At 64.5% G+C, this 51,624-nt stretch carries 35 protein-coding genes; all 35 read right to left on the reverse strand.

The features are described from left to right. Positions 1–532 precede the first annotated feature (532 nt). The 35 genes from pyk to hpt all read right to left on the reverse strand — a co-directional run bounded on the left by pyk (position 533) and on the right by hpt (position 50,838). Positions 533–1,969 carry a pyruvate kinase gene (gene pyk, locus H7007_RS04525; RefSeq protein ID WP_287153413.1) on the reverse strand — a complete coding sequence of 479 codons (1,437 nt, stop codon included), beginning with the start codon at positions 1,967–1,969 and terminating at the stop codon, positions 533–535. Positions 1,970–2,210: 241 nt separating this feature from the next. Then, complete coding sequence (locus tag H7007_RS04530; protein WP_287153415.1) at positions 2,211–3,248, reverse strand: TolB-like translocation protein; 1,038 nt, start codon at positions 3,246–3,248, stop codon at positions 2,211–2,213. A gap of 706 nt (positions 3,249–3,954) precedes the next feature. Beyond that, positions 3,955–5,229, reverse strand: a complete 1,275-nt coding sequence (gene eno / locus H7007_RS04535) for a phosphopyruvate hydratase (RefSeq protein WP_287153417.1) — start codon at positions 5,227–5,229, stop codon at positions 3,955–3,957. Between the two features lie 822 nt (positions 5,230–6,051). Then, positions 6,052–8,238 carry a SpoIID/LytB domain-containing protein gene (locus H7007_RS04540; protein ID WP_287153418.1) on the reverse strand — a complete coding sequence of 729 codons (2,187 nt, stop codon included), beginning with the start codon at positions 8,236–8,238 and terminating at the stop codon, positions 6,052–6,054. A 1,064-nt stretch (positions 8,239–9,302) separates the two neighbouring features. After that, positions 9,303–9,593 (reverse strand): hypothetical protein, encoded by a 291-nt coding sequence (locus H7007_RS04545; RefSeq protein ID WP_287153419.1) that lies wholly within the window; start codon positions 9,591–9,593, stop codon positions 9,303–9,305. Between the two features lie 805 nt (positions 9,594–10,398). Then, complete coding sequence (locus H7007_RS04550) at positions 10,399–11,082, reverse strand: response regulator (protein ID WP_287153420.1); 684 nt, start codon at positions 11,080–11,082, stop codon at positions 10,399–10,401. 10 nt (positions 11,083–11,092) lie between these two features. Then, complete coding sequence (locus tag H7007_RS04555) at positions 11,093–13,276, reverse strand: histidine kinase N-terminal 7TM domain-containing protein (RefSeq protein ID WP_287153421.1); 2,184 nt, start codon at positions 13,274–13,276, stop codon at positions 11,093–11,095. 447 nt (positions 13,277–13,723) lie between these two features. Next, positions 13,724–16,648: a hypothetical protein gene (locus H7007_RS04560; RefSeq protein WP_287153423.1), complete on the reverse strand. Its 2,925-nt coding sequence runs from the start codon at positions 16,646–16,648 to the stop codon at positions 13,724–13,726. 18 nt (positions 16,649–16,666) lie between these two features. After that, entirely contained in the window at positions 16,667–19,564 is a 2,898-nt protein-coding gene (locus tag H7007_RS04565) for a hypothetical protein (RefSeq protein WP_287153425.1), read from the reverse strand. A 32-nt stretch (positions 19,565–19,596) separates the two neighbouring features. Then, positions 19,597–22,602, reverse strand: coding sequence for a hypothetical protein (locus H7007_RS04570; RefSeq protein WP_287153427.1), 3,006 nt, complete (start codon positions 22,600–22,602; stop codon positions 19,597–19,599). 480 nt (positions 22,603–23,082) lie between these two features. After that, a complete protein-coding gene (locus H7007_RS04575; RefSeq protein WP_287153429.1) occupies positions 23,083–25,944 on the reverse strand; it encodes a S8 family serine peptidase in 2,862 nt (953 codons plus the stop codon). Between the two features lie 390 nt (positions 25,945–26,334). Further along, positions 26,335–27,603 carry a UDP-N-acetylglucosamine 1-carboxyvinyltransferase gene (murA, locus tag H7007_RS04580; protein ID WP_287153431.1) on the reverse strand — a complete coding sequence of 423 codons (1,269 nt, stop codon included), beginning with the start codon at positions 27,601–27,603 and terminating at the stop codon, positions 26,335–26,337. A gap of 151 nt (positions 27,604–27,754) precedes the next feature. Then, positions 27,755–28,417, reverse strand: coding sequence for a V-type ATP synthase subunit D (locus tag H7007_RS04585; RefSeq protein ID WP_287153432.1), 663 nt, complete (start codon positions 28,415–28,417; stop codon positions 27,755–27,757). Positions 28,418–28,457: 40 nt separating this feature from the next. Beyond that, complete coding sequence (locus tag H7007_RS04590) at positions 28,458–29,879, reverse strand: V-type ATP synthase subunit B (protein WP_287153433.1); 1,422 nt, start codon at positions 29,877–29,879, stop codon at positions 28,458–28,460. Positions 29,880–29,947: 68 nt separating this feature from the next. After that, the gene (locus H7007_RS04595) at positions 29,948–31,696 is read right to left on the reverse strand and encodes a V-type ATP synthase subunit A (RefSeq protein ID WP_287153435.1); all 1,749 of its coding nucleotides are present in this window, start codon (positions 31,694–31,696) and stop codon (positions 29,948–29,950) included. Positions 31,697–31,784: 88 nt separating this feature from the next. Continuing rightward, positions 31,785–32,126 carry a V-type ATP synthase subunit F gene (locus tag H7007_RS04600; protein WP_287153437.1) on the reverse strand — a complete coding sequence of 114 codons (342 nt, stop codon included), beginning with the start codon at positions 32,124–32,126 and terminating at the stop codon, positions 31,785–31,787. Positions 32,127–32,130: 4 nt separating this feature from the next. Then, positions 32,131–33,243 carry a V-type ATPase subunit gene (locus H7007_RS04605; protein ID WP_287153439.1) on the reverse strand — a complete coding sequence of 371 codons (1,113 nt, stop codon included), beginning with the start codon at positions 33,241–33,243 and terminating at the stop codon, positions 32,131–32,133. Positions 33,244–33,283: 40 nt separating this feature from the next. Continuing rightward, entirely contained in the window at positions 33,284–33,892 is a 609-nt protein-coding gene (locus H7007_RS04610) for a V-type ATP synthase subunit E (RefSeq protein ID WP_287153441.1), read from the reverse strand. Between the two features lie 55 nt (positions 33,893–33,947). After that, positions 33,948–34,172 (reverse strand): ATP synthase subunit C-like protein, encoded by a 225-nt coding sequence (locus H7007_RS04615; protein WP_287153443.1) that lies wholly within the window; start codon positions 34,170–34,172, stop codon positions 33,948–33,950. A 1-nt stretch (position 34,173) separates the two neighbouring features. Then, positions 34,174–36,192, reverse strand: coding sequence for a V-type ATP synthase subunit I (locus tag H7007_RS04620; protein WP_287153445.1), 2,019 nt, complete (start codon positions 36,190–36,192; stop codon positions 34,174–34,176). 89 nt (positions 36,193–36,281) lie between these two features. Beyond that, complete coding sequence (locus tag H7007_RS04625; protein ID WP_287153447.1) at positions 36,282–36,713, reverse strand: hypothetical protein; 432 nt, start codon at positions 36,711–36,713, stop codon at positions 36,282–36,284. Between the two features lie 351 nt (positions 36,714–37,064). Then, entirely contained in the window at positions 37,065–37,844 is a 780-nt protein-coding gene (locus H7007_RS04630) for a type III pantothenate kinase (protein ID WP_287153449.1), read from the reverse strand. 84 nt (positions 37,845–37,928) lie between these two features. Next, positions 37,929–38,774, reverse strand: coding sequence for a carboxylating nicotinate-nucleotide diphosphorylase (gene nadC, locus H7007_RS04635; RefSeq protein ID WP_287153451.1), 846 nt, complete (start codon positions 38,772–38,774; stop codon positions 37,929–37,931). 6 nt (positions 38,775–38,780) lie between these two features. Then, positions 38,781–40,451, reverse strand: coding sequence for an L-aspartate oxidase (gene nadB, locus H7007_RS04640; RefSeq protein WP_287153453.1), 1,671 nt, complete (start codon positions 40,449–40,451; stop codon positions 38,781–38,783). A 36-nt stretch (positions 40,452–40,487) separates the two neighbouring features. Continuing rightward, complete coding sequence (nadA, locus tag H7007_RS04645; RefSeq protein ID WP_287153455.1) at positions 40,488–41,396, reverse strand: quinolinate synthase NadA; 909 nt, start codon at positions 41,394–41,396, stop codon at positions 40,488–40,490. 243 nt (positions 41,397–41,639) lie between these two features. Further along, the gene (gene panD, locus H7007_RS04650; RefSeq protein ID WP_287153457.1) at positions 41,640–42,029 is read right to left on the reverse strand and encodes an aspartate 1-decarboxylase; all 390 of its coding nucleotides are present in this window, start codon (positions 42,027–42,029) and stop codon (positions 41,640–41,642) included. 208 nt (positions 42,030–42,237) lie between these two features. Then, entirely contained in the window at positions 42,238–43,083 is an 846-nt protein-coding gene (panC, locus tag H7007_RS04655; protein ID WP_287153458.1) for a pantoate--beta-alanine ligase, read from the reverse strand. A gap of 61 nt (positions 43,084–43,144) precedes the next feature. Beyond that, positions 43,145–44,032, reverse strand: a complete 888-nt coding sequence (locus H7007_RS04660) for a Rossmann-like and DUF2520 domain-containing protein (protein ID WP_287153460.1) — start codon at positions 44,030–44,032, stop codon at positions 43,145–43,147. Continuing rightward, positions 44,025–44,528: a 2-amino-4-hydroxy-6-hydroxymethyldihydropteridine diphosphokinase gene (gene folK, locus H7007_RS04665; protein WP_287153462.1), complete on the reverse strand. Its 504-nt coding sequence runs from the start codon at positions 44,526–44,528 to the stop codon at positions 44,025–44,027. Before folK ends, H7007_RS04660 begins: the two co-directional genes overlap by 8 nt. A gap of 30 nt (positions 44,529–44,558) precedes the next feature. Further along, positions 44,559–44,945 carry a dihydroneopterin aldolase gene (gene folB, locus H7007_RS04670; protein WP_287153464.1) on the reverse strand — a complete coding sequence of 129 codons (387 nt, stop codon included), beginning with the start codon at positions 44,943–44,945 and terminating at the stop codon, positions 44,559–44,561. Positions 44,946–45,210: 265 nt separating this feature from the next. Then, positions 45,211–45,891: a peptidylprolyl isomerase gene (locus H7007_RS04675; RefSeq protein WP_287153465.1), complete on the reverse strand. Its 681-nt coding sequence runs from the start codon at positions 45,889–45,891 to the stop codon at positions 45,211–45,213. A 46-nt stretch (positions 45,892–45,937) separates the two neighbouring features. Next, positions 45,938–47,170: a dihydropteroate synthase gene (folP, locus tag H7007_RS04680; RefSeq protein ID WP_287153466.1), complete on the reverse strand. Its 1,233-nt coding sequence runs from the start codon at positions 47,168–47,170 to the stop codon at positions 45,938–45,940. A 9-nt stretch (positions 47,171–47,179) separates the two neighbouring features. Next, on the reverse strand, positions 47,180–47,746 hold the full coding sequence (gene folE, locus H7007_RS04685; RefSeq protein WP_287153468.1) for a GTP cyclohydrolase I FolE: 567 nt from the start codon (positions 47,744–47,746) through the stop codon (positions 47,180–47,182). Positions 47,747–48,095: 349 nt separating this feature from the next. Next, entirely contained in the window at positions 48,096–50,075 is a 1,980-nt protein-coding gene (gene ftsH, locus H7007_RS04690; protein ID WP_287153470.1) for an ATP-dependent zinc metalloprotease FtsH, read from the reverse strand. Between the two features lie 214 nt (positions 50,076–50,289). Then, positions 50,290–50,838, reverse strand: a complete 549-nt coding sequence (hpt, locus tag H7007_RS04695; protein WP_287153472.1) for a hypoxanthine phosphoribosyltransferase — start codon at positions 50,836–50,838, stop codon at positions 50,290–50,292. Positions 50,839–51,624: the final 786 nt, after the last annotated feature.

Genomic DNA, 51,624 nt, shown 5'->3' on the forward strand with positions numbered 1-51,624 from the left:
CATTTCCCTTGAGACATGTTTATCGAGTTTAGCCATAGCCTTCCTCCTTGTTTGGTTGCTCTCCTTACAAGAGGAAGGCTATCTATTGCCTTTCTAAGAGTCCAGACACAAATCTTTATACGCTACCTTCGTGTCGCCTCTCTGGCGTAAAGCCTGTTTGACGATCGAACACGGAATCATCTTGAGGGAGTGAGGGCAAGCACCCCGGGTCAAATCTTGCCCTTCCTTCCTCGGGTTGCTATACGGGAGAGGAATCCGACGGTTCTTGCCCCTCTCCGTGAGATGTAATGGGGCCCTTCATCTTCAAGCGTGGGATTTTGTATAGGATTGTGGGTTTGTCTCGCCGCACCCGGCTCCCGTTAACAACCCGCACGCCGAGCGGGGCGAGACGAGATCGCGGCCCTCGCCCGGACCTTATACCCCGCGTTTTCCCCTCTTCCATCGGGCCTCTCGTAACGGATGTAAGGGCGCGCTCGAGACCTTCCGGGATGGCGGCTCCAGGGATGACGGCGCGCTTTTCCCGGGCCGGGGCTCATTCGACCTCTGTCACGCAGCTTATGGTGTTGGTGGTGGGCAGGGCCTCGGCTCCCCCGTACTTCAGCCCGGCGGTGATGACCACCGCCTCCCCCGCCTCCGTGTACCCCTCACGGCGTGCCAGGGCCCTCGCCGCGGCGAAGACCTCCTCCACGCTTCCCTTGACCTCCAGAAGGCGGGGTTGAACGCCCCAGTAGAGGGCCAGGCGGCGGGCCACCCGGATGTCGGGAGTGGGGGCGAGGATGGGCTGGCGGGGGCGGAAACGGCTCATCTGGCGGGCGGTGAAACCGGACTCCGTAGGGGCGACGATGACCGCGGCACCCACCTGGAGGGCCAGCTCGCAGGCGGCCATGCACACCGCCTCCACCGTGCCGGAGCCTATCCAGCCCCGCCGCTCCTGAAGCCACGCGCCGTAGGGCAGCTCCTCCTCCGCTTTGCCCACGATGCGCATCATGGTCTCCACCGCGCGGAGTGGATGCTTGCCCACCGCCGTCTCCCCGGAGAGCATCACCGCGTCGGTGCCGTCAAAGACCGCGTTGGCCACATCGGTGACCTCGGCGCGGGTGGGGGTGGGAGAATCGATCATGCTCTGCAGCATCTGGGTGGCGGTTATGGAGGGTTTTCCATGTCGCGCGGCAGCCCTTATTATGCGCTTTTGCAGGAGGGGGACGTCCTCGAGGGGCATCTCCACGCCGAGGTCGCCGCGGGCCACCATCACCCCGTCGGCGGCGTCCACGATCTCCTCCAGGTTCTCCACCGCCTCCCTCTTCTCTATCTTGGCCACTACCGGTAGCTCACCGCCCAGGTCCCCCAAAGCGCGGCGCAAGGCCTCCACGTCCTTCGCGGAACGCACGAAGGAGAGGGCCACCCAGTCAACCCCGAGCTCAAGGCCAAGGCGCAGGTCGTAGAGGTCCTTCTCGGTGAGAGATGGGAGGGGTAGCTCCACGCCCGGAACGTTCATCCCTTTGCGGGAGCTCAAGATGCCCCCCTTGAGGACCCGGCAGGCGACCTCCTCGCCGGCCACCTCCTCCACCCGCAGCACGATGGCCCCATCGTCGAGGAGGATGGCATCCCCGGGTTTGAGCGCCGACGGGAGCCAGGGGAGACCCACGCTCACGCCCTCCTCATCACCCGGCCGGGTACGGGTGGTGAGCCGGAAGGTCCCCCCCTCCCGGAGGACGACCGACCCCTCTCCAAAATCGCCTATGCGCAGCTTGGGCCCCTGGAGGTCCAGGATGACGGCCACATCTTTCCCTGCCATCCGCGAGGCCTCCCTCACCGCCAGGACCTCCTCCCTGAGGACCTCATGGTCGGCATGGGAGGCGTTGAGGCGCGCCGCGTCCATACCCGCCTCCATCATACGCATGAGAGTCTCCACGTCCCGGCAAGCCGGGCCAACGGTGACCACTATCTTGGTCTTGTACTCCCGCCTCATGCTCTCCACCTCGTGGATGAGGGGTTGACCAGCGTAAACCCTCCACCGCAGTCACTATATGGACGGCTCCCGCCCGCGCTCACCGCAAGGGGCGACGAGCCGGGGCAAGATACTTGAGAACCGCGCCTGTGGCCGCCCCATATCCACGGACCCGCCGGGAGCGGAGACGGTGGACAGGGCAGCAACCCAGGACGCCCCGTCCTCCCTGTGATGTCCGCCGCGACAAAGACCGCCGAGCGCGTCAATCCAGGCTCAGTCGATAGATTCCGCCGGCCTCCCACCACAATATCTCATCCGCATCCTCCCTCCAAGCCAGCGGCACACCGGGAGCCGCCGCCTGAGGATAACGCACGATGACCCCGCGGCGGATGTCCAGTATCTCCAGGCCTTTGAGCCCCGGGTAGGCCAGGCGCGTTCCCCCTCTTTCCGGGCTAAAGAGCCGCGAAGAGAAGCCCGCCTCCAGCCCGTCCGTGGAAAACCTCTTCTTCTCCTCCCCCGACGGCCTCACCTCGAACCACACGGCTCGCGTCTCCCCGCCACGGGTATACGGGGCTACGTAGAGGAAAGCGCCGGTTTCCGGCCACCAGAGGTAGCGCGCCTCCTCTGCGCAAACGTAGCGGTCCACCCAGGCCCCGCTGCGGACGTCCGCTTCCTGGAACATTGTCTTCGCACCTTCCCCGGCCACCGAACCGTCCGTCGGAACCACGCAGACAAGGCACGTGCTCGTGGGGTCCCAGGCCGCGGGTTCCTCACCCGGACCGAGCGCCAACGGCTCCTCGCTTTCATCAAGACGCGCCACCATGAACTCCTCTCCCCCGCCCTTCCCGGCGGTGGACTTGTAAAGGACCCGCCTGCCGTCGGGAGAGGGCAGGGGGTCTTCGTCGTATCCCGGTCCCGCCGCCACCTCGACCACTTCCGGAGGTTGGTGTTCGAGGTTCAGGGCCAGGATGTCCCCGCCGTCCTCGAAGACCAGGAACATCCCGTGTCCCGCCCAGTGCGCACGGTCCCCCCGGACCTTCCTCCTCCATACTTCCCGGCACCCTTCCTCCAGGTCCAGTACCAGGAGCTCGCCGGTGGGCTCCCCCCCACGGACCACGGCCGCCAGGTATCGCCCGTCCATGGAGGCCTCCATCCAGATAAGCTCCCCGTCGACAGGGAGGAGGAGCTCGCCCCGGCCCTCCCTCTCCTCAACCGGTGTACGTGGGGCCGCCACCATCGCCGAGAAGAGGTTCAGTAGATAATAGCTCAGCCCCACCAGGATGAAGCAGGAGGCCAGCATGACGAGAATGATGGTCAGGAATCGCCTGGAGATCTCGCCACCTCCCCCGCTCTTCGCCCCTGAGCCCAGTCCTTTTACCTTTTACCTTTTACCTTTTACCTTTTACCTTTTTCCTTTTTCCTTTTTCCTTTTTCCTTTTACCTATTACCCTTTACCCTTTATCCTTTATCCCTTATGCCTTATGCCTTATGCCTTGTGTCTTGTGCCTTGTGCCTTGTGTTTTATTAATCTTTATGCTTTATGCCTTGTCCTCCCGCCCGGCCCTTCGTATCTTATCCTCCGTCTTCCATTCTTTGTTCCTTATCCTCTCCCCTTTTACCTTCCTCAATCCTCCTTGACCCCCGCTTCCTGTCCCCGGTATCCTTCGTCCTCCGACCCTTGTCCCTCGCCGCTGGCCTACCGACTATCGCCTGTTGTATCCCGCTCCTTGTCCATATCCATCGACCGGTCCGCCCTTCCGGCAGCGTGCGCCGGATTATCGTCTGTGGTCCCGCTGACGAGATACCGGAAAACCCGACGGCCATCCCCGGAAACAGCCACAAGGCGCTTCCCACCGCTCTCCCTTCCGCGACCCCGTTCTCCACCTCGGCGCGAGAGGCTCGGGCGGGATACGCAAGTGCGGGTGCCGTGCCTCCCCTGCAAAGAGCGGCTCCCGCCTGTGCCGTGATTTGATGGGAATCTTTTCCAGATCAATACCCGACGGCGTTCAGCGGCGGAGGGCTCCCTTCCCGGCGTAGATGGCCCCTTCCCCCAGCATCTCCTCGATGCGCAGGAGGCGGTTGTACTTGCATACCCGGTCCGTCCGTGCCGGGGCTCCCGTCTTTATCAGGCCGCAGTTGGTGGCCACCGCCAGGTCGGCGATGGTGGTGTCCTCGGTCTCACCGGAGCGGTGGGAGACCACGCACAGGTATCCCGCTTCGCCGGCCAGGCGCATGACCTCCAGCGTCTCGCTGAGAGTCCCGATCTGATTCAGCTTGATGAGGATGGCGTTGGCCACCCCTTCCTCCATGCCCCTCCGCAGCCGCTTCGGGTTGGTAACGAAGACGTCGTCCCCCACCAGCCTCACCCTCTCCCCCAGGCGAGAGGTGAGCTGCGCCCAGCCCTCCCAGTCCTCCTCGGCCATGCCGTCCTCCAGCAACACTATGGGAAATTCATCCATCAAATTCCCGTAGTATTCAACCAGTTCCCCGGGCTCGAACTCCTTGCCCTCTCCGGAGAAGCGGTATCTGCCGTTCTCGAAGAGTTCCGTCGCCGCCACGTCCAGGGCTAGGGCCACCTCCTCCCCCGGCCGGTATCCCGCAGCCTCTATGGCCTCGGTGATGGCCTCCAGTGCCGCCCGGTTGTCCTTCAAATCGGGGGCGAAGCCGCCCTCGTCGCCCACTCCGGTTCGCAGGCCCATCCTCTTCAGCACGCCGCGCAGGGCGTGGTAGACCTCCGACCCGGCACGCAGGGCCTCGGCGAAGCTCTCCATGCCCCAGGGAAGGATCATGAACTCCTGGATGTCCACGTTGTTGTCGGCATGCTTTCCCCCGTTGAGGATGTTCATCATGGGGACGGGGAGGACCCTTGCCGAGACCCCTCCCAGGTAGCGGAAGAGGGGCATGCCCAGGGCCTCGGCGCATGCGGCGGCGCAGGCCATGGAGACGGAGAGGATGGCGTTGGCCCCCAGCACGGACTTGTCCTCGCTCCCGTCGAGCTCCAGGAGAGCCCTGTCGATATCCCACTGCCGCGAGGCGTCCGCTCCCACGAGGCGGGGGGCTATGGCCTCGCGGACGTTGTTCACCGCTTTGAGGACACCCTTCCCCGCGTATCTCCCATCACCGTCACGAAGCTCCAGGGCCTCGAAGGCCCCCGTCGAGGCCCCGGAGGGCACGATGGCCCTTCCCCTCGCGCCCCCCTCCAGGAGCACTTCCGCCTCCACCGTGGGATTTCCGCGTGAATCGAGCACCTCGCGCGCCGTTATCGCCGTTATCCTGAACATCCTTTCCTCCCCTCGACGACCAAACCTGCAAACAGGCTCCACATACAGGAAGATTATACGACATGGGGTAAAGGTCGAATTTGGGCAGGGCACGCCATATCCTTCATCTGTGCATTTCGGGTGCCGGAAGGCGCCTTACTCCCACCCTGTCGAAGCGGCAAAGGATCCCCTCATGACCTTACTCTTGACGCCCCGACAAGAACCCACCTCAAGGCCACAGGGGAGGATGTTTGAGTCGCCGACCGGCATGGTCTTCCACCCTTGCTCGGCACTGCTGGGGGGAGGAGATCTCGAGATAGGCGCAGCAGACGGTGGCCGCGAAGACCTTTCCGCCCTGGCCTGCAATGCCGGGGGAGGAAGCCGGCCCTTCGCCTTCGCTTCCTTTGTGAGGAAGTTCCGAGAACATGGCAGAGCTTTGGTCTCTCCAACCCGACGAACCCTGTTCTCCCCTCGATCCCCGGTCGGTAGATATGAGGCTGCGTGTTCATTGCCAATCTGCGAGTCAGGACCCCACTTCTATGATGTACAGCGGCGAAATCCAGACGCTGTCGGAAAAATCCTGACAATGATGGAAGAACGACCGCAGTATCCCTGCGAGGTTCATGACCTCTGCCTTGCCAAGTCTTCTTCAGGCTAGAAATCAGCGCGCTTTTCGCACGCCAGTGGAAGGAAATGGTCTCCGCTTGCGAGGGAGTCCGTTTCCGTGTGCATGACCTCGACAAGATAAGGTCCCTCGGGGAGGAGGAGAGTGGATCTCCCATGACTGGTGATTTTCAAGCCACCGGCCGCAAGGTCCCGGATCCCGGAAGAGGTGTTCGTGCCTCAACTCCCGGTGTAACCCTCGGCGAAATACCATTCCAGGGCGGGACCTGCTGCCCCCTGCGAACAGCTCCCCCCGTCCCTTCCCTGGTAGGAGAAATACATGGCCCGCTCAGCGGCTATCTCCCCGAGAGCCGTCACGCGGATAGAAAACTCGGAATCCTCTAAGCCTGGTATCTCATCCACGTGCACCGTCAGCCGGGAACGCGGCGGCAGTTCCACCTCCCTCTCCACCCGGCTTCCGTCCACGCGCATGAAGGTCAGGGTGGCCTTCACCGCTCCCTGGTTGGGGTTGGCCAGGAGGAGCCAGGTGTCAAAGTCGCCGCCGGTATAACCCTCGGCGAAGTACCACGTCCTGGAGAGCTCCCTGATCCCCATGGAATCGTGCCCCCCTCTTCTTCCCCGGTAGTTGAAGTACATGGCCCGCTCGGCCACCACCGGAGCGCCCGCCTCCACCAGGGCGGAGAACTCCCGGTTCTCCATGCCTTCCAGGGCGTCCACGCTTATCGTGGTCCTGCTCCTCGGGGCCAGCGACACCTCCCTCTCCCGCGTGGACCCATCGGGGAGGAAGAAGGTAAGCCTAGCGGTCACCGCGTCAGGGTTGGGATTGGCAAGGAGGATCCATGAATCGAAGGCCCCGCCGGTGTATCCCTCGGCGAAGTACCACCTGGTATGCGGATCCGGTGCTCCCTCGGCCACGCTTCCTCCTGCCAGGTCCCGGTATCCGAAGTAGACGGCCCGTTCGGCCACCACGGGGACGTCGCTCTCCAGCTCCGCCGTGAACTCGCCCTGGTCGAGGCCGGGCTCCTGGTCCATCCAGATGGTCATGCGGGAGGAAGGTGCCACGGTGTAGTAGAGCTGATCCACCTCCCCACCCTGTCCCAGGAAGGAGACGGTGAGATGGGCGGGGCTGGTGGAATCGGGGTTCTGCACCAGGAAGAAGGTGTCGAAAGCACCCGCCGTGAACCCCTCCGCGAAATACCACCGGGAGCGCGGTTCGGTGAGCCCCAGGGAAGCGTGACCGCCTTTTCGCCCGATGCCCAGGAAATCGAAATACATGGCCCTTTCCGCCACCACCGGGACGTTGGAGGTGACCTTCACGGACACCTCCGCGTTCTGCACCCGCTCGTTGACCTTCAGGGTGAGCCTACTGTGCGGCTCCACGATGCACTCCTCCTGGAGTGTCCCTCCGCCGCTCAACATGTAGGTCACCAGGCATTCCGCGCTCTCTTCGCCCGGATTCTGGAGCAGCAGGTACTCGTCGAAGTTCTGGGAGGCTATGTAGAAGAAATGGGTCTGCAGGCCCACTATGGAGGCGAAGAGCCTTCCGGAGACCGTCTTGCTGCCCCCGCTCCCGAAGACGCGTATCTCCTTGACCCGGCCCGAGGTCCAGCGGGAGACGACCTCCACACCGTAGAGGATTCCCACCGCCGTCTCCGAGCGCGAGTTGAGGCGGTTCTGCAGCTCCTCCCAGGACATGGTGACTCTCCAGTCGTGATCCTCGTCCGGGGCGCAGGCATCGTCCGGGACCGGTCTAAGGTAGGGCACGGGGCTCCCACCCCAGGCCTCCTCCGGCCCGGCGGTGTATCCTCCGCAGCAGGTGTCGTAGGCGGCGATGATGGGCTGGCCGTTGTAAGTGATTATCTCCCCCGCGGTGGCGTTGACCGCGGCTACGATGTTGGGCCGGGTGGCAGGGTCGATCTGCTCGTTAAAGGCCTGGCAGCAACTGCCGTAGGGGCATATGTCGTAACCGTCCGCGGCATGCTTGCCCCGGGCTATGCAGGAGAGGACGTAGGTGCGCGCGGCCACCACCAGCACGCGCAGGCCCTGCGCCGGCCAGGTATCCGGCTCCTCCTGGAGGCGGTAAAGATATTCCCGCAGTGTATAAGGGCGGACCACGCCGTCGCGGCACTTGACCCGGATGACGGTATCATCGCTGACGCGAGAGAAGCCTACACCGGTGTAATAGGCGCGGATTATGTTATGGTATTCCTCCCCCCGAAGGGCGCGGTAATAGACGCCGGCCATGCACATACCCACGCCATGGCCCTTCCCGTACCCGATGAAGGTGATGTTTCCCCCGCCTGCCGCTGCGGGAGCGCCGCCGGGCCCAGGCGTGGGCGCCGCTCCCAGGACGGCCAGAAGGAGCCCAGCCGCCAGGGCCAAGGTGACCCGATAACCGCGTATCATCTTCCCTCCCCAGATCACGGTTAGTCCGGAGCCGGTCTTCCCCTTTCCCGCCCATTTGCCTTATTAATCCCCATGGGCAATTTCCCGGCCCCGACCACCTGGCTTTTCGCCGCCATTATCTCCATTCTCCGGCCGTTCGGAAAAGACCTCCCGAGCCTCCGCCATCCCGTAGTCCCTTCCGGACCGCAAACCAGCGGCACCGCATCTACCGGCCACCTTCTCCGTATCCGAAAATCAGCATCTCCGGCCGGGACGAGAGCCCATGCCCGGGCCGGGATGAGGGACTCCCGAGCCTCCGCCATCCCGTAGTCCCTTCCGGACCGCAAACCAGCGGCACCGCATCTACCGGCCACCTTCTCCGTATCCGAAAATCAGCATCTCCGGCCGGGACGAGAGCCCATGCCCGGGCCGGGATGAGGGACTCCCGAGCCTCCGCCATCCCGTAGTCCCTTCCGGACCGCAAACCAGCGGCACCGCATCTACCGGCCACCTTCTCCGTATCCGAAAATCAGCATCTCCGGCCGGGACGAGAGCCCATGCCCGGGCCGGGATGAGGGACTCCCGAGCCTCCGATGCCTTCGTACTTTATCGGTATGCCAAGGAAAACCTTTTACCGGCCGCCTCATCCATCCCCTCACCAGGAGGTGCCAGCGAGAGGAAACGGGCTTGAGCCTCCGGCATCTATCCTTCTCGGAAGAGCTGTCCGTCTCTGGTGGACATCATTTATTTTGAATATTTTAACAATGATTATCACAATCAACAATAATTGAAATACCCCACAGCAAGAGAGATCGTACCGTTCTACCTTTTAGATTTGCTTGCTTTGTCAGGATGACAGGGTGGTCACTCTACTTTTTCAGCCGAAAAGCGCCATCTGAGACGATAGAGCATCATGTCCCACAGAAATCCTGGCTATAAGTATTCGTTGATATTCCCCAGAGGAAGCGAAGCCACCGGCATTCATCGAATCCAGGGGAGATGTGTTTATGAAAGTCGGTCTTCGATATTGGACCAGAAGCTGGCTGCAGGTAAGCCGAAAGGCATGAGGACATGCCCAACGAGGTTCAGGGGGTTGCGTTTCCGCCCTTTTTCGGCAGCCTCTGCTCATCAGGGTGCGCCATGCCCCCCTCGGACAGGCCCAGCAGGAAATGCCGGTCGCGCTTCTTCAGGACACCCTCGGCGATCAATTCGCGCACCCCCACCTCCACCAAGTGGGCGGGCCTGCATATGAGGGAGGCCAACCAGTCCTCACTCACCAGGAGGAAGGGGTTGGCGACGAAGAAATCGGTTATCTCGGACTTTATTCTCTGCAGGGAAGCGAGCTCCCCTTCATCCCATCCCCCGACGTTCGACATCTCCGACCCCGCGCCCTTTTATGGATAAAGAACGAAAGCCAATTAACGGTGATAAAGGTCGAAGCCTCTTTTTTGAAGCCATCGATGCGAGATTGGCATAATATAACACCTCCTCTCCCCTTTGTCCACATGTGTCTGTTCTCAGGCACCTTGTCTCCGGACCTGGGCACCGTGTTTTCAGGCCTGCCCACCGTGTCTCCGCGCCTGCGCACGCGTTTCCGGATCTGGGCACCGTGACCCTCAACCTGAGCAAGAGCAGCTCCACATTCGGGCAAGCCGTTTCACGTCTTCCCGGCCGGATTGAGGCACATCAAGAACCTCACCAGCCACCCTTATAAGATAAGAGAAGGCGAAGAGGCTGATGCCAACAGAGACCCCGGACCTCACTTGAGCCCGAGCCCCCCTACGACCTTTCCCTCACCCCAGGAGGACGGCGTTCCTCTCGTTCTCGATGCCGGCCAAAGCGGCATCCTGCGCAAGGGACCACTGACTTGGATTCCGTTTTTATGAACCCGAACAAAACGGGGAGTTCAACGTTCCCTCACCTGCTCCCGCAATTCAACCCTGCCCAGCGCCCATAGGTGATGTCAGGCGCGGTCGAAAATGAGTCCCCAGGCCCTCTCTGACCCTCCGGACGATCCATGCACGTCGGCCTCCTTAAAAGACCGCCTATACTCGACCAGTCCGCTTGACGCAGGAGTGCCGAAGGCCGAAGAGGACGCATCCCCCGGGCGACAACGACGGCAGGCGTAGGGATCGTCCCCATAAACGCGGGAGCGGATTTCGCCCCCGCTTCATGCCGGGTTTAGATGATGCCCTCCTTGATGGCCTTGATGATCAGCTGGGCACGGTCCTCCACGCCGAGCTTGGTGAATATATGGCGGAGGTGTGTCTTCACGGTGCTCAGGCTGATGGAGAGCTCGCGGGCCACCGCCTTGTTGCTGTAACCCTTGGCCACTAACCTGAGGACTTCGTATTCCCTCTCCGTAAGTTCGGGCTCTTCCCCTTCCGCCGCTTTCTCCACCGCCTCCTGCTGTGCCCCCGGTAGGGTGTCGGTGCGGAAGAGGGTGCTCACCAGCTTCCGGGCCACGCTGTCGGAGACCAGGGGCATACCCTTGTAGGCATGGCGTATGGCGTTCAGAAGCTCCTCCCGGGAGAGGTCCTTGAGGATGTAACCCATGGCTCCGGCCCGGATGGCTTCCGAGGCTATCTCGATATCGTCGTAGACGGTGAGCACCACTATCTGGATGTCCGAGGTCTCCGGATCGGACTTGAGACGGCGGATCACCTCTATCCCGCTCATGTCCGGCAGCTTGACGTCCAGGAGCATGACATCGGGACGTGCGGTGCGCGCCAACTCGAGGGCCGCCCTGCCGCAGTCCGCCTCGCCCACCATGTATATTCCGATGCTCCCTTTGAGGAGATTGTTGATCCCCATGCGCACGATGAGGTGGTCGTCGACCACCGCCAGCCGGATCTCCTCCTCCACGCCCACCTCCTCATGCCGGGCGTCCCGCCGTCTTGGGGACGCGTAGCCTGACCCTGGTCCCTTTCCCCGGTTCGGCGTCTACGGTCAGCCGTCCGCCGGCCAGCTCGGCGCGCTCCTCCATGCTTTTCAAGCCCAGGCAGGACTTTGTGTATCTCCTCGTCATCACGTCCTCCAGCGCGAAGCCCGTCCCGTCGTCCTCGACCTCGAGCTGAACCTGGCCGTTCTCCTCCTTCAAGGACAGCCGAACGCTCCTGGCCCGAGCATGTTTGGCCACGTTGGCCAGCGCCTCCTGGGCCACACGGAAGAGTGTCATCTCCGAGAGCGCGTCCAGCCCCTGGAGGGATCCCCGGCATTCGAACCTCACTTCCAGGCCGTTCTCGGCGCCGAATCTATCTAGGTAGGAAGCCAGAGAGTCCCTCAAACCGAGCACCTCAAGCGACGAGGGTCGTAGGTCGGATATGAGTCGTCGCAGCTCCTTCAAGCCCTGCCGGGCTTGATTCCTTATGTCCTCCAAATGGAAGGAAAGACCAGCGCTTTCCTCGACGTCCCTCTCCAGCACATCAAGGCCGTAGAGGATATCCAGGAAGAAGATGGCCAATCCGTCATGCAGCTCCCTGGAGATGCGTATCCTCTCCTCTTCTTGAGCGGATGAGACCTTGTGCGCCAGCTCCCGTAACTGTCGGCTGCGGTCCATGATCTCCTGCATAAGGCGCGCGTTGAGGAGGGCTACGGCCACTTGGGTGGACAGGGCTACAAGCTGATCCAGCTCCTCAACCCTGAAGGGCGAGCCGTCCATCTTTCCTCCCAGCCAGAGAAGCCCTACCCTCTCGCCCCCAACCTCCAGAGGAAGGGATATGGCCTCCCCTTCCTCTCTCTCCCTCCAGAGGGACTCCTTAACCACACCTCCCCCCTGGTGAATGCGCAACACTCCAAGATGCAAGTATTCGAGCCGACATCCGCCGCGCTCGAGGCGCTTACCTACCTGCCAATAACTGGAAAAGTCACCGCTCGTGGTTTCGAAGGTGTAGGACTCGCTCCAGGCCTGCATGAACATCCCAGATTCCACCACCCCCCTGTGCTCGTGGGCCACACGACCGGGATGGGAAGCGAACCCGATGACCCGGTACCTCTCTCCGCCGTCCTCCCGAATCATGAGGGCGCAAGAAGCCAGGTCCAGGGATTCGCGTACCATCCCGGTCACGTCCGCCGCCAGCGTGTAGGGGTCCCTCACCGTACGAATGGACCGGCTCAATCCCTCCAAGACGGTGCCCATACGGCTTTCCCGGCGGTAGAGGCGACGCGACAGCAACCTGTTTGCCCAAGCCACCTCCGCCGGGTAGGCGATGAACAACGGGGCCGCGCATACCAGGAAGAGAATCACCCCGTTCCAAGAGAACCTCATCTTCAGCCCATACCTCAACATGGAGAGCAGGAGCACACATAGGGCGAGGTCGATGGCAAGGGCTAGAGCATGGGCCAGAGCTCTTCTCGTTGCAGAGCGGAAATCGAGGAAGAGCCCGTGGCGCAGGATCCCGTAGCCCAGCAACCCCACGAAGAGCAGGCTGGCTTGGGGGGTGGTCACGCTCTCATTCCACTTAAGGTTCTGCACCAGATTGGCGGCCAGCATGGGGAAGGGAGCAAAGGCCAGGAACATGAGGCCCCTCCGGCGATGCAGGGAATCGCTCCGCCGGCTCTCACGCAAGTTGAGGATGATGCCCAATATCACCTGGGAAAAACCCAGAACGGTGAGGAACCAGAAATAGGGCGTACGAGCGACCTCCAGACCGTGGATGTTGGTCCCCGGGAAGTACTCCGAATATATTATCCCCGTGCAGTAGAGAAAAACGAGGGCCAAGATGAACGGCGCGTAGAGGAGAGAGATGATGGATGCCGCTTTTTTCCAGTCCCGCATGAAACTCCTGGTACGTGGGAAATAGAGAGCCAGGAGGAGGTAAGTGGGTACCAGGGGCAACTCTCCCAATCCCTGGAAACGGGTCCAAAAGATCTTGGCCTGGAGAGACGATGAGGAGATGGTCATGCCGTCACCCATGGCCCATAGGGCGAGAAAGGCGGTCATGCCGAAGAAGAGGATGTTCACCAGCTGGCGGCGACCCTTGAAGAGGACGAAGATGCCTATGGCCAGGCTCAAGAGCCCCGAAGCGGTGGTAATAAAGAGGGAGAGTTCACCTTTCATATGATAATTATAACAGGTTCGTTTTCTGATAAACCCGGAGGGCTTGCAGCGCGAGGATTTTAGGATATAGGCCAATGGCATCATCCCTAAACCGGGTTCCTGGGTTTTTCACCGAGGAGGAATTCTTAGGTTGGTGATTGAACGGAGCGTCGCTCCAGCAACAGTCATTCTCTTACCATCATTTTCCATGGGTTTTAGCGGCCGCCGGACATCGATGGCGAAAGGCTGGTAGTCGGTACGACGCTCGGCGTGACGTGGCTATCGGCAAAGAGGTCGAGGAGGTTCTCGTCGATCGTCCGGTAAGGAGAGGAACGGTCTGATGCTCTTGGATAAGCGGAGGTATCTGTGGCCATGATATATATCCCGATCGCTCTCTTAAAAGGGAGCGAAAGGTCGGTGCCTCATCGCCGAGGAACTCGTGGGGTCACGCGTCGCGACGTGAAAATCTCACGGGTACGGAGGCCAGTTGGGAGGAATGAAAATCCCGGCATCGGTCACCCGATAACGTGACGGACCAAGAGGAAGAGGTATCAATTCCGTCCTGTATACGAATATGCGAACCACCAGCTCCTTTACGGCCCCTCCGTTTGGCCAGTCAGGTTCCGCCTTGATCAGGTCCACAACGAAATCGGGGTCCATGAACGCCAGCAGCTCGGTGAGGAAGGCTTCCCCGGCCGAGGTGTTCAGGGCCGAGGCCACTGCTGCCCCGTCCAGGTTGGCCAGAAGATCCACCAGGAACTGGTAACCGTAATCGTTGAGCAGCTCCGCCAGGTCGGCACCGTTCATGAGGGGCAGGAGCCTTTCCAGGAGAGAGCTGCCAGGATGCATGGCGTACTCTGCGTTGACCGCTTGGGCGATGACCGAGCCGTCCAGGTTGGAGATGAGGGCGGAGAGGAAAGGCGCGTTTCCGTTGAGCAGCCCGGCCACCACAGCCGGGTCCAGGGACTGCAGCAGCACCGAGGTCATGTCCGGATTGGCATTTAGAGCCAGGGCGATGGTCTGGGCTGTGGTGGCGTCGAGCTGAGAGACCACCGCCTGGATCATGGTCTGGGAAGCGGCGTTGGCGTTCACCGCCGCGGCGATAAGCGGGGCCACCAGGCCGGCGTTGAGGTTGGTTATAAGGGCGGATACCAGTCCCTCCCGGTCCTGGTTGAGCCTCAGGCCATCGGCCGATGCCTGGGCCACCGCGGGACCCAGGTTGGCCAGCAGTTTGCGCAGGAATTGGTACTGGGGGTCCAACTGGGCACGCTGGCAGGAGTAGTTGACAGCGTAGGCTGCGGCAACCCCGACCTCTGGCGCTATGTTGGAGATGAGCACCCGGATGAAGGATGGGTTATTGTTCAATCCCTGTGCCATGGCCACTCCTACCGCTCCGGTGGTATTGGCCAGAAGGCCGGTGAGGAAGTTGTCGGCGGGATTGCCAGCCACATTCTGGTTGATGCCCTGAGCCAGCGCTGCCGCGGTCTCCTCGCTCAGGTTGGTCACCAGGACAGATATGAGATCCTGTCCCAGCGGATGGGTGGCCACGTGTGCGTTTATCCCGCGGGCAAGGTATTCGGCGGTCAGGCTGCTGGCGTTGGCCAGGAAACCGCGCAGGAAATCCGGGTTGGCGTTAACCGCTTGGGCGATGACCGCGGGATCGAGGCCCCCGATGAGGGCGGAGAGGAAATCCTGCGTCATGCCTTGGGCCGCTGCCGTACCCAGGCTCCCCTGCAGGTCGGTGAGAAGGGTGCGCAGGAAATCCGGGTTGGCGTTCACCGCCCCGGCCACGGTCGCCGGGTCAAGGTGGGAGATCAAGGAGGACAGAAAACCGGGGTTGCGGTTGGACCCTTCCACCATGGCCGCGGCCACCGGAGGCGATATGCCTGAGAGCAGGTCGTACAGGAAATCGGTATGCGCGGATAGGGCCGCCGCCACCGGCGCAGGATCCAGGGCAGCCAGGAGTGCCCCGATGAACTTCGGGTTCTGGTTGAGACCCTGAGCCACGGGTACCCCCAGGGAGGGCGGCAGGAGCCTGGAGAGTTCCTCGGAGATCTCCGGATGGGCGTTGAGGGCGTTGGTCACGATGGCCGGATCCAGCGCCTTCAGGGCCTCCACGATGAGGGCCGGGTTGGCCCCAATGCCTGCCGCAAGGCCCGCCCCCACATCCGGCGCCAGCAAGGGCAGGAGGTCGGCGGTCATGCCCGGGTTGGCGTTGGCCACGTTGGCCAGCACGTTCACGTCCAGGAGCCCCAGAACCCGGGAGAGCATGGCCGTGTTGGATATGAGGTCGGCCACGAACCCGGGGTCGACGTAATCGGTGGACCTCTTCACCAGGTCGATGGAGGAATTGATGAGGTCCGCCACCACCGCCGGGTCCAGGTAGTTCATAAGGTCGTGGACGAAATCGGTGGCCGACATGAGGGCTCGGGCCACGGGCACGGGCTGCATGTAGGGTGCCGCCGCCGTGAGCATGGTGCTGGAATTGAGTATATCCGCCAGGTACTCCGGAGATATGGAGCGCACAATCCGCACCGCGGAGGAGACGTTGGCGTTGAGGGCGCCGGCCAGGACGGCCGGGTTTAGATAGCGCATCACCGAGGCCAGGAAGGGGCCGTTCTGGTTGATGATGCCGGCCACCACCGCCGGATTTATATAGTCCAGGGAGGCGGCCAGCATGTCCCCGTTCTCGTTGACCACCTGGGCGATGACCGCGGGGTCGAGATAGGAGACCAAGGCGGAGAGGAAGGCCCCGTTCTCGTTGACCACCCTGGCCGTGCCCGCCGGGTCCAGGAGCCCCATGAGAGCTGTGAGGAAGGGGCCGTTCTGGTTGATGATGCCGGCCACCACCGCCGGGTCCAGGAAGGACATCACCGCGGAGAGGAAGGGGCCGTTCTGGTTGATGCCCGCGTTAAGCGCTTCCGCATCGAGATAGCCAAGCAACTCGGCCAGGAACCCGCCGTTCTCGTTCACCGCCCGGGCCACCACCTGCGGGTCCAGGTAGTCCAGCAACCCCACAAGGAAGTCCCCTATGGTGTTCACGACGTAGGCCACGGCCTCCGGGTCCAGGTAGGGCATGACCGCGGAGAGGAAGTCCGGGTTTTCGTTGACCACCTGGGCGATGACCGCCACCGTCCCCTCCTCCACCATGGCCTTGAGGAGCTGGGAGACGAACTCCGGGTTCTCGTTAAGGGCCTCGGCCACCGCCTTCGGCTCGGTGTACTTGAGCATGTTGGAGAGGAGGTCGACGTCGGAGGCCATCTTGCCCAGGAGCGGGCCGAGGGGGCTCCGGGAGGGTAGGACCATCGCCGCCCCCAGGGCCAGGAAGGCCACCAGGAGGACCACCACGGCCCAGTTGACCACCAGCTGCACGGGCTTCTTCACCAGGAACATGACACCATCACCCGCCCGTCACCAGACTCCTCCCGCCGCGCCGGTAATATATCCCCAGCCTTTTACATCCGCCGGGATAAACAAGATAACGAGCCTCATTCGCACCCCGATCCCCAGGTGGTGGAAAAGACCTCCACCCGTATTCACGCTGTTGGTTATGGCGTCGCCCAGCACCACCGCCAGGTCCGGATTGGTGGCCATCATGTCGATCATGAATTGTTTCGAGTAAGGCATGGCGGCATCCATGGTCTGCAAGGTCTCGTAGGCATCCAGCTCGGATAGTATCCCCGCCACCAGACTCCCAAGCCCACCCTCCAGGGCGTTGGCCACAAGGTCTCCGCGCAGGAGGCTGGGGTTGGGGTTCCGGCCTAGGAGAGCCTTGGCCAGGCCCATGCCCGCCTCATCGGTAACCCGGTCCAGCACGGCGGCGTCCAGGTTGGCCAGGAGGTTGCGCAGGAAATATCCCGGGGCCTGTCCGGGCACCGGCCCCGAGGCGGCATCTATGCCTGCGTTGACCCCCGCCGCAAGCGAGGCGGCATCAAGGTTCTTTATCATGGCGTCCAGGAAGGCGGTGTTGCCCTCCAGGGCGTCGGCGATGGCCTGCACGGTGTGCGCCTCCGAGCCGGCCAGGGTGACGTAGAGGGCCGAGGCCGTCCCGGCGGCGGCCATGGCGTTGAGGCCACGTCCCACGGCGGCCCCGGTGGACGCATCGAGGTTGGCGATGACGTTGGTGAGGAACCCCGGATTCTGCGTGGCGCTGAGGTTCAGGCCCTCGGCCAGTGCCCGCGCCGTTTCCGGGGCCAGGTTCTCCATGATCACCTGCATGAGGCCCGGGTTGGCGTTGGATGCCTGGGCCATCCTTATCCCCGTGTCCGCCTTGAGGTTGCCCACCAGTTGGACCAGGAACATGGGGTCACCATAGCCTATGGCCTGCCCCGCCGCAGCGGCCACGCCCTGATCGAGGTTGGCGAGCAGGTTCTCCAGGAACCCGCTGGTGTTCAGGTTGGTCCCCTCGGCCATGGCCTGGCCGGCGGCGGAATTGAGGTTGGCCAGGACCTCCACCAGGAAGGAGGGATCATCGTTTATGGCCTCCGCCACGGCCGCTCCCAGATCGCCGTCCAGGTTGGCGATGAGATCCCTGGTCACGGCGGGGTTGACGTCCAGGGCCTGGGCGATGACCGCCGGATCCAGATAGGAGATGAGCTGGGAAATGAAGGTGCCCCCTCCGTTAAGACCGCCCGCCACCGCTCCGGCGAAACGGGAATCCAGGTAGGACGAGAGCTCCCGCGTGGTGTCCGGATGCAGGGAGAGCAGGGTGGCCAGGCCGTGGGCGTCCAGTTCCCCGATCAGGGTGGCCAGGAAATCCATGTTGTTGTTCAAACCGATGGCGATACCCGCCGCCGCCAAAGGAGATAGGTGGGCGGAGAGCTCCTCGGTGAAGCCGGTAGTGGCCTCCAGGATGTCCAGGAGTCCGTCCACGTCCAGATTGGAGATCGCCGCGTCCACCAGTGACGGGTTGCTGTTCACCCCCTGTGCCGCCGCCTGGGCCACCACCGGGTCCAGGTTGGCCAGGAGCGCGGTCATGAAGTTCCCGGCGCTGTCCAGCACCCCGGCCAGGAAAGCGGGGTCGGATGAGGCGATCATGCGCTCGATGAAATCCGGCGCCAGGTTCAGGCCCAGCGCGGCCGCCCCTCCCAGGGAGGCGGGAAGGTCGGCCACCAGAGCGGCTACGAAACCGGCGTTGGCGTTCAGGGCCCCGGCAAGTGCCGACTGGTCGATGAGGGGGATCACCTGGTTAAGGAAATCCTCGTCATTGGCCAGGTAGGTTATGTAGTCGTCACGCAGGTAGGAGATGATCGCCGCCACGTTGTCACCGGTGCCGTTCAGGGCGGCCGCCATACCCTTGGGGTCAAGACCGTTCATCACCGCCTTGAGGAAACCGGCGTTGGCGTTCAAGGCCGCGGCGATGGGCGCCGGGTTGAGGAGCCCGAGGATACGGGTGAGTACCTTCTGATCGGAGGCGATCTTGGCCGAGGCCCTCGGGTCCATGCGGTTTACCACCCCGATGAGGAAGGACTTGTTCTGGTTGATGGCGTTGATGAGGCCCTGGGGGTCCATGTAGCGCATCATGCCCACCAGAAAGGAGCGGTTGGCGTTCACCGCCGAGGCGATGACCCGGGGGTTGAGGTTGCGCATGAGGTTGGAGACGAAGGTCGGGTTGCCGTTGATGGCCTGGGCGGTGGGAGCGGGATCGAGCATGGAGAGAAGGGCGGAGATCCAGCTCCCGTTGGCGTTCACCGCCGAGGCGATGACCGCTGCGTCAAGATGGGAGAGGAGCTGGGAGGTGAACCCCGGGTTGGCGTTCATGGAGGCGGCCACCACTGCCGGATCAAGGTAAGAGACCAGAACGGTGAGGAAGGGACCGTTCTCGTTGACCACCCGGGAGATGACCTCGGGGTCGAGCTCCGGGAGGAGGGAAGCGGTGAAGTCCGCGCTCCGGTTCACGGTGTCCGCCAGGACCTGGACGTCCAGGAGCGGGAGCATGCCGGAGATGAGTTCCCCGTTGGCGTTCACCGCCATGGCCACCGGCTTGGGGTCCAGCTCCGAGACCAGGGCCACCAGGAAGTCGGGGTGCTCGTTGATGGCCTTGGCCGTGGCCTGCTGGTTCTCCGGGTTCTCAAGCTCGGCCAGGAGGGCGGCCAGAAACTCGGGGTTCTCGTTGATGGCCCTGGCCACCTCATACGGGTCAAGACCCTCGATGATGCCGGCCAGGGTCTGGCGCTGGGAGGCCATCTTTCCCAGCATGGTACCCATGGGACCTTTAACCGGGAGGAGCATGACCACTCCTCCAACGATCAGTCCCACCAGGAGGAGGATCACCGCCAGGTTTACCACTACCTGAACCGGTTTGCGCAACAGCACTTTTACTCCCCTCCGCCGCTTCCGCCTCACCAGTCGGCCCGCTCAGCGTCGCCCTCGATCTTGCTCCATCCGGCCGTTTCCGTCCCCAGGAGATCCGACCTCAACCATACCTTGAACCAGGTCACGTCCAGGAAGGTGAAGGGGGAATATTTCAATCTTGGATCCCCGTAATACGGCCCATGGTTGGCCGGGTCGTTCAAGTCGCCTTTGGAGTTCTTTATCCCTGCCGAATTGTTGATGACTCTGATCATCACGTCCGGGTCCAGGGCGGTCATCAGGCCGGTGAGGAAGCCCCCCGCATCGCCGGCATGGGCGTCCTTCAGGAGGTCCTTCAGGGTGGTACCTAGATGGATGGGCGTCTTCGGCCCCGGGCCGTCCGGGTCCCAACCTCCGGCCCGCTTCAGGAGTTCCTCGGTCAGTTGCGGGTTCTGGCTCTGGGCCCGGCCCACGATGGCCCCGTCCAGGTTCTGCAGCAGCTCGGTAACGAAGGCCCGTCCACCCGCCGTGGACAGGGCGCCGTTGACGGCATCCGCCAGCGCTTGGGGGTCCAGGTTCTGCAGCAGGGCGATGGTCCAGTCGGCATTGGCGTTCATCTGCTGCGCGGTGGCCGCCCCGTCCAGGTTACGCAGGAGATACTCCACCAGGGTAGGATTGGAGTTGAGGCCCTGTGCGGCCGCCCTGGCTGTGTCCGCGTTGAGGTTCAGGATGAGCTGCGTCAGGAAGCCGTCCATGTTGTAGGGCGGAGTGTTCATCACATCCACTATCACCTGAGCGAAATCGGCGGTGGTGGCGGAGAGCATGGTCTCGAGGAAGGAGGGGCTGAGGTTGAGGGAGTTCTCGTTGAGCCCCGCGGCCACCTCTTTTCCTACAAAACCGTTGAGGTTGGGGACCAGCTGCTCCATGAGCTCCGGGTTGGCGTTGAGGCCCGCCGCCAGCTCCACCCCTACCGCCTGGTTGAGGTTGGCCATGAGCTGCAGGCTCAGATCGCTGGTGTTTTGGTTGAGCCCTTCCGCGATGGCCATTCCCACCTCGGGAGCCAGGTTCTCCACCAGGGGCCTGATGATTCCCGGGTTGAGGTTAAGGGCCTCCGCTATGCGCTTGCTGGTGGTCCCGTTGAGGTAACGGGCTACGGTGCGCGCCGTGTCCGGGTTGGCGTTCATGCCCTCTGCCACCGCTTGGGCCGCGGCCGCGTCCAGGTTGGCCAGCACGCCGGCCACGAAATCGGGGTTCTCGTTTATGGCCGCAGCCAGTATCTCCGCGTCCGTGGCCAGGATCAGGGACTTGATCATGGACTGGGCGGTGGGCTGGGCGGCGTCGGCATTGATCCCCTCTGCCGCCGCCTGGGCGATGCCCTCGTTCAAAAGGGGTATGAGCCCGGCGATGAGGGCGTCCGCGGCGCCGGAATTGAGTATGCCCGCCAGCACCTGGGGGTCCGCCGTAGAGAGCACGGTATCCAGGAGGGCCGGGTTGGCGTTCAGGGCCTGCGCCGCCGCCTGGGCCACGTTGTTGGGCAGGATGGCCAGCAGGGTGGGCACGAAGGTTCCCGAGAGGTCCAGGGCATGGGCAATGGACGACGCGTCCAGGGCATTGGTCAGGTTGATCATCAGGTCGGGGTTCTGGTTGGAGCCCTGGAGCATGGCCGCCACGGTCCCCGGGGCTATCCCCTCCACCACACCGGTGAGGAAGGAGGGCGCCTGGGCCAGGGCATAGGCGATCTGCGCCCCATCCAGGTTGGAGAGTACCGCCCGCACCAGTGCCGGGTTGGTCTTGAGAGCCTCGTTTGTGATCTCCGCCAGCGCCGGATCCAGGAGGGGCAGCAGCCGGGTCACGAGGTCTGTGTGCTCGCCGAGGGCCGCCCCTATGGCCGCCGTGTCAATCAACGGGAGCACCTTGGTGAGCAGAGTGCCGTTGTTGAGCATGGTGGCCACCAGTTCGGGAGATATTGCGTCCATCACCTGGAAGACGAAATCCGGGTGGGCGTTGGCGATGCCCGCCACCCAGGCCGGGTCGAGGGCCTTGAGGAGCCCGGAGGTGAAGGGCGAGGAATTGTTGGCCGCCGCCGCCAGCACGGCGGGGTCCAGAGCGGCCAGTAGGCGGTTCATCCAGGCCGCGTCGTGGGCGGTTACCGCCAGCACGTTCAAGAGCAGGTCGTCGGAAAGATAGCCTAAAAGATCCGCCGTGGAGTCGGAGTTGGCGTTGAGCACGGAGGCGATGGTGGCCGGGTTGAGATGGGCCATGAGTCGGGATATAAAAGTCGACCGGGCGTTCATACCCGCGGTCAGGACCCGCGGGTCGAGGTGTTGTAGGAGCCCGGAGACGAAGCTTCCGTTGGCGTTCACCACCTCCGCGACCACCGCGGTGTCCAGGTAGCCCATGAGGCTGGACACCAGGGTCGGGTTGGCGTTCATGGCCCCGGCCAGCACCGCCGGGTCCAGGTAACCTATGAGCGCGGTGACGAAGGCGCCGTTCTCGTTGACCGCCTGGGCCAGCACGGCGGGGTCCATTGCCGCGGTGGAGGCGGTGAGGAATTCCCCGTTGGCGTTGACCGCATCCGCGACCACCTTGGGGTCCAGATAGCCCACCAGGGCGGTGACGAAATCCCCGCTCGCGTTGACCACCGAGGCGATGGCCTCGGGGTCCAGGTAATCCATGAGGGCCAGGGTGAAATCCTGGGAGCGGGGGTCGTTCAGGGCCGCGGCCAGGGTCGCCGGGTCCAGCTCCGAGAGGAGGGCGGCCACGAACTCCTGGTTCTCGTTGACCGCCTGGGCAATGAGCTTGGCACCCTCCTCCCCCAGCTCGGCGAAGAGGTCGCTCATCATGTTGGGGTTCTCCCGGAGGGCCTCTGCCAGCTTAACCGGGTCCAGATTGGCCAAAAGGCCGGAAAGGTTACTTTTACTGGATAGGACCTTCCCGAGGAGGGGGCCGGCGGGGTTCCGGGAGGGGATAAGGGCGAGGGCACCGACGGCGATGGTACCCACCAGAACGATGATCACCAGCTGATTGATCGCCTTCTGGACTGAAGCCCTGAGCATCCCGGCCTCGCTTCCGTCTTCAGCCTAGCCCTCTACCCTCTCACCCGCTCCCGCTCGACTCTCCCCGTTCACCCTTACCCGCCGAGGATTCCTCCCGCCGGCCTCATTGGGATTTCGAACACAAGTTCAACTGCCTTCGAGAGGCCGCTCATGCCCTAGTTTACTTCGCCTCTGGTTTAATCGATTCCTCTGCAGCCCGAGGTCTTTTTTCTTCGATCCTTTTGATTCCTTCGGCGATAGTATATAAGAATGGCTAAATTATATGAAGCTCAAAGCAATATGCCAAGCCCTTTTTTTGCATCTTTTTTACAAAGCTGTAACAAAACCGTAACATACGGGTCGCTTAGGGTTGCCGTATCCGAGGTGGCGCGCTCCCTTTCTCTAACCCCTCCGGGAGAGAAAAGCCCCCGTACGGGAAAGATACGGTGTCACTCATGTTCTCCCGGCCGCTCGTGACCGCTCCCCGCTCCCTCAGTCGTTTCACGGCTGCAGGGCACCCACGGCAGCTGTGCCCCCTTCCCTGCTCGACCAGTACATGGCCCGCTCCACCACAAGAGGTAGGCTCGAGGACACGCGCACGGATGCGTCCCGTCCGGGATCAACATCATTGGCGGATACCGTGTAACGAGCTCCGGCGGGGATGGTCACCGGGTGGTCCCTGGTGGTCCCGTCGGTGCGCATGAAGGTGACCACGGCATGTGCCAGATCCCCGGAGGCGTTGTAGAGGAGCACGTACTCCTCGAAACCGTGGGCCGTGGACCCCTCGGCCAGGTACCAGGTCCCAGCGGCGGTGAGGGAACCGGGACTGGCATGCCCCCCCGCCCGGGAGCGTGACTCGCAGGGCCAGTACATGGCCCGCTCCGCCACCACCGGCACGTCGCTCCTCACAAACACGGAGACGTCGTTCCCGGGCACCACGTCGGCCACGTTGACCGTCTTCCTCGCCCCGGGTTCCACGGAGACTGTCCTCCGCGCCCCCGTCCCGTTCTGGAGCCTGAAATCGAGGATCACCGCGGCGGCGTCCGGGTTGGGATTCTGGATGAGCACGAACTCCTCGAACCCGAAGGCCGTGCAGCCCTCCGCCAGGTACCAGGAGATGGAGGAAGAGGGGACTCCCAACGCCCCGTGCCCTCCGTCCCTCCCTCCCCAGTACATGGCCCGCTCCGCCACCACCGGGCCCGTGGCGTGCACCTTGGTGGAGACCTCGCTCCCCGGCACGAGGGCGTTGACGTTCACCGTGAGGCGGGAGTGGGCGGCCATAGGGAAGGTGTAAGGCGGGGTGGGGCCGTCGGAGCGCATGAAGGTCACCTCCACGTCCACCGGGCTGGGGTTGGGGTTCTGCACCAGCACGTATTCCTCGAAGCCGAAGGCCGTGCACCCCTCGGCGAGGTACCAGTCGTAAAACGCCGCGCTGGCCCCGGTGGAGGCGTGTCCGTCGGTCCTCCCACCCCAGTACATGGCCCGCTCCGCCACCACCGGGCCCGTGGCGTGCACCTTGGTGGAGGCCTCGCTCCCCGGCACGAGGGCGTTGACGTTCACCGTGAGGCGGGAGTGGGCGGCCATAGGGAAGGTGTAAGGCGGGGTGGGGCCGTCGGAGCGCATGAAGGTCACCTCCACGTCCACCGGGCTGGGGTTGGGGTTCTGCACCAGCACGTATTCCTCGAAGCCGAAGGCCGTGCACCCCTCGGCGAGGTACCAGTCGTAGGCCGGCTGAGGCTGGGTGGTGTTGCGGAAGACGGTCACCGAGTGCTCCCCGCTCACCGTCCCGCCCCCGTCCACGGCTTTAACGCTGACCTCGTGGGTCCCCTCCCGCATCCCGGAGAGGTCCCAGGAGGAGAAGGTGTGGGAAACGGAATAAGAAGCGGTGGGTAGGGTGTAGGTCTCCTCCAGCTCGCCGTCCACCCAGAGCTCCAGGTACTTGATGGCCACGTTGGCGGAGGAGGCGTCGGCGGACACCTTCCCGGAGGCCGGGTAAGAATAGTCCTCGGGTGAGGTGACGGACACCAGCGGGACCCGCAGGGAGGCGAAGAGGTCCAGGAGCCCCCATCCGTATTCCTCGTCGTACCCCGGCGTCCCCAGGTCCCTCGCCCCGTCGCGCAAGCGCCTCCAGACCTCCTCGGGCGTGGAGCCGGGGTACTCCGCCAGCACCAGGAGGGCCGCGGCGGACACGTGGGGGGTGGCCTCGGAGGTGCCGCTTCCCCTGGAATAGCTGTCCCCGAGGTCGGTTCCCCATATCCCTTCACCCGGAGCCACCAGGTCCACGCTGCCGTTGTGGTTGGAGAAATAGGAACGCTTCCCGTCCTGGCCCACGGAACCCACCCCGATGACGTAGGTGAGGCCCGCCGGGTAGTCGACCAGGGTGGTACCCTCGTTCCCCGCCGCCGCGGCCATCACGCAGCCCAGGGCGTGGGCATATTCCACGGCGTCCTGCAGCATCTTGGAATAGGTGGAGGAGGTGAAGCTCATGTTGATCACCGAGGCGCCGTGGTTGGCGGCATGGTACACGGAGTTGACCACCGCGTCCAGGCTGCCCTGGCCCTGTCTGTTGAGGGCCTTGACGGGCATGATGCCGGCGTACCAGTCGATGCCGGCGATGCCCCGGAGGTTGTTCCCGTTGGCACAGGCGATGCCCGCGACCATGGTCCCGTGGCCGTCGTCGTCGGCGGGATAGGGATCGCCGTTCACGTAATCGTAGCCGTTGGAGAGGATGCGGCCGGCAAGGTCGGAGTGGGAGAAGTCGATGCCCGTGTCGATGACCGCCAGGGTGAGGGAAGACGAGCCCCTTTGCAGGTCCCAGGCGGCATCGGCGTTCACCCCGTAGGCGTCCCAGAGGTTCCACTGCTGGGGATACCGGGGGTCGTTAGGGGTGGTGACCGCGGCCCGGAAGACCAGGTTGGGCTCGGCGGTCCTTACCAGAGACGAGGAGAGCAGCCTGCGGCACGCTTCCAGTTCTCCCAACCCGGCACGGAGGCGCAGGCGCAGCACACGGCGGACGGGCTGGGCGGCTATCCGGCTGAGGACCTCCGCCGGGTCCTCCCCCAGGAGGGAGGAGAAGGCACCCAAGAGGCGGGAGGCGTTGAAGAGGGTCGGGTCGGAGAGCTCCACCGCCACCTCCCCGGGGAGGTAGGAACCGGCCGGATAACGATGGGGGTTCAGGTCCTTGAGGAGGGCCGCTTTGGCCGCCGGGAGGGTCTCTCCGCCCTTTCCCGCGACCGGGCTCCCGGCGGAAACCCGCCCGCCTCCGGACACGGGCAGCGCGAGCCCCGCCGCCACGAGAATGATGACCAACAGGAAAGCTGCCGCCCTGGTCACTCTACCACGCCAGCTCCGTTCCGCCTTCAAGTCTTGCCTCCCTCCTCCACGGGCGGATGCCTTCTGACCGACGGCCCGGTCCCCAGCCCCTCTGCTCCCCGGTCCCTACCCGAACCGTTCATGATTTTATCGGCCAGGAGGCGTGAAAACTTACCTCGCCGGGCCCCGAAGCGGCGCCCATCCCCACGCTTCCCGCGGCGCATCCATCCCCGCGAGCGTCGTCGATCTCATGCGCCGAGAAATGGAGCCGACATCCGTAAGGATCGCGAAGCGCTCCCGACCCTTGAAAATTGGCATATCCTACCATCTGCCGCTCCCACTCGATGGATGACAGCCTGCCTTAACACCCATTCCTACCGGCCGGGGATAGACGGGGAGCATGGGGAATTCATTCACGAGGCCGTGGGTCGGGCCGCAGAGTCAGTCCCCCGTCACCCTCCTGATCTCCGCTCCCAGTTTGGAAAGTTTTTCCTCCAGCCTCTGGTACCCGCGGTCGATATGGTGTATGTCCAAAACTTGTGTCTCCCCCTCGGCGGCCAGCCCGGCCAGCACCAGAGCCGCCCCGGCGCGCAGGTCGGTGGCGCAGACCTCGGTCCCGCTCAGCTTTCTCCCTCCCCGCACGATGGCGTGGTGCCCCTCGATGGTGATGTCGCAGCCCATGCGGTTGAGCTCGTCGACGAACATGAAGCGGCTCTCGAAGACGTTCTCGGTGACCACCGAGGTCCCGTAGGCCAGGCTCAGAAGGACCATGATCTGGGGTTGCATGTCGGTGGGAAATCCCGGGAAGGGAAGGGTGGCCACGTCCACCGCCCGGTAATCCCCTCCCCCCCTCACGCGCAGGTCATCCTCCCCTTCCTCGACCTCCACGCCGGCGGCCCGCATCTTCTCCAGGGGGAGGGCCAGGTGTTCGGGGCGCACGCCGGTGATGGTCAGATCCCCCCCGGTGACCGCCGCGGCCACGGCAAAGGTCCCGGCCTCGATGCGGTCCCCGATGACCGTGTGTTCCGTCCCCCTGAGCTCCGCGCCTCCCTCCACCTCCAGGACCGGTGTGCCGGCACCGCCTATCTCCGCCCCCATGGAGACCAGGAAAGCGGCCAAGTCCTGGATCTCGGGCTCGCGGGCCGCGTTCTCGATGACCGTGGTACCTTCCGCCCCCAGGGCGGCCATCATGAGGTTCTCCGTGGCCCCCACGCTGGGGAAATCGAGGACGATGTGCCGGCCCCGCAGGCGGGAGGCCCGCGCGTACACATAACCGTGCTCCGTGCTTATCTCCGCTCCCATCTCCGCCAGGCCCCGGAGGTGCATGTCGATCTTACGCGAGCCGATGTTGCAGCCCCCGGGAATGGCCACCTTGGCCTCCCCGAAACGGGCCACCAGGGGACCCAGGACGACGATGGAGGCCCGCATGCGGCGCACCAGGTGGTAGGGGGCCTCGCGCCCGGCGAACTCCCCGGCCCTCACGCGAATGGTGTCGTCCTCCCATCCCACCTCGGCCCCCAGGTGGCGCAGCACCTCGGCCATGATCTCCATGTCGGTGATGTGGGGGACATTATGGATGACGCACTCCTCGGGGGTGAGCAGGCTGGCGGCCATGAGCTTGAGCACGGAGTTCTTGGCCCCGCACACCCTGACCTCACCGCGCAGGGGCTTTCCCCCGACGATGACGAACCTTTCCTCTCCAGCGCCCATTCCGTCCCTCTCCCCTCCTCCAGCGCACATCAATGCGGTCTTAACCATTATCCGGGTGGTCACCTCCCTCCCGCAACCCGGGCGCGGGGACGGAAAGGAGCTCATCCCCGTGAAGCAAACCGATCAGGAAGGATGAAAACAAAAGCGGGGTTCAGCCGGAGCGGAGGCGTTCCAGGCGCGCCTCCTCCTTGCGTACCAGGGACTTCTTCACCTTCTTGAGGCGGAAGATGTCCTCGCGCATGCGCTCCTCGAGGCTCATCTCGATGAACTTTATCTGCTCGTCGAAGTCGGGGATGACGATGTTCTCCAGGGCGTTCACCCGCCGGTTGGTCTTGCGCAGCTCCTCGCCCAGCCGGCGCAGGCGGGTCTCGATGTCCGCGCTCTCGATGATGACGTCGATTATCTCCTCGAACTTCTCCGCCGCCGAGTCTACCCGCCCGGAAACGCCGGTCACGGCGTAGCCCCGCTTCAGGGCGTTGCGCATGGTGCTCTGGCCCTTGCGGATGACCGGGATGGGCACCCCCATGACGTGGGTACCGGTGATGTCCACCAGCACCTCACCCTGGGAGGCGAAGGAGGCCGACCTCACGGCCGGGCCCCCGTCCTTGGCCTTGGCCATGGCCAGGTCGTACTGGGCGTCGGCGGTCACCCTCTCCAGGCGCAGGGAGAGGCGCATGGTCTCGTCGATGATGGGCATGAACTCCTGCAGCAGGGCGTCGCGCTTCTTCTTGAGCAGGTTCATGCCCTGCTCGGCGAGGGAGCGGTTGGCCCTGCGCTTGAGGAGTTCGCTCCGCGTGGGGTGGACCTGCTCCACTTCACCTCTCCTTCCGGCACCTGCGCTCCGTCCCGCGGCCTCAGCTCTCCGAGGCCGTGAACTCCTGGGCGGACTCCGGGTTGTAGTACTTCTCTATGTACTCGGTCTTGATGCGCTTGATAGCCTCCTTGGGCATCATGCTCACCAGCTTCCAGCCCAGCTCCAGGGTCTGCTCCAGCTCCCGGTTCTCGTCCTTCTGGTCCAGGTAGTTCTGCTCGAAGGCGTCGGCGAACTTGAGGGCCAGGCGGTCCATGTCCGTGAGGGCCTCCTCACCAACGATGGCCACCAGGCGCCTGAGGTCCACGCCCTCGGCGTAGAAGGCGTAGAGTTGGTCGGCGAGGCCCCGGTGGTCGCCGCGCGTCCTGCCCTCCCCGATGCCCAGGTTCATGAGCCGGGAGAGGCAGGGGAGCACGTCGATGGGCGGGAAGATGCCCTTGCGGTGCAGCTGGCGGGAGAGGACGATCTGGCCCTCGGTTATGTACCCCGTCAGGTCCGGGATGGGGTGGGTGATGTCGTCGTCGGGCATGGTCAGGATGGGCACCTGGGTCACCGATCCCGGTTTGCCCTTGATACGGCCCGCCCGCTCGTAGATGGAGGCCAGGTCGGTGTACATGTACCCGGGATAGCCGCGGCGTCCCGGCACCTCCTCGCGGGCGGTGGATATCTCGCGCAGGGCCTCGCAGTAGTTGGTCATGTCGGTGAGAATGACCAGCACCTGCATGTCGTGCTCGAAGGCCAGGAACTCGGCCACCGTCAGGGCACAGCGCGGGGTGAGCAGCCGTTCCACGGTGGGGTCGTCGGCCAGGTTGAGGAAGAAGACCACCCGTTCCAGGGCCCCGGAGCGGGCGAAGCTCTCCTGGAAGAAAGCCGCCTCACGGCGGGTGATGCCCATGGCGGCGAAGACGATGGCGAACTCCTCGCCTCCCAGGATCTTGGCGTTGCGCACGATGGCCGCGGCCAGCTCATTGCCGGGCAACCCCGCTCCCGAGAAGATGGGGAGTTTCTGTCCGCGCACCAGGGTGTTCAGCCCGTCGATGGCCGAGATGCCCGTCTGGATGAAGTCGCGGGGCTCCTCGCGGCTCCAGGGGTTGATGGGGGAACCGGTGACCTCCCGCTCCTCCTCGGGGAAGACCTCCGGGCCACCGTCTATGGGCTGGCCCATGCCGTTGAGGATGCGCCCCAGGAGGTTCACCGTGCAGGGCATCTTGGCCACCTCGCCGCTGAAGCGCACCTTGGTGCGCTCCACGTCCAGTCCCGCGGTGGGCCCGAAGACCTGGACCACGGCCAGCTCCCCGTGCAGCTCGATGACCTGCCCGTACTTCACTGAACCGTCGGCGGAGTGTATCTCCACCATCTCGTTGTAGGCGGCGCCCTTCACCTTGCTCACGAAGAGCAGGGGGCCGGCAACTTCCCCCACCGTCCGGTATTCGGTGGTCGCCAGGAAAGCTCTTCCGTCAGCCATTCTCTATCACCCGTTTCCGTCGGTTGCCTCTTCTTTTCCTTCACATCCCTCGGACCCGCAGCGGCCCCCTACCACTCTCCCAGGGAGCGCAGCTCCCGCTGCACCCTCTCCAGGAGGTCGGTCAGCTTCTCCTCCGCCTCCTCGGAGGGGATCTCCTTCATGCGCGCGATCTCGTTCTTGATGGGGTGCTCCGTGGCCTGGCGCAGCGGCACCCCTTGCACCAGCACCTCCTCCAGGCAGTCGTAATAGGTGAGGATGACCTTGAGCATAAGGTACTGCTTGCGCAGGGAGCAGAAGGCGTCCACGTCCGAGAAGGCGAACTGCTGCAGGAAGTCCTCGCGCAGCATGCGGGTGGTCTCCAGGACCGCCTTGGCGAAATCCGGAAGGGCGTCCGGCCCCACCAGCTGCACGATCTCCTGCAGTTCCACCTCCTTCTGCAGGAGGCTCATGGCCTTGTCCCGCAGGGCCCTCCAGTCCTCGGCCACGTTCTTGGCGTACCAGTCCTGTATCTGGTCCAAATACAGGGTGTAGCTCTTGGTCCAGGAGATGGCCGGGAAATGCCGGCGGTAGGCCAGGGAGGTGTCCAGGGCCCAGAAGGCACCGGTGATGCGCAGGGAGTTCTGGGTCATGGGCTCTGAGAAGTCGCCGCCCGGCGGGGACACCGCCCCTATGGCGGTTATGGAACCCACCCGGTCGTCGCTCCCCAGGCACACCGCCCTCCCGCAGCGCTCGTAGAAGTCGGCCAGGCGGGTGGCCAGGTAGGCGGGGTACCCCTCTTCGCCGGGCATCTCCTCCAGGCGGCCGGAGACCTCGCGCAGGGCCTCGCCCCAGCGGGACGTGGAGTCGGCCATGAGGGCCACGTTATACCCCATGTCCCGGTAATACTCGGCCAGGGTGATGCCGGTGTAGATGGAGGCCTCGCGCGCCGCCACCGGCATGTTCGAGGTGTTGGCCACCAGGATGGTGCGCTGCATGAGGGGGACCCCCGTCTTGGGGTCGATGAGGTTGGGGAACTCGGTGAGGACCTCGGTTATCTCGTTGCCCCGCTCCCCGCACCCTATATATATAACTATGTCCGCGTCGGCCCACTTGGCCAGGGTGGTCTCGGTCACCGTCTTGCCGGTCCCGAAGCCCCCGGGGATGATGCTGTAGCCGCCCTGGGCGATAGGGAAGAAGGTGTCCAGGATGCGGGTCCCGGTGATGAAGGGGACGGTGGGCTTCTCCTTCCGCTTCACCGGACGGGCCACGCGGGCCGGCCAGGTCTGGTACATCTTAATCTCCGTGCCGTCCTCGAGGACCACCACCGTTTCGTCCACGGTGAACTCCCCTTCTTTGACCTCCGCCACCCGGCCGGAGATCCCCGGGGGGACCATGATGCGGTGGACGATGTGGGCCGTTTCCTGGACCTCACCCACCACGTCACCCTCCATCACCTCGTCTCCCACGTCCACCACGGGCTGGAAGCCCCAGCGGCGGTCACGGGGGAGGGCGTCGGTGGACACGCCGCGGACCACGAAGTCCCCGTATCGCTCGGCGATGTCCGTGAGCCGCCTCTGGATGCCGTCGTAGATGGAGGTGAGCAGGCCGGGTCCCAGCTCGAGAAGCAGGGGCTCCTCGGTGCACAGCACCTTCTCCCCCACCCGCAGCCCCGAGGTGTCCTCGTATACCTGCACGATGGCCGTGTCCCCGTCCAGGCGGACGATCTCGCCTATGAGGCCCAGCTCCCCCACCTTGGCGATGTCGTACATCTTGGCGCCGGACATGCCCTCGGCGCTGACCACGGGTCCGGATACCTTGACGATGGTTCCCTCGATCATATGCCTACACTCCCCGTTCTCAAGCCTTCGCGACTTGCGTTCACAATCTCCATTCTGGACTCCCGGAACACCGCCTTCAAGCCGCCCGTCATTCTCCCTCCCGGGCCCTCAGGGTGATGTCGAAACCGATGGCGCGGTGGATGAGGCGGGCCAGGTAGGCCCTTCTCTCCCCGGCCATCTCCACCGTCTCCTTGATGGGCAGGGGGATGACGATGGGCCGGTATACGCTGTCGATCTTCTCCTGCGTCTTCTCGTCGATGGCGTTGTAGAAGCTCTCGTTGACCGCCAGTATCCCGGCATCTGGGTCGTCCAGTAGGGCCTTTATCTTCTCCCTGGCCTCGTCGGCGTTCTCCACCTCGATGACGCTGACCCCCGCCAGGCGGAAGCCGTCGGCGGTCTCCGGGTCGGTGATCACGATGGCCTTGTACATGCTATCACCCTCTAGCTGTGCCCTCCCCGGACATCTCCTCCCAGAGGAAGAGCTCCTTGCGTATCTGGGATTCGATGAGGCCTATGCTCTTGCCCCGCATGATGATGCGCAAGTTGGTAATTTCCAGGTACTTCCTCCACATGTAATGGATGATCACCCCGATCCCCAGGGGATCCCTGGCCATCCCCAGGCACCTGCGGATGAGGTTCTTCTGCAGTTCGTCCTCGAAGGCCCCCTCCCCCTTCTCGTCGAAGCTCCTCCAGGCCGCCTGCAGGGGTGCCCGGTACTCCGGGAAGCGCCGCAAAAGTCCCTGGTAGACGTTCTCCGGCTGGCCCAGGGCCATCAGGCGGGCGAACTCGGCGGGGTCCTCCAGACTCCCTCCAGGGACGAAGAAGTCCTCCGCCCGGGAGGCCTCCAGCTCCATGCCGCAGATGCGCATCAGGGTGACCAGGTTTATGGAGTCCACCTCCAGCCTGACCACCTCCCGCACCAGGGAGGTGTCGGGATCCCCGCCCCCGAGCTCCCCCGCAACGTGCTGGTAATGGAATCTGTCCAGGGCCAGTTCCAGGATGGAGAGGTCGTGCTCTCTTAAGTATTCCACGAGGTGCTCCCGCACGGCTCGTCCGTAGGGGATGGGCCATTCCATGCTGAAGATCACCACGGCATCCAAGGCCGCCCGCAGATCGGGCTGGTTGACGATCTCCTGCAGCACGGCCTCGTCCAGAAACCCCACGGGCACCAGTATGCGCATGATCTCCTGTTTGGGCACCAGGGCCCGCATCCCGCGCATGACCGTCTTCAGGTTGTAGAGGTCCCAGCGGGAGAGCAGGATGTTGACCAACCGGAGGGGTTTGCCGACGAAGAACTCCTTGATCTTCCCGAAGTTGCGTACCAGGTTGCGGTTGAAGGCACGGTCCACGACCGTTGGCCGGGCCCCCTCGAGCACGAAGTGCTCCAGGTCCTCCTGGTACTCCGTCTCCTCCAGGACCCCCAGGGCCCGGTTGTAGTCCGGTGCCGCCAGGAGCTCGCGGAAGACGGAGGGCTCCAGCAGGCGCGAGGTCATGGCCCGCACCCTGGCGTTGGCGTAACTGTAATCCTTGATGGGAACCTGAACCATGGGCAAACTCTCCGCCCTTCTCCAGAATGAAAGAGGGGGTTTATCCCCCTCCCCCGGCGGCCTCCACCTCCTCGCCGAAGAGGAGGGCGGAAACCTGCAGGCGCAACTTCTCCCGTGCCCGGTTCAGCCTCTCCTCCACGGTGTTGATGATGCGAACCCTCTCCTCGGGATCGGAGATCACCGCTCCGCCCCGGGTCTGGATGTCCGTGCGGACCTCGAATTCCGTGCCCCGGCCGCGGAGGATGTCCTCGGCCAGCCGCCCGTCCGCGGGGTCCACGTGGACCACTACCTTACCTCCAACCCTGGAGAGCCCTTCCTCTATCAGCCCGGCCAGGATGTCGGGATAGTCGCCGCGCGAACGCAGGCTCTCCATACCCTGCGCCGCCTGCTGCAGGGCCTTCTCCACGACCCTTTCCCTGGCCTGGATGACCGAGTTCTTGGCCCGGAGCCGCGCCGAATAGAGGATGGAGGTGGCCTCGCTCTGTGCCTCCGCCCTTATCTTGGCCAGGCGGGCCTGGCGGATGGCTTCCGCTTCCTCCCGTGCTCTATCCAGTATCTGCTTGGCCTCCTGCTCGGCGCGCCTGAAGATCTCCTGGCATTCCGCGCGGCATTCCTCGTCCAGCGCCTGCAGGATGTCTTCTATGGACATGTCCTCACTTCCCGTTCCGGTGAGCCGATGCGCCCGTCCCGGGGAGAAACCCGCTTCATTCTCCGGGTTTCAACCCCGTGATTAGGAAGCCGATGACGAACCCCAGGACCACCATGGTCTCGGGGATGGCGATCATGATGATGGCGTTACCCGCCAGCTCAGGCTTCTCGGCGAGGGCCCCCGCCATGGCCGCCCCAATCTTGGACTGGGACCAACCGGTGGCCAGCGCGGAGAGTCCGATGGCCAGAGCTGCCCCGATGGCGATGAGTCCGAGTTCCAAACTATTCACCTCCTGACCGCTTGAAAGGCTTGTAGACCACGTCTGACTCCTTGTAAAACTTGGTGAAGCTCTCCACCAAGTTGAGACGAAGGGATTGTATGGAGGGGCTCAACACCCCCAGGGCGATGTTCAGCACGTGCAGGAGGGCGGCCACGACGACCCCCAGGAAGACCATGGCCCCTCCGCCGAACTCCGCCCCCAGCTCATTGGCCACCTCGGCCAGGATGACCGAAGCGAGCCCGATGCCGTAGAGTCGGGCGTAGGACAGGAGGTTCCCGAAAGTAAGGGCGGCCTCCAGCCCGCCCCCGAATCCTCCGCCGTATCCGGCCAGACCGATGCCCACCACGGCCATCACCGCACCCACGGGCATGGCCACCGACTTGAGGCTCTTGACGCCCCATACACCTCCGAAGATGACCACTAGCCCGAGGACGAAAAGGAGGTAGCCCAGCTTCTCCAGGGCATGCTTGCGGTCGTGATGGCGGATGCCGTCGATGAGCCCGATGACCAGGGCGCTCCCCATGTGCAGGACGCCGATGAGGGCCACCACGATGAGCAGCAGCTTGAAGAGGTCGGGGTTAGCCTGGGCGATACGCTCCAGGGGCCATCCCCAGGGCTTGCCGCTCGAGGTATGCCCCCAGACCCACTTAACCACCATATGCCCGGCGGCGTCCTTCCAACCCAGAAGCCTGATGAGCAGGTCGCCGAAGAACTCGAAATAGAGTAGTCCGAAGACGAAGGAGGATATGGAACATATCAGGAGCACGTTGGCGAAGAGCTCGAAGAAGAGGCTCCGCGACTCGCGCTTCTTCAGCATGCGCTTCATGAGGAAGACCGTGCCCAGGAGCACCAGTGCGTAACCCATGTCCCCCAGCATGAACCCGAAGAGGATGGGGAAGAAGATGGCCACCAGGAAGGTGGGATCGATGTGGCCGTACTTGGGCGGGTTTATGAGCATGTAGATGAACTCGAAGGGGCGGACGACGGCCGGGTTCTTGAGAGCCGTCGGCGCCTCTTCCAGCTCCTCGTGGGTGGGAACCTCCTCGGTAAGCTCCACCTTGCCCTCGAACTTCTGTTCCAGCACCCGGCGCGCTTCCTCCACCTTCTCCGAGGGCATCCATCCGGTGATGACGAAGACGTGGCCGCTCTGGCCGAATTTGGGGATGGCGTTCAGGGACTCGATGCGGTCGGCCAGGTACTCCTTGAGGGCCACCAGGGTCACGTACCAGTCCTCGGAGATCTTCTCCAGGTCCTCGCGCACCTTCTTGAGCTTGGGGGGTATCTCGCTCAGCCGGGTCTCAATCTCCTTGAGGGCCTCGTCGTAGGGCTTGTCCGAGAGCTCGCTGGGCAGGCGGACCTGGTTGACGTTCTCCGTGGCCAGGAAATTGTGCACCTGCTCCGAGTAGCGCTTGTGGAAGACCAGTATGGCCGCATGGGTGTTCTCGTCCACCCGGGCCGAGAAGACCTCGCACTGGTTGTTGGTAATTCTTTCCAGTTCCTTCTCTATGTAGTCCAGGACCTGCTTGTACCTCTCCTCCACCAGCAGGGCCACCGATGTGTAGTTCTCCGTGGCCGTCACCCTGCTGGCCAGGGGATAGACCTTCTTGATGATGGGCTCGTACTTGGAGAGGCGGGAGAGCTCCACCTCCAGCTCGTGCTTGTAGTTGATGAGCTCGCGGGTCGCCTTCTCCTCCTCCTCCACCATGGAGGATATCTCGGCAAGGGTCTTTCCCTGGAATGAGCGGTACTTCTCCTCGATCTCCGCCCGGGTCACCCTCCTGTCGGGGGGCGCCAGCTCGGAGAGGATGGCGTTGTTGCGCATGGCCAGGTTCTGGAGGAGGTTGCGCTCCTCCTCAAGGGCGGGATCCATCTCCATGGGAATGAGATCCGCATAGCGGGGCCCCTTCTTCTTAGTAATATCTTCCAGGTGAAGCGTTCCCAGATCCTGGAGTGTTTCCAATACCTGGAAGAAGAGGGATTTTAGGCCCACGATCTCCACTTTGGACATGGTCAAGAGCATTTCTCTCTCCCCCTAGATCGGATGAGATTGGGTCTTGTCCTGCCGACGCACTCCTTCGACTCTGCTGCGTTATTTTCCGCGTCCTTCTCTCAGTCGCCTTCCCGTCGCGTACCGGGAACCTGGGGCGAGATCACCGCCTCCACGATGAACTCCACCGCCCGGGAGAGGTTTTCCTCGCCGCGCCTTTCCACGGCGGCGATCTCCCGGGCGGTGGACTCCTCGATGGCTTTTACCTCTTCCTGGGCGGCGGCGATGATCTTCTGGTAGGTATCCTGTCCGAGTTCCTCCAGGGTGGCTTTACGCTTCATGGCCGCCGCCTCTCCCTTGGCATCCTCGATGAGGCGTTCGGCCCTTGCTCTCTCGGCGTTGACCTTGGAACGGATCTCCGCTTCCTTTGCGGATATGCGGCTGAAAACCTCCGTCCGGGATCCGACGAACTTCTCCTCCAGTTGCTCGGCTATCCGCTTTTGTCTCTTACCTCTGCGGGCCTTCTCCTTCGATTTCTGCTCAGTTCCTGCCATGGTGTTTCGACCTCTTGCTTCGACTCTGGCTGGCCGTCCGTCGGGATCCCATACGGGAATCATCGTCCCCGTGCCCGAAGGCACTCCTCCAAACTCCCGTAACATAATATATTCAGCCCCTGGGGGTGTCAATAAAACGCCGGTGGTAAAGGTGCGCCAACGGGCGGCCGGTCCCTCTGCTCCATCGGGTAGGCGACCGTCACCAAGGGAGCATCTACGCCCCATCCGGAGGGCATCGTCAGGCGTGGGCGCCGAGGCCTCCCGAAGGAGGGCAAGGGGTCGGGAGCCGATGCGCCGCGTCGTTCGCCACCCTCCTGAAACGCCCGGAGTTCTCCCTGGGGCGGCGAAGGGTCAGGTCGTGATGCGCCGCGTCGCGTCCTGATAGATGAGCAAGAGCCCGTAAAGGGTGAGCAGGGGGTCGTGGTGGTGGACAGTGCGGCACTCCGAGACCACTACCTCGGCCAGGCCGCCCGTGGCGATGACCGTGGCCTCCTCACCCAGCTCGGCGAGCATCATCTCCACCAGGCGGTCCACCTGCCCGGCAAAGCCGAAGATTATCCCGGACTGCAGCGACCGGGCGGTGTTCTTGCCGATGACCGAGGGCGGCTTCTGCAGCTCCACCTTGGTGAGCCGCGCCGCGGCCTTGAAGAGGGCCTTGGAGGATATCTCGATCCCGGGAGCGATGGCCCCGCCCAGGTACTCACCCCGCGAGGAGACCACGTCCAGGGTGGTGGCGGTACCGAAATCCACCACGATGGAGGGGCCCCCGTAGCGCCGGAAGGCGGCCACCGCGTTCACCAGGCGGTCCGGGCCTACCTCCCGCGGGTTGTCCACCAGCACGGCGATGCCCGCATCCAGGTTATGGCCCACGATGAGCGGTTCGAACTCCCAATACTCCCGGGTCATGTGCTCCAGGGCCATGGTGGCCGAGGGCACCACGGAGGAGACGATGACCGCATCGAAGTGCTCGAAGCTGAGGCCCTTGAGCCCAAGGAAGCCCTGGTAATAGAGGGCCAGCTCGTCCCCGGTCTTGTTGGCGTCCGTGGAGATCCTCCAGTGCCCCACCAACTCCTCGCCGCGGTACGCGCCGATGACCGTCTGCGTGTTGCCGACATCTATGGCCAGAAGCATGACGACCTCCCCCTTCCGGAACCGTCCATCCTCCGATGAAGCCTCGTGCGCCGGCTCCCGGCGGTCACGCACCGCGGAATCGGCTCATACCGAGAGCTCCAGGGCTATGTCCAATGCCGGCGCGCTGTGGGTCAGGGCGCCCACGGAGATGAAATCCACCCCCGTGGAGGCGTAGGCGACCACGTTCTCCAGGTCGATGCCCCCCGAGACCTCGAGCTTCACCCTGCCCCCCGCCCGGCGCACCGCCTCGCGCACCTCTTCCACGCTCAGGTTGTCCAGCATGACCACGTCGGCGCCCGCCCGGATGGCCTCCTCCAGCTCGTCCAGGTCCTGCACCTCCACCTCGATGCTCACTTCGTTCCCCAGTACCTCCCGCGCCCTTCGCACCGCCTCCGCGGTGCTCCCAACCGCGGCGATGTGGTTGTCCTTGATGAGCACGCCGTCGTAAAGACCGAAACGGTGGTTCCTTCCTCCTCCCGCCCGCACGGCGTACTTCTCCAGAGCCCGCAGGCCGGGGGTGGTCTTGCGGGTGTCCAATATCTCCACCCCGTGAGGGGCGGCCGCGGCCACGAAACGCGAGGTCAGGGTGGCCACCCCCGAAAGCCGCTGCAGGAAGTTCAAGGCCGTCCTCTCCCCCTCCAGGATGGTGGACACCCTCCCCTCCACCACGGCGATCTCCGCGGGAGCGGCGGGGCGGTCGCCGTCGCTCACCAGGGGCTGAAAACGGAGCTTGGGGTCGAGGAGGCGGAAGGTCATGGAGGCCAGGGGAAGTCCGGCCACCACCCCTTCCTCCCTCATGATTATGCTCCCCCTGCCGCGCATGTCCGGAGGGAGAAGGGCCCGGGTGGTGATGTCCCCCTCGCTGCGCAGGTCCTCGTCCAGCGCGCGCCGGACGGCCTCAAGGCAGGTCCTCCTGAACTCCTCGTCCAAGGGAGATCAATCCTCCTCCCACCAGGGGTATCCGGATCCGGTGAGGCTTCCCACGGGCCTCAGTTCCCAGGATAAACCATCCTCACCCTCGCGGAAAACGATGTGCCGCCTCCAGAATTCCGCTTCTCCGGGAAAGTCCACCCGGAAGTGGCACCCCCGGCTCTCCTTCCGGAGGAGCGCGGCGCGCACCATGAGCCCGGCCAGAAGGATCATGTTCTGCACCTCGAAGCCCGCCGGCGACAGGTAGGAGGCATCCAGGACCCGCCGGTTCTTGCCCAGGAACCTGGCGGCCTCGGTGAGGCTCTCCCGGCTGCGGCGGAAACCCACACCGTCCTGCATGGCCTGCTGGAGGGAGCGCCGGAGCAGGGCTATGTCCACCGGGACGTGGTGGCGCTTCCTGCGGTAGCCGATGCTCGGCACGCGCGAATGGAGATCCTCCCTCCTTGCCAGCGTCACCTCCAGGTCCTCCATGATCCTCCAGCTGAAGACCAGGCCCTCGAGGAGGGAGTTGGAGGCCAGGCGGTTGGCCCCGTGCACCCCCGTGCAGGCCACCTCGCCGCAGGCGTAGAGCCCCGCCACCTTGGTCCTTCCCCGCAGGTCGGTGACCACCCCCCCACTCATATAGTGGGCGGCGGGAGACACCGGAATGGGCGACTGGGTGATGTCCAACCCGGCCTCAAGGCAGTGGCGGTAGATGGAGGGAAAACGCGCTTTCAGGGTCTCCGCGGGGATGCCCGTGGCGTCCAGGAAGAGGTGGTCCCGATCCAGCTCCCGCATCACCCGGACCATCTCGTTGACCACCACGTCGCGGGGAGCGAGGTCCTCGAGGGGGTGCACGCCGCGCATGATGCGGCGTCCCCGGTGATCCACGAGGACCGCCCCTTCCCCACGCAGGGCTTCGCTGATGAGCCAGCGGGGGTTCTCGGGGATGTGCAGGGCGGTGGGGTGGAACTGGAGGAACTCCACGTCGGCCACCTCGGCGCCGGCGCGCAGGGCCATGGCCACCCCGTCTCCGGTGCAGATCTCGGGGTTGGTGGTCACGGAGTAGAGCTGTCCCATCCCTCCCGTGGCCAGGACCACGGCGGGGGCACGCAGGTAATGCAGGGTGCCGGTGTCCGTGTCCATGGCCAGTAACCCCAGACAGCGGTCCTCGTGGGTCACCACGTCCACGGCGAAATAATCCTCCAGGATCTGGAGTCGTTTATTGTAGATGAGGCGCCGGATGAGGCAGGCCTCGATCTCGCTTCCCGTGGCGTCTCCCTGGGCATGGGCCACCCGGCGGCGTGAATGCCCTCCCTCCATGGTGAGGTCCAGGTGGCCGTCGGTGGTGTCGAAGTGCGCGCCCACCTCCTCGATGAGCTCGGTGATGCGGCGGGGGCCCTCACGTACCAGTACCCAGACGGCGTCCTCCTCGCAGAGCCCCTTGCCCGCCTCCACGGTGTCCCGGAAGTGGAGCTCCGGCGAGTCGTCGGCGCCCAGGGCGGAGGCGATGCCCCCCTGGGCGAATTTGGTGGCCGTCGCAGTGAGCGTGGTCTTGGTCACCAGGGCGACGCGGAAACGGCGGGCGGCCCGCAGCGCCGTGGAAAGCCCGGCCACCCCGCTTCCCACCACCACCAGGTCGCAGTCCATGGTGGGAAGTTCTTCCAGGTCGAAGTTGACGAGGTATCTGGGGATCACCGGGATTCCTCTTTCCGTACCTTCCGCACGGCGTCCTCAACCGACGGCCAGCATCCTCTCCACGGCCCGCAGCGCACGGACGCGTATCTCCTCGGGCACGGTCACCCTGGGCTCCATGTCCCTCAACGACCTCTCCACCTTCTCCAGGGTGATCATCTTCATGTCCGGGCAGAGGGGCTCGGGGGAGGGGAAGTGGAAGCGCCTTTCCGGGAACCTCTTACCGAGCGGGTAACCCAATCCTGACTCGGTGAGGATGATGAATTCCTCCCGGTCGGATTCCTCCACCACCCGGAACATTCCCGAGGTGCTGGCCACTGCATCGGCCAGCTCCAGGACCTCCGGCCGGCATTCCGGGTGGGCTATGGTAAGGGCCTCGGGATGCTCTTCCTTCAACCTGCTCACGTCCTCCGCCCGGATGCCGTCGTGGATGGGGCAGCAGCCCTCCCAGATGATGAGCCGGCGGCCGCTCACCCCCTGCACGTAGCGGCCCAGGTTGCCGTCGGGGGTGAAGACGATTTCCGTGGCCTCGATGCTCCGGACCACGTCCACGGCGTTGCCCGAGGTGCAGCAGTAATCGCTCTCCGCCTTCACCGCCGCGGTGGAGTTCACGTAGGTTACCACTACCGCCCGGGGATGGAGCTTGCGCAGGGTGCGGATCCCCTCCGGGGTCACGGTGTCCGCCAGGGGACAACCCGCCCGCGGCTCCGGGAGCAGGGTCACCTTGTCCGGGTTGAGGATGGCCGAGGTCTCGGCCATGAAGTGCACGCCGCAGAAGACCACCACCCTGGCCTCCGTCTCCGCGGCCTGCCGGGCCAGCCCCAGGGAGTCGCCCACGAAGTCCGCCAGGTCCTGTATCTCCGGAGGCTGGTAGTTGTGGGCCAGGATGACCGCCTCGCGCTCCTCGCGCAGGCGGTTTATGCTCTCGACGAGATCCTCACGTTCCAAAGATGGGTTCGCTCCTTTCGTTTCAATGCCTTATCTTGACCCACGCAGCGCGATCCTCCACCCCGACGCAGCCGGGCGACGCAGCCGGGGCCTCCCCGCGCCTCCGCGTCCCGGACGTCTCCCCGACGCCGTGCCCGCCCGTCGGCCTCCGCTCTTTTCCATTCCCTGGAAAGCGGGCATAAACCCCTTCCCGGAAAAGGAATAAAAAAAGACCCCCGACCCTTCCCCCTGCGGTTCCACCGATCAGCAGACGTCGTCGGCGGCCACGTGGTCCTCCACGTGGGTTATGCGGTTGAGCTCGTCCACGTAGACGATGCGCGGTTTGAGGTCCCGGACATCCTCCTCGTCCACGATGGAGAAGGAGAAGATGATCACCTTGTCCCCGCGGTGGATGAGGCGGGCCGCGGCGCCGTTCATGGTGATGGTTCCCGATCCGGGGACACCGCCTATGACGTAAGTCTCCAGGCGGTTCCCGTTGTCCACGTCCACCACCATCACCTTTTCGTAGGGAAGCAGGTCCGCCGCCCGCATGAGCTCCTCATCAATGGTGATGCTTCCCACGTAATGGAGGTCGGCATCGGTGACCGTGGCCCGGTGGATCTTGCTCTTGAGCATAATGCGACGTCTGGCCATCTTCCTACCCTGCGTGTCCAGCTCCTCGCCTCTGCGCCTCCGTTCGACGCCGGGCCTTTATCCATAATATAGCATAACCCTTGCCGGGTATCGTACCTCGCCAACTCGCTCCCCGGGGGGCGCATACCGGGAATCCGCCGCCAGCGGCGGGTGGCCCTCACCTTCCGGACAGTAAAGAGAAGACCGGCGAGGATGCACCGTCCGTGCCTCATACCTCGAGGAGGACGTTGTCGATGAGGCGGGCCTTCCCCACCCTGGCCGCCAGGGCGATGAGCACCTTGCCCTGCAGGCGTTCCACGGGGCGGAGCCCCTCCCAATCCACGGCCTCCACGTACTCCGGCTCGACCAGGGGCTCGGTTTCCAGCATTTCCCGCACCGCCGCGAGCACCTCGCGGGCCTCCCTCTCCCCTCCGCGCACCATCTCCTCCGCCCGGCGCAGCGAACGGTAGAGGACGGTGGCCGCCCTCCTCTCCTCCGGTTTAAGATAGACGTTGCGGGAGCTCATGGCCAGCCCGTCCTCCTCCCTCACCGTGGGGCAGGTCACGATCTGGATGTCGAAGTTGAGGTCCTCCACCATCTTCTGGATGACCCTCACCTGCTGGGCATCCTTGAGACCGAAGTAAGCGCGGTGGGCGGGGATTATATGGAAGAGTTTTGCAACCACCGTGGCCACGCCCCGGAAATGCCCCGGGCGGGAGGCACCGCAGAGGCCTTCGGTTATCCCCTCCACCTCCACGAAAGTGAGGTAAGGTTGGGGATACATGTCCTCCACCCGGGGATGGAATATGCAGTCCACGCCCGCCTGCGCGGCTATCTCCACGTCCCGCTGCAGGTCGCGGGGGTATTCCTTGAAGTCCTCGCGGGGACCGAACTGGATGGGATTGACGAAGAGGCTGACCACCACGAAGTCGTTCTCCTCCCGCGCGGCGCGCATGAGGCTCACGTGCCCGGCATGGAAGAACCCCATGGTGGGGACCAGACCTACGCTCTGTCCCGCCTCCCGGCGTTCCGTGACCAGACGGGTCATCTCCCACGGCACGGTGACGATGCGCATCCCCAACCTCCCAGGTTTGTCTCCCTTCTCCATCCGGGCGCTCGAGCCCGCCGCACCGGCCTCAGGTATAGCGCTCCAGGAGTTCGGCGATCTCCTGGCTCCGGGAACGGCTCAGGTGGGCCTCCGCCAGGTCCAGGGCGAAGCGGGTGAGCGCCACGTAGACATGCAGGTGTTCCTCCCGTCCCTCCTCCTCCAGTTTCTCCAGGTGGCGCCTTATGATGCCGATGTCCCCCCGGGCAACGGGGCCGGTGAGCGCCCTCTCCGTTCCCAGGCGGCGCAGGTTGCTCACCGTGCCCTCGATCAGTGGTAGCAGGGCCTTCAGGGCCTTCTCGCCCTCCATGCCTATCTCCTGATAGAGGAGCTCGGCGGCGTGCTCCAGGGCCACGAGGAGGTTGCTGGCCAAAACCGCTCCCAGGTGGTAGAGGACCTTGTTCTCCTCTTCCAGGCGCACGGGCTCCCCTCCCAGCAGGCGGACCAGATCCTCTGCCCATTCCCCGGTACGCGGGTCCCTGGCGGTGACCGCGAACACGGATCCCGGTATCTTCCTCACCGCCCCTCGGACGTCGGCGAAGGTCTGGAGGGGGTGGATGCTCGCCGTGGCCGCACCCGCCTCCTCCGCCGCCGCCAGCACGTCCAACCCCAGGGCGCCGCTCATGTGCACCACGTAACTACCCCTCCTCACGACCCCCGCGCTGGCCAGGGTCACGCAGGCGTCGGCGATGAGGTCGTCGGGGGTGGTGAGGAGCAGCACGTTGCCCTTTCTCGCCGCCTTGACCATGTCCGTGGTGAGATAGGTATGGGGAAGGTACTCCCTGACTTTCTCAAGCGATTCCTCGCTGCGGCAGGCCACGGCCGCCACCGAACGCCCGGCCTGCGCCAGGAGGTACCCCACCGCGGTCCCCACCCTTCCTCCCCCGATGACCACGAAACGGTCGCTCTTCCTAACCACGCCACTCTCCCTCCTCGAAACGGCCCGCCCATCGCAGCCCCGCCCGCTCATCCCCCTCCAGGCCGGCCGGGGGCACCAATGCGGGGTCCAGTTCCCGCAGGGGGACGATGACGAAATCCCGCTCTCTCATGCGGGGATGGGGGATCACCAAATCCTCGTCCTTCCAGGCGATATCGTCGTACAGCAGGATGTCCACGTCAATCGTCCTCGGCCCCCAGCGCACATCCCTCACCCTCCCCAAGGCATCCTCCACTTCCCTGCAGGCCTCCAGCATCTCCCGCGGGCCGCGCCGCGTGGACACCAGGGCCACCAGGTTGAGGAAATTCGGCTGCTCCACCGGCCCCCACGGCTCGCTCTCGTAGATGGAGGAGACCTCGACAACCCTCACGCCGGGGATGGAATCGAGCATCCTGAGGGCGGATAGGAGGTTCCCCCTGCGGTCGCCCAGGTTACTCCCCAGCCCCAGAAAGACCCGGTGTTCGCCCCCTCCCGCCATGCAGCTCCTCCCGCCGCTCCGTTGCGATTCTCAACCGCCCTCATCGCGCCGGAAGACCATCTCCACGGCTACGTCACCCACCTCGCAGCTGATGGGTGCCTCCGGCTTATGGACCCGCACCAGCGCCCTCCTCGCCGGCGTGGACTCCATGACATATCTCCCTACCTCCGCCGCCAGGGACTCGATGAGGCGAAAGGGTTCCCCGGAGATGATGTCCCGAATGCCCTCCGCCAGCCGACTGTAGTCCACGGCCCGGGAAAGGTCGTCCTCTCTCGCTGCCTGCGAGGCCTCGTAATCCAGCTCCACGTCCACCACGAAGACCTGGCCCTCCTCCCGTTCCTCCGGCATGCAACCGTGGTACCCGTAGGCCCTAAGGCCGGTGATGAGGATCCTGGCCATGCCGTCCCAATGGCGCACGCCCAAAGCCTCCTTTCCTGCGAGGCGGCCGTCTCATGCCAGCTCCTCCGCGGCCCGCCTCCTCGTCTCCACGCCACCCGATCTGCGAGGGAGTCTCGCGCCCCACCGTCCGCACCTGGATGGCCCCGGGAGACTCCGCTTCATCCCGCGCCGGGCATCACAGGGGAATGATTCCCATCCTGTCCGAGCCTCCGCCGTGGCCCGCCGAGCCGGCATTGCGTCTTTTACGGGGTTCCACCGGGCTAGGAAAAGCGTTTGCCGGAGGTCATTCCACTCTGGCGGAGACGAGGGTGTCCGTGGCCTCCAGGGAATCCACGACCTCCATACCCCTGATTACCTTCCCGAAAACCGTGAAGTAGGTGTCCAGGAAGGTGGAGTCCCGTTTGAGGATGTAGAAGTCGGTGGTGGCGGAGTCGGGCTCCGGGAGTTGCGTCTCCGGGTCGCTGGGCTTGGCCATGCCCACCATGCCCCGCAGGTTGGAGAGGCCGATCTCGTCGGCCACCTTCTGCACCTCGCCGTCCTTGGCTATGGCCTCCTCGAGGGCCGCCTGGTCGGGCTCCGTCTCCCCGTACTCCGCCCGCAGGGACTGGTAATGGCTCCCGGTCTGGACCACGAAGTCCTCTACCCGGTACCAGCGCAGGCCGTCGTAGAAGCCGCGGTTCACGAGGTCGGTCACGTGCTGCACGGTCATGGGGGCCTCCTTCCCATAGAGGCCGACGACGATCTCCCCCTTGCTGGTCTGAAGCACCAGGCGGGAGGTGATCCTGGGCTCTTTTTCCTTTGACTTGAGGTGGTTTGCCAGGAAGACCAGACCCACGGTTATGCCCACGGCGGCAAGCACCCCCACCGCCGCCAGGATGCGCATGCGGATCTCCTTCTTCCTCTCCTTTTCCCTCCTGGCTTCCTCTTCCTTACGCTGCTGCTTCAACTTCTGAGCCCGACCCAATTCGACCTCCCCACCTCAACGACCCACGCGTCGACGCGTTCCCAAACTACTCTTCTTCCAAGTCCCGCCAGCGCCCCTTACCGGCGATGGCCTCCGCCACCCGGACCACCCGTACCATCTCCCGCACGTCGTGCACCCGCACGATGTCCGCTCCCATGGCCACTCCCAGGGCCACGCTGGCCGCCGTGCCCTCCAGCCTCTCCTCCACCGGGAGGTCCAGGATCATGCCGATGAAGGACTTGCGGGAGGTCCCGAGGAGAAGCGGGTAGCCCAAAGACCTGAGCTCCGGCAACCTCCTCAGTATCTCCAGGTTGTGGCGCAGCGTCTTCCCGAAGCCTATGCCAGGGTCCAGGATGATGTTGGAGGGGTCGGCGCCCGCCCGGATGGCCGCCTCCGCCCTCTCCCGCAGGAAGGCCGCTATCTCGCCGACCACGTCCTCGTAATGTGGGCTCACCTGCATGTCCTTGGGCATGCCCTGCATGTGCATGAGGCAGAAGGGCACCCCCCGCTCCACTACCAGGGGCAGCATCTCCGGGTCCAGGCGCATGGCGCTTATCTCGTTGACCATGGAGCATCCCGCGTCCAGGGCGCGGCGTGCCACCTCCGCCTTGGTGGTGTCTATAGAGAGAGGGACGCCGGCCCGTCCGGCGAGCTCCTCGACCACGGGCATGACCCGCCGCAGCTCCTCGTCCAGGGGGATGGAGTCGGAGCCCGGCCGGGTGGACTCCCCTCCTATGTCCAGGATGTCCGCGCCCTCCTCCACCAGCCTCAAACCGTGTTCCACCGCGTCCCCGGCCCGGTAAAACCTGCCGCCGTCGGAAAAGGAATCCGGGGTCACGTTGACGATGCCCATCAGCAGGGTGCGCTCGCCCAGGCGGTACTCCCTCCCGCCCAGGACCAGGGTCCTCTCCTCCTCCCGGAAGGCGGGGGCCAGGACCTCCTCCAGTTCCGCAGCCAGCGCCCTCAACCCGAACGGCTGCTCTTTGAGGCGCGCGATCAGGGCCCGGTAGTGCTTTAGGGTCCCGGAGATCACCGCCGGAACCCTCTTCTCCCCGTACTCGAAGACGTCCCGGGGAAGGGAGACCTCCCCCCCGATGGAGAGCATGTTCTGCTTGAGGATGTTGGCCGCCCGGTTGTCCAGGTCGTCCACCCGTATGACGCGGTGGACCATCTTGGGGGCCATGATGTCGCGGCCGCGGTCGGTGGGCCCGATCTCGTCCAGGCGGGCATAGGCATCGCGCAGATCTTCCACGCGGAGCAGGCGAGGGTTATAGCGCATGGGCTCACCTCAGCTCTTCTGGCGTATGAGGGCCATGGCCTCGGCGCGGGAGGCGGCGTTGGTGTGGAAGGTGCCGCGCACCGCGGAGGTGATGGTCAGGGTGCCCGGCTTCTTGACCCCCCGCATGGACATGCAGAGATGTTCGGCCTCGATGACTACCAGGACGCCCCGCGGGCGCAGGGCCTTGACCAGAGTGTCGGCGATGGTGGTCGTCAGACGCTCCTGCACTTGGAGGCGCTTGGAGAGGACGTCCACCACCCGGGCCAGCTTGCTGATGCCGGTTATCTGGCCCTGGGGCCCGGGTATATAGGCCACATGGGCCTTTCCCAGGAAGGGCATGAGATGGTGCTCGCATATGGAGTAGAGGGGGATGTCCTTGACCACGATCATCTCCTCATGCTCCTCGGCGAACATGGCCTGGATTACGCTTGCCGGATCCACATCCATGCCGCAGAGGATCTCCTCGTACATCTTGGCCACCCGTTCCGGGGTGTCCACAAGCCCCTCGCGCTCCAGGTCCTCCCCGATGCCCTCAAGGATCAGGCGCACGCCCTGCTTTATCTTCTCCCGGTCCACCTCACACCTTCCATGACCCCGGCTGGACCGTCAGGCCAGCCACTTCCATCTTCTTCCTGATCTGGGCCTATTCCATCCGGACGCCCATGGCTCCCGCTGCTCGGCCACGGCATGGCGCGGGCTTCTACTCCGCGGACCCTCCGCTACGCCGCGCCTTCCCGGGAAACCACACCCGCATATTATAACCCAAGCCCCCGGCGGGAATGGGTAAACTGGCAGGCTGGTCGTTCCTCTCCCAAGCGGGGAGGGGGAACAAGGCGAGCGCAGCGCTGGGGTTCAAATCGACGCGTGGAGTAGAGGCGCGTGGAGGAGATAAGTCACGGCGCCGCCGGAAAGCGCGGCCCGGACATCATTCCGGCTGGATGGCCGGCTTTCCCTTTATGGGTGCCGGAGGCCGTACCGCGTCCCTTTCCCCTTCCGGCTCCTCCCGTGAAGGGGCCTCCGCCGGGCCGGTACTCTCCAGCTCCCGGCCCTCGAGGAGGGCCAGCAGCTCCTCCTTCTCCAGGGTCTCCCTCTCCATGAGGGTATGGGCGATGAGGTCCAGCTTCTCCCGGTTGCGGGTGAGGATCTCCTTGGCGCGGTCGTAGGCCCCGTCCACCAGCCTTCTGACCTCGCGGTCTATCTCGTAGGCTATCTGATCGCTGTAGTCCTGGTGGGTGACCAGGTCCCTTCCCAGGAAGACCTCCCCCTGTTTCTGTCCCAGGGTCAGGGGCCCCAGCTTCTCGCTCATCCCGAACTCGCAGACCATCTTGCGGGCCAAGCGGGTGGCCTTCTCGATGTCGTTCTGGTCCCCGGTGGTGATCTCCCCGAAGACCATCTCCTCCGCCACCCGACCCCCCAGGAGCATGGCCAGCTCGTCCACCAGCTCGGACTTGGTCACCAGGTATTTGTCCTCCGTGGGCAGGGTAAGGGTATAACCCAGGGCCTGTCCCCGGGGGATGATGGATATCTTGTGCACCGGGTCGGCGTTGGGGAGCTCGTGGGCCACCAAGGCGTGTCCCGTCTCGTGATAGGCGATGATCTCCTTCTCCTTCTCGCTGATGAGGCGGGTGCGCCTCTCCGGCCCGGCGACCACGCGGTCGATGGCCTCCTCCAGCTCCTCCATATCCAGCTTCTTCTTCCCGTGGCGTGCCGCCAGGAGGGCGGCCTCGTTGACCAGGTTGGCCAGGTCGGCGCCGGTGAACCCCGGCGTGCGCCTGGCCAGGACCTCCAGGTCCACGTCCTCGGCCAGTGGCTTGTCCCGGGTGTGCACCTTGAGTATCTCGATGCGGCCCTGCAGGTCGGGACGGTCCACCACGATCTGGCGGTCGAACCTCCCCGGTCGCAGGAGCGCGGGGTCCAGGATGTCCGGACGGTTGGTGGCGGCGATGAGGATGACCCCCGCCTTGGTGTCGAAGCCGTCCATCTCCACCAGCAGCTGGTTGAGGGTCTGCTCCCTCTCGTCATGCCCCCCGCCCAGCCCGGCGCCGCGGTGCCGCCCCACGGCGTCTATCTCGTCCACGAAGATGATGGCCGGTGCATGGGCCTTGGCCTGCTCGAAGAGGTCGCGCACCCGCGAGGCGCCCACTCCCACGAACATCTCCACGAAATCGGAGCCGGAGATGGAGAAGAAGGGAACCCCCGCCTCACCGGCCACCGCCTTGGCCAGGAGGGTCTTCCCCGAGCCGGGAGGGCCGTAGAGGAGGACCCCCTTGGGTATCTTGGCCCCCAGGGCCTGGAACTTGGCGGGGTTGGCCAGAAAGTCGCGGATCTCCTTCAGCTCCTCCACCGCCTCGTCCACCCCGGCCACGTCCTTGAAGGTCACCTTGGGCTGGTCCTTGGAGACCAGCTTGGCCCGGCTCTTCCCAAAGGACATCACCTTGCTCCCCCCTCCCTGCATCTGCTGGAAGAGGAAGAAGAAGAGGACCACGATGAGGATGAAGGGCAGCAGGTTGAGGACCACCCCCAGGAAGTCAAAACCTCCCTGGGTATCCACCTTGATCTCCAGGTTGCGGTAGGCGGCGTACCTTTGGGCCTCCCCGGCGTCCTCCGAATCCGCCTTGGCGCGGTAGGAATTGATCTCCTTCACCAGGTCGCTGGTGTAATCGGCGGGGAAGCTTACCTCGAACTCCTCGCCGCTCTGGAGGGTCCCCACCACCACGTGGTCCTTGTCCTTGATGGTCAGGGTGGCGATCTCCCCGGCCGCCAGCCGGTCCTGGAACCAGGAGAGGTCGTGGACCTTCTTGGTCCCGAAGATGCTGGGGGACTTCGTCCACACCAGCAGGATGACGAAGGCGATCACCAGGTAGAATATGGCAGTCCGCCAGATCCTCTTGTTTCCGGGGTTCAAGACCTACCGCTCTCCTTTCTTCAAGACCTCATGCGGGCGCCCCGACCGCGCCCCTCCGTGACCCCCTGGGCGCTCCCCGCGGAGCTCTCCCTCCCCTCTCGGCACACCTTGGCCACGCCGACGCTTGCCGCCCCGTCCCCCGGCGTGTCCCGCCACTATAATTCTTCGACCGCCCGTGTCCGGTCCTGAAACGGCGTCCCTCGACCGCGGCAGCTCAGGCATCTTCTTGCGTATCCCCGGCATCCTCGAGAACCCCCACGTAAGGCAGATGCCGGTAACGTTCCGCGTAATCCAGCCCGTACCCCACCACGAAGAGGGGAGGGATGTCGAAGCCGCAGTACTTGACCTCAATATCCACCTTACGCGCTTCCGGCTTGTTGAGCAAGGCGCAGACCTCCAGGCTGGCGGGCTCCCTCTGCCGGAGCAGCCGGGCGATGTAATCCAGGGTGAGCCCGGTATCCACTATGTCCTCCACGAGGAGGACGTCCCGCCCCCGTATGTCCAGGTCCAGGTCCTTGAGCACGCGCACTACACCGGAGGTCTCGGTATCCTTCCCGTAACTGGAGACGGCCACGAAGTCCACCTCCAGGGGGAGGTCCACCCGGCGCACCAGGTCGGCCAGGAAGACGAAAGCCCCTTTCAGGATGCCCACCATCACCAGGTCGCGCCCCCGGTAATCCTCGGTGATGCGGCGGGCGAGCTCCTCCACGCGCCGGTCGAGTTCCCGGCTGCCGATGAGCACCTTCCCGGGCTTCGTATCCAACGGCCGTTTTCCCCCTCTCAGCGCTTTCCCTCTTCACGCCTCCGCCGTTTTCTTCGACAGGGAATCCCTCATAGCCGACGCGGGGCGCCGGTGACGGCCCTTTCGGGCCACGGTCCCCATTTTACCCCAACCGGACGGGGGATGATACGAGGCGGGCATGAGGAAAACGGTCCCTTGCTTGGTCGGAAGGCATACGACGCCCAGGCGGGAGGCCCGGATGAGTTTCCCGGCAAAGGGGAAGGGGGAGGGAAACGGAAGATCATGGAATATATTCCCATGCGGAGCGGGAGGCTTGACGGTGAAACATGGCCGGCGATGTCCCCACCCTGGGGTCGGGCCAACGTCTTCGGAACGGAAACGAGCATTCGCATGCCCGATCTTTTGGTTTGGACGGGATTGCAGGGTAATCCCCCGGACCCTGGCCCCGAAAGCGCTCTCCGAAACGCACGGTGCCTGCGAGGTCACACCGAGGAATTCCGTGCGCATCCCCTCCCCGCGGGGTCCTCGCCACGAGAACGGAGACACCCCACCTTGCGGGGTCCGCGGATCGAAGGCGGTTCAACTCGATCCCTCTTATGGGTCCAGTCGGTCTTCCTCTCAATCCAGGATCTCGCACCTCAGGGCCCTCTTCGTCCGCGGCGTGATCTTGACGAAGGCGGTTCAACTCGATCCCTCTTATGGGTCCAGTCGGTCTTCCTCTCAATCCAGGATCTCGCACCTCAGGGCCCTCTTCGTCCGCGGCGTGATCTTGAAACGCTCGTCGGGACGGTAGCCCACCACCCAGGC

The sequence above is a fragment of the Candidatus Solincola tengchongensis genome, from assembly GCF_015711935.1.
In the GTDB taxonomy this organism is placed as follows: domain Bacteria; phylum Actinomycetota; class Geothermincolia; order Geothermincolales; family RBG-13-55-18; genus Solincola_A; species Solincola_A tengchongensis.

Excerpts from the sequence above, each read along its gene's own strand:
- H7007_RS04630 (WP_287153449.1), bottom strand. The coding sequence starts at position 37,844 with ATGCTTCTGGCCATAGATGTCGGCAACACGCAGACGGTCATCGGCGCG.
- pyk (WP_287153413.1), bottom strand. The coding sequence starts at position 1,969 with ATGAGGCGGGAGTACAAGACCAAGATAGTGGTCACCGTTGGCCCGGCT.
- H7007_RS04545 (WP_287153419.1), bottom strand. The coding sequence starts at position 9,593 with ATGTCGAACGTCGGGGGATGGGATGAAGGGGAGCTCGCTTCCCTGCAG.
- H7007_RS04620 (WP_287153445.1), bottom strand. The coding sequence starts at position 36,192 with ATGCTCTTGACCATGTCCAAAGTGGAGATCGTGGGCCTAAAATCCCTC.
- H7007_RS04600 (WP_287153437.1), bottom strand. The coding sequence starts at position 32,126 with ATGTACAAGGCCATCGTGATCACCGACCCGGAGACCGCCGACGGCTTC.
- folK (WP_287153462.1), bottom strand. The coding sequence starts at position 44,528 with ATGGCGGGAGGGGGCGAACACCGGGTCTTTCTGGGGCTGGGGAGTAAC.
- H7007_RS04610 (WP_287153441.1), bottom strand. The coding sequence starts at position 33,892 with ATGTCCATAGAAGACATCCTGCAGGCGCTGGACGAGGAATGCCGCGCG.
- H7007_RS04625 (WP_287153447.1), bottom strand. The coding sequence starts at position 36,713 with ATGGCAGGAACTGAGCAGAAATCGAAGGAGAAGGCCCGCAGAGGTAAG.
- murA (WP_287153431.1), bottom strand. The coding sequence starts at position 27,603 with ATGGGCGCTGGAGAGGAAAGGTTCGTCATCGTCGGGGGAAAGCCCCTG.
- H7007_RS04555 (WP_287153421.1), bottom strand. The coding sequence starts at position 13,276 with ATGAAAGGTGAACTCTCCCTCTTTATTACCACCGCTTCGGGGCTCTTG.
- H7007_RS04590 (WP_287153433.1), bottom strand. The coding sequence starts at position 29,879 with ATGGCTGACGGAAGAGCTTTCCTGGCGACCACCGAATACCGGACGGTG.
- H7007_RS04540 (WP_287153418.1), bottom strand. The coding sequence starts at position 8,238 with ATGATACGCGGTTATCGGGTCACCTTGGCCCTGGCGGCTGGGCTCCTT.
- H7007_RS04595 (WP_287153435.1), bottom strand. The coding sequence starts at position 31,696 with ATGATCGAGGGAACCATCGTCAAGGTATCCGGACCCGTGGTCAGCGCC.
- panC (WP_287153458.1), bottom strand. The coding sequence starts at position 43,083 with ATGCGCATCGTCACCGTGCCGTGGGAGATGACCCGTCTGGTCACGGAA.
- H7007_RS04570 (WP_287153427.1), bottom strand. The coding sequence starts at position 22,602 with ATGCTCAGGGCTTCAGTCCAGAAGGCGATCAATCAGCTGGTGATCATC.
- eno (WP_287153417.1), bottom strand. The coding sequence starts at position 5,229 with ATGTTCAGGATAACGGCGATAACGGCGCGCGAGGTGCTCGATTCACGC.
- H7007_RS04560 (WP_287153423.1), bottom strand. The coding sequence starts at position 16,648 with ATGTTCCTGGTGAAGAAGCCCGTGCAGCTGGTGGTCAACTGGGCCGTG.
- H7007_RS04530 (WP_287153415.1), bottom strand. The coding sequence starts at position 3,248 with ATGCTGGCCTCCTGCTTCATCCTGGTGGGGCTGAGCTATTATCTACTG.
- panD (WP_287153457.1), bottom strand. The coding sequence starts at position 42,029 with ATGGCCAGACGTCGCATTATGCTCAAGAGCAAGATCCACCGGGCCACG.
- folP (WP_287153466.1), bottom strand. The coding sequence starts at position 47,170 with ATGCGCTATAACCCTCGCCTGCTCCGCGTGGAAGATCTGCGCGATGCC.
- H7007_RS04605 (WP_287153439.1), bottom strand. The coding sequence starts at position 33,243 with ATGGTTCAGGTTCCCATCAAGGATTACAGTTACGCCAACGCCAGGGTG.